Consider the following 52,854-nt stretch of genomic DNA (forward strand, 5'->3'; position numbering starts at 1 on the left):
CTTACGCCCCGTGGGGCCGGGCATGAGATCGGAGATCGACGCCCACTGGGCATCCGACAACAACACGAAACGACTCACCCGACAACACTCTCAGACCACGCCCACCATTTAGGAGACACGCCCTAGCTAGCATCCGTCACGCTCCCCTGGCCAAGACACTGAAGATCACGCCGACATCATGCTCCACATTCGCGCCACAGCGCTCTTCGAGGACCCGCACGTGCCCGTCCTAGCTCGCAGGGCCCTAATCCTGGATGCCACCCAGCGTATGCATGTGGAGGCAGTCAAAGTTGTCTTCGTAACATCGGGCGCCTCACGCTTGTCGCACACCTACGGGGACATGAGTGTTGCAGAGGGTGACGTTGTTACCGTCCCCGAAAACACCTGGTGCGCGGGAGACCCCGTGGGGTACGTCAACACCGTGACGCTGTACCTCCGCGGTGATTTCGTCCGCAGCGAGACTCGATGGCTGCCGACAACGCACCCGCTCCGTCCGCACTTCGAGCTGGCGCACCGCGACGGTGCGATGCCACGTGTTCTGAACATCGGGATCTCGGCCATGCGCCTGCTCACCCCACGGTTGCATCGACTCAGCGCGATTAGCGGTGAGCCACTGAAAGTCCTCCAAATGTTCTCGCAACTAAGCGCCGTCCTCGATTCCCTCGCCCGACATTCGGGTAAGGATCCCCGCCCTGTGGGAGGTGACGAGCGTCGGCGGCCGACGGTTCCTCGAGCGCAAATCGCGACCGCAGTACGCCTACTTCAGGGGCACCTTCAGCGGCAGTGGAGAGTTTCCGAGCTCGCGCGCGCGGTCTCCTTGTCGGAGTCTCAGTTGACACGCCTATTTCGACGCGAGCTGGGGACGAGCCCCGCGGCCTTTCTGTGGCGCTCGCGCATTGAACGCATGGCAGAGCTTCTCGCCGCGCAGCACCTGACCGCAGCGGACGCTGCATCACGGGCAGGATGGGCGAGCGCCGCCGCTGCAAGCCGAGCCTTCAAACGGCACTATGGAGTGAGCCCTCGCGGATTCGCAAGAGATCTATGGGGCGAGGGAGGCGTACCGTCGCATGAGGAGAGACCCAGCCGCGCGGGCCGCCACCAGAACGACGGCGCCGCGGCCCTTCGCTAACGTTCATGGTGCCGCTGGCCTTTTTCACCGGCGCGATGCTCCTGACCATTCTCGGGCGCACGTGCGCTCCGAACAGGACGGCGACCCCGCGCTTACCGTCCTAGCCATCCGCGTCTATCGATGGTGCCTGTACCTGTCACCAGGCGGGACGGGGCCGAGAGAATTTGTCGGCGCCGAAGTCGACGCCGTAGCCGGTCGCCGTTTGCGGTGCGTAGCCTGGGAAGTCTGTGGAGACAATCTGCGCTCCACTGGCCAGGGCTGCATCCCTTTCATCAGGAGATATCTGCAGATCCGTGTCCGCCCGTGTACGAACTATGTAGCCGTTCGTCACTAGCTCCCGAATGAGTGTGGCCTGCGGTACGTCTTGGATGATGAATGCCACGTCGTCTCGGTCTGCGGATTGAGACAGTCCGTCGACACTCGAGAATATCGTGCGGTCGCGCAAGGGGCGCTGCTCGTACAGCGCCCTGTATTTCTCGTTCGGGTACATGACGAACATGACCTTTCCGCGAGTATCACCGATGGTGGGCCAACCATGAGAGAGAGCCATGTCATTGAGTGTGTTCGCTTCACCGAGTAACGCTTGTGGTCGCATGAGGCTGCTTCCGAATCGATCGGATATCGCGTCGTCAAGCGCGGCGAAGATCTCCGGTTCGAATTCAGCTAGGGTCCAGTCCAGGAAAGCGTAGTCAGCTTTGAACTCCAGCAGAATGCTGATCGGCAAGTGCCCGGTATGACTCGCCGACCACAACGCGATCTCGTCGAGAGCTAGAAGGAAGTCGACGGAGTTTCCGCCGTTCGCCGTCACGGGTGCGTGACTTATCGAGAAGGTGCCGTCTGTATGAACGCGTACGTCGAGTTCGATGCTGCGCACTCCTGCGTCGAGTTGATCCCAGAGCGGAGGATGCGCGTATTGCAGAGCGGCTGTTCGATGTGGCGCTCCGATACCGAGAAGAAAGTTCTGGACCATGTTGGGGCGCGAGATGTAGCTGTTGTGGGTCGCTACTGTCTGGATCTGGTCGAGTCGCAGGTTGTCGGAAAGGCCCGACGTGGCTGAGGTGTCGGTCCAGTTGCGGTACTGACCATCAGGCAGTTCGGCGACCTCAGCTTTGTGCTGAGTGAATCTGGTGCGCTGTGTGTCGAGGGCAGCGCGCCCGACCGCCGCAGCATTCAGAACACCCACACCTACTAGGGTTACTGCGGCAGCGAATAGTCCTGCCGCAATCCGGAGTAAGAAGCGTGCTACGCGGCGACGTCTCATGCTGTCGCCGCGTCGAGGGGAGGGCGACGAGTTCCCCCGGTGCCCGCTTGCTCCAGTTGCGCACACAACGCCAGGATTGTCGGTTCACTGTTGTTGGGCCCGATGATTTGCGCGCTCAGGGGAAGCCCTGAGGTGGTGAAGCCAACCGGCATTGCGGCCGCGGGATTGCCGAGTACGTTCCAAATAGAGGTGTACGAGCTGACGGGTGTGGCCTTTCTGACCGCCGCGATCGCGCCGATCCGATCGAGTTGTCCGACTGGTAGGGCCGCCGAAGGCGTCGTTGGCGTGATCAGCAGGTCGGCGTCCTCGAAGAGCTTCTCGAGGAATGGTTCGCCCAGTTTCCGGGCCGATTCTTCCGCCCACGGGCCGAAACGTTGAAGCGGCCGTGCGACTCGCAGGAGGGCCTTCGTGCGACGCTCTAGCAACTGCGGGCGATCAGCACGAGCAGCCTCATCGCTGATGCCGGCGCCCAACTGCAGTTGAAACTGCAGCCCCAGGCGAGGGTATGGAGGGTCAACTTCGATAATCTCATGCCCCAGTTGCCTCAGGAGAGCCGTGGTGCGCACGAGCGCTGCGACAGTTTCACGATCGGCCGTGGGCCCTCCTGACGGGTTCTTGATCGACACTTTGACTCGAAGAGGCCGTTTGATCCGTTCCGTTGCTGCGTGGGTCATCGAACGCGACAGCGGTGCTGCCGTGTATCGGTCTCCGGTCCGTGCTCCGCCGATGGCATCGTGAATGAGTGCGCTGTCCGATACGGTGCGTGTGATGGGGCCGATCGCCCCGAGTGCACGCCAGAGGTCAGGATTGGGAGCGAGGCTGACTCGACCGCGTTGGGGTTTGAGGCCGAATAGGCCGCACCAGCTTGCTGGGAGCCGAATCGACCCTCCCCCATCGCCTCCAATGCCTGCGGCGACCATGCCAGATGCGACGGCCGCTGCCGTTCCCCCGCTCGATCCTGCTGTAGATCGATCGCGATCCCATGGATTCCGGGTCCATCCAAATGACTCGGATTCGGTGAAGGGCCAGATCCCGAATTCCGGCATTCGCGTCGTCCCGATAATTATCGCTCCGGCCGCCCGTAGACGGCGCACCACCTCGCTGTCTGCAATTGCAGGCGCAGAGTATGCAGCGCTACCGTATCGGGTCGGCAGGCCCGCAATGTCGTTCTCTTCCTTGATAGCGATGGGCACACCATGCAATGTTCCTCGCGTCATTCCCGCCTTGCGCTCGGCGTCGAGCCGATCGGCTTGGGCGCGGGATTCTTCCGTGAAGATGTGGGCAAAGGCGTTCAGGAGGGGGTTTAGGAGCTCGATGCGGGCGATGGAATGCTCTACGAGTTCGCGTGCGCTGATCTCGCCCGTAGATACCCAAGCCGCCTGTTCGGCGACTGAGCTGTATAGAAGTTCCGTCATTTGCTTCCTTCCTAGTTTCGAACGATCCAGCGCGGGTCCGCCAGGAACTTTGCAGCGACTTCCACGGTACCGGGGAGGTTCTCATTCCAGAGATCCGTGGGAAGTGCGTCCGGCGAGTGCGTCGTCGACCAACCCAGCATGGTGAGTCGGCGGAGCATGGAGAAAGCGGCAGCGACGCCGAGCTCGCGGTCTGACAAAGGCAACACACTGCGGTAGCCGTCGAGCCAAGCAGCGGCCATACCTGAAGCCTCTGGCCGATGTTCGTAGAACGTCAGAGCAGCGGCGAAATCGTAGAGATAGTAGCCGTATCCGCAGTCATCAAAATCGATGATCGCTAGCGAGTCATCGTGGGTCATGACGTTGGATGGGCGCAGGTCTCCATGGATCAGCCCGAAGTGCTGGGGCGATTTCGAAACCTCTGCTTCCGCCAGAACGTCTTTCGCTCGGTTCTCCGCGCGCTGCAGCAGCCCCCGATCGGGGGCTGGCATCCTCGCGTTTCCCCAATGCCCCCAACGCGCGTGAGTCCCCACCATGTCTGAAACATCCCAGGCGAAGCGTGTGAAAGAAGCCGGGGGCGTCCATGAACTAGCGTGACGATGAAGGGCCGCGGTGAGCGCACCGATTTCCTCATAATGCTGGGTGAACTCGGGTTGCTCTTCGAGGATTGTCCCTTCGATGAACTCGAACGACACCGCTGTCCAAATTGCACCATTCGGGTCGATGATGGTCTGGACCCAGTCCCCGTCGGCACCACGGACGGGTGATGGCGTAGGTATTCCAGCCCCCGATCTCAGTGCTTCAACCCACACGAGTTCGGAACGAATGTGCTCCGTACCTGCTGCATACCCAGGCCGTCCGAAGCGGACCACAAGCCGCGACTGGCCTTCGAACTCGACTCGAAAGGTCACATTCTCAGAGAGCACGATGAGGGCGACCTGTGTGGACGGCGGAAGCCCCCAGGCGCGTTGGATACCCTCACGCACCCACCGCGGCGCAGCGTCCCCTCTCTTCACAGAGTGAAACTGCGTGAGTAACGGACCCAGGGCCGGTGAGGACGCCCCTCCATCCGGGACGCGGGAAAACTCAAGTTCATCGAGCATGTAAAAACCCTTCAGCGAAGGGCCGAACGCCAGTACAGACACTAGTGCCTGATTGAGCAGTCGCGGGGGACGATGACGTCAGCGTTAACCGGCCATTTACCTAGAGCAGCCGTGTCGTAACGCGGGCGTAACACTCGGCATACTGCGGCCTGCCATCCGGCCCGAGAATTGTCTTGCACCGCTTACGACGGCCGGACGCCATTCCATCTCTCCGGCGGTGTATTCAACAGCAAGAGCGCCGCTTCGAAGTCGCCTACGGTGCGCGGCTCGGCGCATCGACAAGAAGGGGATCTCCAGTGAGCAGCTTGACTGCAGGGCAGACCAACGGAAGTAAACGCGGAGCCACCGGTCACGCGTCGATCCTTAACGGCAACAGTTTCGATGCGGAGGACACTGCAACGTTGGACCCTGGGGCGCGCTCGCTTGTGGAACGTCGCCATGCTCGGCTGGGGGCGGCGTATCGGCTCTTCTATCGGCGTCCGATCGAGTTGGTCCGTGGCCGGGGTGCATATGTGTGGGATTCAGTAGGCAACGAATACCTGGACTTGTACAACAACGTCCCGTCACTGGGTCACTCGCATCCCGCCGTGATCGACGCGGTGCATCGCCAGATGACGCAACTCAACACGCACACCCGTTACCTCCATCCTGGCGTGATCGACTACGCCGAGGACATTCTCTCCACCATGCCTGGCGCGATTGACCAGATCATGTTTGTCTGCACAGGATCAGAGGCCAACGATCTCGCGCTCCGCGTTGGCCGCGAGTACACCGGCGGTACCGCATACATTGCAACCAGCGAGGCGTATCATGGCAATACCGCGCTTGTCAGTGCGCATTCCCCATCGCTAGGCAGCGCCGAGAAGCTGGACCCAACCCTGCGCGTGGTGGATCCACCCGACACCTACCGCTGGGGTTCGTCCCGAGCCGCTGGCGTCGCCTTCTACAACGCTGTGGCTTCAGCGATCAGCGAAATTGAAGCATCGGGTGACGGGCTAGCAGGCATCATCGCTGACCTCTCGTTTTCATCGGATGGCATCTATACGGGCGAAGATCAGATGGTGCGCGCAGCGATTGAGCTGGTTCAACAGCGCGGCGGAGTTTTCATCGCCGACGAGGTCCAACCGGGATTCACCCGCCTGGGCGAGTCGTTCTGGGGATTTCAACGACACGGCGTCGTTCCCGACCTCGTGACAACTGGCAAGCCGATGGGTAACGGAATCCCCATCGCGGGGATGGCCGCTCGAAGTGAGGTCCTCGAACCGTTCAGCACTGCACGACCTTATTTCAACACGTTCGGAGGCAACCCGGTATCCGTGGCAGCGGCTCAGGCAGTTCTCGACACCATCCGCGGTGAGAACCTACAGCAACATGCGTTCACGGTCGGAGAGGAGTTTCGCTCCGCGCTGAGCGAGTTGGCCGCAAACCACCCGAGTATCGGGGACATTCGCGGATCGGGGCTGTACACAGGGCTCGAGCTGGTCATGGACAGAGAAACGAAAGAACCTGCGGAGACGCTTGCTCTCGATCTCCTCGAGGAACTCCGAGAGCGCCATGTTCTCACGAGCGTCTGCGGTCCGACAAACAGCGTCCTCAAACTCCGCCCTCCGCTTGCGTTCCAAGCGTCGGACATCCCGCGTGCCGTCGACGCACTCGACGCCGCCCTCACCGCGCTGAACGCCTAGTCTCACGCATCGCAGCACATGGGCCGTGCACGGAATATCCTGACCACAGAGTACCTCTCGACGTAGTTATGCGCCGAGGTCGCCAAACACATAATGGAGTCACATGCAGCGGGGCAAAGAAGGTCTGGAGCAGCAAATTGAGAGGATGATTGTGCGGGCCGAATTCCGCCCCGGAGAGCGGATGGGCTCCGAGCGCATGCTCGCCGAGCGTTTCGACGTGGCTCGGTCAGCTCTGCGCGAAGCGCTCGATTCGCTGGAGGAACGGGGCCGGATCCGCAGGAACATGGGTCGTGCCGGTGGCATCTACGTCGGTGACGGCAAGATCGACCGCAACCTCAATACGATTCAGAGCATTCCACACATGCTCCGGCAACAAGGCTACCGTTCGAGCACCACCGTGCTCCGTTCGGAGTTAGGGCTAGCCGCGCCTTCCGAGCGTCGAAATCTTCGCCTTGTCGAAGGTGAATACGTCCTGAGGCTCCAACGTCGCCGAGATGCCGACGGTGAGCCCTTGTCGCTGGACACAATGTCGCTGCCCGCTACGCTTCTGCCAAACATCCAACGCCATGACTTCAGCGCCAGCGTCTATGACATCCTCTCAAAGGAGTACGACATCGAGCTGGCCCACGCAGACGAGACGATCGACGTTTCCTCTGCGACGGCCGACGAAGCGGCCGTCCTTAGGGTGGAAGTGGGGGCACCGCTCATCAGCATCTGGCGAGTGAGCGTGGACACGCTCGGGCGCCCCATCGAGTTCGCTCACGACATGTTTCGCGCGGATCGCACCCGCATCAGTATGAAGCGTCATGGATCCCGCTGGAAGCACGCGTCAAGCAAGCACGCCAATCAGGAGTCGGGATACGCCGGCGGTTGATTGCGCTGCTCGACTGGCGTGAGCGCGCTGGTAGCACCGCTCGTTCGATCCGCTCACCGCATCGTGTGCAGTGCACTTTGGCTTGCACGGCGACATCACCCCCACGGAGCAGTAGAGAGGGAACTACTGCGCGGATGAACGGGGCCAGAGGGCATAGCCATTCATCGTTGCCGCAGGCGAAGAGTGTTGCGCAGGTGGTTTCGTCGAGGACGTAGGGAGTTACGAAGTCGTGTGGAGGGAACTTGCCGTTAGTGCGCGGCTGCGGTGCAGCCAGCCAGAGCGCACGTGAGTGGGCGCCAGCGGCGCGGAGCGTTTGTGTCGAGATGCTCACCTTCCAGAGCGCGTGACAGACCTCGGCTCTGGAGATATTGGTAAATCGGATCGCGATCGGGACTGCTGCACGAGTAAGTGACAGGTTGCAGTCATGCCGCCAGTGCGACGGTCGTGTTCATGATGGCCTCGAACTCGATAGGCGTATGCCCAACCGGTTGTGACGGCGTCGGCGGTGTATGTCCGCTCTATCCAGATGACCATCGCGATGCGCAGCTGCTCGCGGCTCGTCCAGGACCGGCGGTCGAGGACGTTCTTCTGCTGTAGGGCGAAGAACGGGGCCATAGCGGCGTTGTCCCCGCTCGACCCGGCTCTTCCATACTCCCGACCATGCGATGGCGGGTGAGAGCGCGGAGCATCTTCCTGCTTCACAATTGAGTTCCTCGGTGAGAGTGGACCACGCAGCCGGCGACGTCGCCGCGCTTGGCGACGGCGTTGTCGAGCGCCTGGACGGTCATGCGAGACTTCATCCGCGGGTCGATCGAGTACCCGACGATCCGGCCAGAGAGAACACGTCTTTGATCGCAGAGGTCGAGCTGCCCTCGGCAGTCTCGTGCCCGGTGATGTCCGTAGGCTACAGCTGGCGGGTGCATCGGCCGCGAAAACATGCCGCGTCGTGCCGTGCTCGTCAACGACGGCGCAGAGGTCGTCCGGACGGGTGGGCCAGGCCTGTGTGCCTTGCCGCGCTTGGGCATCCCGAACGCGCTGAACCAGCCGTTCGCGGATGCGATCCGCCACGCGGTTTGGTCCGACATCGCTTCGCCGTGGTCGCGGGCTTCGTCGGCGAGCAGCCGGTGTCCCCTCACGTCCCGTGACGGGGTTCGCCAGCCAGCGGTAGAGGGCTGGTGGGAGAGCTTGAGTACCCGACGCGTCACTGTCACAGGGATCCCTGTGCCGACGAGCTCCATCACGAGCGGGTAGACCCTGTTCCCGGCAGGTTCGCCTGCGGCAGATACGCCGCCGCCGCCGCAACACCTCGTTCTCCTGCTCGAGCAGCCGGTTCCGCTTCCGCAGCTCCCGAATCTCTGCAGCCTCGCTGCGCGACTGACCGGGCTTGACACCCTCGTCGGGATCGGAGCGACGCAGCCACTTCTGCAACATCACCGGGTGAACCCGAAGTCTTTCGCGATCTGCTCGATTGTCACTCCGGGCTCGCGGTTGCGCGCGACGCGCAAGGCGCGCAGTAGCCGTTGACCGCGAAACGCTCCCCTCCAGGAGCGCACGTGATATCCCCTTCCCGCCTTCGCACCGAGCGCGTAAACCCTCGGCTACGACCGACGAACAATCAGTGAGGACCTCTCCGTACGCGTTTCGGACGGTTCGTTCACGGTTATCGTCGGACCCAAAGCGTGCGGCAAGTCCGCCCGGCTCCGCGCTCTTGCCCGCCTGATCGACCCGACCAAAGGGCAGGTTCGACCCGACCGAAGGACAGGTGATGTTGGACGGTCGAACTGTCTCCTCATACGCGACCAGAGAATTCGCCCGCACTTTCGGACGACTACCGCAGTCTTCGCTCGCTCCCGATGGCATCACCGTAGCTGATCTCGTTCGCCAAGGCCGGTAGCCACATCAACGCCTGCTCTCATCCTGGAAGGCCGAGGATGAGCAGGCCGTGACCGCAGCGCTGGCCGCGATGGGCATCGCGCAGCTGTCAGAACACCTTCTCTGCCAAAGTGCCATCCGACTCAACCGGCATGCTCCCCGGAAATCGGCCCCACGAAATTGCACTGCCCGGGCCTGGGCCCGGGCAGTGGGTTGTTCTTCTTACTCGTACCGGAGGGAGTCGACGGGGTCGGCTCTGGCGGCGCGGGCGGCGGGTAGTGTGCCGGCGAGGAACGCGATGGCCATGACGAGCAGGATGATGGTGGCGATGGATGCTGGGTCGAAGGCAATCAGGGTGAGTCCGGGGAGGTCGGCGAGCAGGGTGCCGGACAGTATGGAGCTGAGGCCGGTGCCGGCGAGGATGGCGATCAGCGCGCCGATCGCAGATCCCAGGAACCCGATGAAAGTGGCTTCGAGACTGAACAGCCCGAATATTTTTCCGCTGCCCATGCCCATGGCTTTCATGAGCCCGATCTCTCGGGTGCGTTCCTGCACGGACATATAGAGGGTGTTGACAATGCCGAACGCGGCGGCGAGCAGCGCGATGATCGCGAATGCATTGAGCACGAGCACGATTCCGTCGATCACCGTGGTGATCATTCCCAGCTGGTCGGCGATGGTCGTACCGGTGAATCCTGCATCGGCTAGGCGATCCTTGAGTGCATCGATCTCTTCGTCGGTTGCGTCTGGGGCGAACCACACGGAGACCTGCGAGTACCGGTCCGCGTCACTGGCGGGGATGCCGGTGGATTGCGCGCCAAACAGTGCGTCGCTGAGCGCGGAGTTAGTGAGGATACTGCTACCCGTGGGAGAGGCGAGCGCCTCCTCGGTGACGCCGACGACAGTCGCGTCGATGGTGTGCTGGGTTCGCAGGGCATCCGTGATCCCGATCGTGATGGTCTCCCCGATCGCCTCCTCGTCGCTGCCGAATCCAAGCGGCTCCACGTACGACTGCGGCAACGCCACCTGATATTGATCGGTGTCCGCATCCGGCTCCCTGCCATCGGCGAGAACGGTGGTCTGCCCAGCAACGAGGCTGCCGACCGATGCGACCAGCTGGGTGCCGTCACCGAACTGGATAAAGTCCGGAGTGATGGTGCGCTGAGCGTCGACGCTGACCACCCCGTCGGTGCCTTCGATCGTATCGATGTCCTCAGGGGTGAGCGCGGTGACGGTCATCCCGGGGATCTGTGTGGACACTGCGTCCGGGTCGTACTCCTGAGGCTCGCCATTGCCGCCCAAAGGGTTACCTGCGGTATCTTCGGGGGTTTTGGTGACCGTCATCGCATCGGACGCCCCGACACCGGAGACGGTGTCGTCGATGTAGGCGTTGATACCTGTGCCCAGCCCGCTGGTGATCGTCAGAGTGAACGCGCCGATGAAGATCGACAGGATCGTGAGGATTGTGCGGGTCTTCGAGCGGAAGGTGTTGGAGACGGCGGAGCCGAGCAGATCCAGCGTCTTCATGCTGCCACCCCCGCGGTGTCGTCGACGAGGAGACCGTCGCGAATGCGGAGCTGCCGGTCGCAGCGGGCAGCGAGGTCATCGTCGTGCGTGACGACGATGAGGGTGATCCCGTGGTCCCGATTCAGATCGAAAAGGATGTCCTCCACGACGGCACCGGTCTTGGAATCGAGGTTTCCGGTCGGTTCATCGGCGAAGATGATCCGCGGGTTGTTCACGAGGGCGCGAGCGATCACCACCCGCTGCTTCTGGCCGCCCGAGAGGTTGACGGCCTTGTTCTTGGCCTTGTCGGCGAGTTCGAGCTGCTCGAGTGCGGCCATGCCACGCCGCCTTCGTTCCGCAGCCCCCACGCCGGCGATCTTCAACGGCAGAGTGACGTTCTCGATCACCGTTGCGCTGGGGATGAGGAAAAACTGCTGAAACACGAATCCGAACGTCTTGTTCCGCGTGCGGTTCAGTCGGCGTCCCTTCAGCTCGCGGGTGTCGAGGTCCTCGAGGGCGATGCGGCCGCTCGTGGGGGCATCGAGGAGCGCGAGGATGTGCATCAGGGTGGACTTTCCTGATCCAGACTTACCGAGGATCGCGATCGATTCGCCCTCCTCGATGGTGAAGCTGACGCCCTTGAGGGCGTCGAAGCGGGTCTGTCCGCGTCCGTACGACTTGTGGAGGTCGTCGGCCCGAATGATGTGTGTACTCACGAGAGACTCCTGGTTGCCCGGGCGGGCGGTATGTGAAAGGTCGATGTGTCCACCCTCCTCGCCGCCGATCTTTCACGCGTCCCCCTGGCGTAGACACTCGTGTACCGCAGATGCGGTATTTCCTGACGCCGCACCCGGGTGACGACAGGGGGCGGCCCGGCACGGCACACTAGGAGGATGACCCGCCCGCCACGTTCCCTCCAGGTGGGCGACGCAGTGGCGTCGCCGCACCCGGTGATCACGGCGTGGGCGGGGGATCTTCTCGCGGCGTTCCTGATCATCGCGGTTGCCTTCGCGCCGTTCCCAGGGGAGGAGCTCCGACCCTCGGGGTGGCCTCAGGTTCTGCTGGTGATCGCCCCGGCGGTTGTCCTGCCGTTCCGGCGCCGCCACCCGCTGGGTGTGCTCATCGTCTGCCTGCTCCTGTACGGGATGGCCTCAGCGTGGGTTGGGTTGTTGTCTCCGGGGTCCGGGCTGGCTGTGGCGATCGCGATGTTCGGCGTCGCGCACCGTTCCACTCGCCCCCGGCGCACCACGATCCTCATCGGTGGTGCCGCGGTGGTTGCGGTGTTCTTGCTGAGCATCCCGGTCGCGGTGGGCAACGTGTTCGATCCGCGGGTCTTCCAGTTCGTATTGGCGGTCGCGTTCGCCGCAGCCGCAGGCGATGGGGCCAGGTCACGACGGGCATATGTCTCGGCGATCACCGAGCGTGCCGAACGGGCAGAGCAGACCCGGGAGGCTGAAGCACGACGCCGGGTCACCGAGGAGCGGCTCCGGCTGGCTCGCGATCTGCACGATGCTGTCGCGCATCAGATCGCGGTGATCAGCCTCAATGCCGGAGTCGCATCCTCCGTGCTCTCAGAAAACCCTGACCGGGCGGCGGACGCGCTGAGCACGATCCGTGGTGCTGCGCGCACGGTGCTGGCTGAAATCGGCAACCTGCTCGCCATGCTTCGCACCGACGAACCCGACGACGAGGTCGCGGCTCCGCAGTACGGGCTCGACCAGCTTCCCGACCTTCTCGCCCAGTTCCGCGCCACCGGTCTCGACGTGCACACCCGTGTCGAGGGGGACCCGGCGCGTGTCACGGGGGCGGTGGGTTTGGTTGCGTACCGCGTGATCCAGGAAGCGCTGACCAATGCGCACAAGCACGGCAGCGAGCACCGCGCGCATCTGCTGCTGGAAATCGATGCCGACACGCTGCGCATGGTGGTCACTAACCCTGCCAATGGGCTGGATAGCGACGAGGAGGTCGGCACGGGAATGGGGCTGATCGGGCTTCGGGAGCGAGTGACATCCGTAAAGGGCATCGTGGACGCGGGACACGCCCCGGGCGGCTGGAAGATCACTGCAACGCTGCCCCTGACAAAGGAGACCCTTCCATGATCACCGTGCTCATCGCCGACGATCAGGTCTTGATCCGCCAGGCCGTCACCGACATCTTGACCGGCCGAGACGGAATCGCCGTCGTCGGGCATGCTGTCGACGGTGCCGATGCGGTCGCCAAGGCCACACAGTTGCGCCCCGATGTGATCGTGATGGACATTCGCATGCCGACCCTCGACGGAATCGCCGCGACCTCCCGTATCTGCGCGAATCCGGCCCTTTCCGAGACCCGGGTGCTCATACTGACAACATTCGAGGAGGACGAATATCTCGTCGCCGCGCTCCGGGCGGGTGCGAGCGGATTCATCGGGAAAGGATCAGAGCCCGAGGAGATAGTCCGTGCCGTGCAGGCAGTGCACGCAGGAGACGCGCTCCTGTCCCCGGCCGCCACCCGGACGCTGATCACGCGGTACGTCAACATCCCGTCTGAGCCCACCGCGGAAGCGATCCCGGAGTTGGCGGAACTGACCGACCGGGAGCGGGAGGTGCTGCTTCTGGTCGCCCGGGGGCGGTCCAATCAGGACATCGCCGAGGAACTGTTCATCTCCCCGCACACCGCCAAGACACACGTGAACCGGGTCATGACGAAACTGCACGCACACGACCGTGCCCAGCTCGTGATCGCTGCCTACGAATCCGGCCTGCTCGCCCCGGGGAGCTGACCGGAAATACCGCGTCCGCGGTACACCGAATGACGCACTGGGGGGATGTGGCACCGACCCCGTGACGAGAGCATAGATGTGTGACACCTTCGACTGCCCCGGAACCTGCCCGCGACGAGACCGCTCCCGGCGACCCGACGAACAAACGTCGAATCCTGCTCGTGTTCGCAGGGCTCCTCGTGGCGATGCTGCTGTCATCGCTAGACCAGACCATCTTCTCCACCGCGCTGCCCACGATCGTCGGGGAACTGCACGGGGTGAACCACATGCTGTGGGTCACCACGGCATACCTGGTCGCCGCGACGATCATGATGCCGATCTACGGAAAGCTCGGAGACCTGATCGGCCGCAAAGGCCTGTTCATCGGCGCGTTGGCGGTGTTCCTCATCGGCTCCGTCATCGGCGGTCTCGCGCAAGACATGACCTGGCTGATCATCAGCCGCGCCGTGCAAGGCATCGGCGGCGGCGGACTGATGATCCTCTCGCAGGCGATCATCGCCGACGTCGTCCCCGTCCGCGAACGCTCCAAATACATGGGCATCATGGGCGCGGTGTTCGGCGTCTCCAGCGTCGCCGGACCTCTGCTCGGCGGCTGGTTCACCGAGAGCATAGGCTGGCGCTGGGCGTTCTGGATCAACATTCCCCTCGGCCTGATCGCGATCGCCCTGGCGGTGGCTTTCCTGAAACTCCCCAAGCACGACACCAGGTTCCGCTTCGACGTATGGGGCACAATCACCATGGCGATCGCAGTCACCTCCATCATCCTCGTGGCTTCCTGGGGCGGCACCGAATACGAGTGGAACTCGCCGACAATCATGTGGCTCATCGCGATCGCCATCGTCGCGAGCGCCGCGTTCGTCTTCGCGGAGTACAAAACGGTCGAACCGCTCATCCCGCTGGCATTTTTCAAGAACCGCAACTTCGTACTGGCGACCACGGCGGGTCTGGTCATCGGCGTGGCCATGTTCGGGGCGATCGCCTACCTTCCCACATACCTCCAAATCGTGACCGGAGTCAACGCCACCGTCTCCGGCCTGCTGATGCTCCCCATGATCCTTGGGCTGATGAGCACCGCGATCACAACAGGCCAGTTGGCCGCGAAGACCGGCCGGTACAAGTGGATGCCGATCGCAAGCATGATCGTCATCGGGACGGGCTTGTGGTTGCTGTCCACGCTCACCGTCACCACCCCGCTGTGGGTGCTGCTGTGCTACCTGTTTGTCGTTGGAGCCGGAATCGGCCTGTCGATGCAGATACTCATCCTCGTCGTTCAGAACTCCTTCCCCGACAGTCAAGTCGGCACCGCAACTGCGTCCAACAACTTCTTCCGCGAAATCGGAGCATCGCTCGGCGGCGCCGTCGTCGGTGCCCTGTTCACCTCCCGTCTTACCGGCCTGCTGGCCGAACGCATGCCGGCAGGTGGTGAGTCAGGAGATATCAACTCCTTCACCCCGGCTACCATCAACAGCCTCCCCGACGCGCTCCACGACATCATCGTCGGCGCCTACAACGACGCCCTCACGCCAGTATTCGCGATGCTCATCCCCTTGGTCGCCGCGGGCCTCGTCCTCGCAATCTTCATCAAAGAAATGCCGCTGCGCTCAAGCCTCGACGAGCACAAAGAAAAGCACCCGGTGCGCGAGGCAGTCACCGGCGGGTTGGAAGCGCCCGGCCTTGTCGGCGTCGACACCGGCACCGTCCGCACGCAGCCGACACCCCCGACCCGCAGAGGGCGGGTTTCCAACGATGACCGCTCCTGACGAACAGCGACGACCAGGCACCCACTGAGTAGGGCGGGTATTCGCGATCATCGCATTCGTGGAAGCGGGAACGTGGGCGGGGCTGCTGATCGGGATGTATCTGAAGTACATCACCCAGACCGCCAAAGTCGGAGTCCAGATCTTCGGCGAGCTACACGGGTACGCGTTCCTCGCCTATGTTGCCATCACGATCGTCGCAGCAATCCGGCTGCGGTGGCCCTGGTACGCACTGGTCGTCGCCCTTCTCGCCGCGATCCCGCCGATGATGACCATTCCACTGAGATCTGGCTACGCCGCACCCGCCGCCTCGAGCAAAAGAAGCAGCACCGCCACAACACGCAGAATGGCCCTGCCCAGCTGATCCCAGCGATGGGCGACAGTAGTCGAGGTCGAACCCCGCCGCCGGCGGCGAATTTGCGTCCAGAGGATCCGCTATCCGGGTCGCCTGCTGATGGTTCGGCTATAGAGCCTGCTCGCTCAGAGTTGATCCCGCTGCCCGTCGTCGACCTCGCGGCGACGACTTCGCAGAGGCGGAGTCCCCCGGTGATGAGTTCCTGCGCGATGGGGATGAGTTCCTCGGGGTTGCGCTGCTCATAGGCAATGCGTTCGGCTGCAGATCGACCGACGCCGGAGAAGAGGAGACTTCGAACAATCGCTCACCCCTCTCGCCAGCCCAGACATCATCGGCTTCTCCACCGGCGCGCTCCTCGTCATGACGCTGATCGACGGCGGATACCTCGCGGTCGAGGACGGAGCAATCGTGGGAGGCATCGTGACAGCCGCAGCTGTCTACTTGCTCGCGTGGCGGCGCAGCGGCATGCAGGGATTCCGGCTGCTCATCGTCCGGGTCGCCATGGGCAGCACCACTCGGCTCTTTCAACAGGTGGTTGCTACTGATGGCCAACCTCGACATCGCACTCAACGCAGCGGTCTGGGGCGCGGGAACACTGAACGGCATCACCGCCACGGGTCTGCTGTAGGAACAGGTGACAGTTTCGGTTAGGCCGCGAGGGCCAGGTTCTTGGTCATGATGGTCTCGAACTCGATGGGTGTCAAACGGCCGAGTCGGGGCTGTCGGCGTCGTCGGTGGTAGGTGCGTTCGATCCAGGTCACGATCGCGATGCGCAGCTCGTCACGGGTAGCCCAGGTGCGGCGGTTGAGGATGTTTTTCTGCAGCAGGCTGAAGAACGATTCCATCGCGGCGTTGTCGCCGCAGGATGCGACTCGGCCCATCGATCCGACCATCTGGTGGCGGGTCAACGCGCGTCGGAATTTCCGGCTTCGGAACTGGGATCCGCGGTCTGAGTGCACCACGCATCCCGCGACATCACCACGCATCGCGACCGCGTTGGTCAGCGCGGTGACGGCCAGAGAAGACGTCATCCGGTCGTTGATTGAGTAGCCCACGATCCGGCCGGAGAACACGTCCTTGATCGCGCAGAGGTAGAGCTTGCCCTGACCGGTGTGATGCTCCGTGATGTCCGTCAACCACAACTCGTTCGGCTTGTCTGCAGCGAACCTGTGCCGGGTCCTGCCCGTCTCATCGACCACGACGCAGAGGTCGTCGTGAACGGCCGGGCCGGGTTTACGACCGTTCGTGCCGCGCTTCTTCCCGAACACGGACCACCAACGATTCATCGACGCGATCCGCCACGCTGTCCGATCCGACATCGGCTCGCCCGCGTCGCGGGCCTCGTCAGCGAGGAGCCGGTGCCCGAACTCGGGGTCGTCCAGGTGGGCGTCGAACAGCGCGTTCGCCCGATAGGCCTCACCGAGTTCCCGATCGGTGACCGGGTTCGCAAGCCACCGGTAATACGGCTGGCGAGAGAGCTTCAACACCCGACACGTCACCGTGACGGGGATCCCATCAGCGGCGAGCTCTGTCACGAGCGGGTAGGTCATTTTCCCGGCAGGTGCGCCTGCGCGAAGTACGCTGCGGCGCGGCGCAGCACCTCGTTCTCCTGCTCCAGCAACCGCACTCGCTTGCGCAGCTCGCGGGCTTCATCGGACTCGGCCTTGGTCACTCCGGGCTTCGCGCCCGTCTCGACAGCAGCCTGTCGCATCCAGTTCTGCAGGCACGTCTCACTGATTCCGAAATCCGCTGCGATCTGCCGCAACGGGACCCCGGGCTCCCGGTTCATGGCGACGCGCACGACGTCGTCACGGAACTCACGCGGGTAGGGCTTAGGCATGGTGCTCATCCTTCCAGCAGCGCCTCACGGCACCACAGCTCAGATGTCACCTGTTCCTACAGCAGACCCTCGACGACGGCCGCGCAGTAGACCTTCCCGGTCTTTGTCGGATGTTCCGTGATGTCGGTGACCCAAAGCTTGTCTGGTCCGTCCGCGACGAACTTTCGCCGCACGAGATCTTCATGCGGGGCCGGCAGCAGTCGGGTCTTCCCGCGTTTGCGGCGGTGGCTAATCCCCGCGATCCCGGCCCGTCGCATCAGCCGGGCAACGCGCTTCTTCCCGCACCGGATCTGCAACCCGAGGCGCAGCTCCGCATGCACGCGACGCGCGCCATAGCTGGTCCTGGAGTCCTGATGGATGCGGACGATCGTGCCAGTCAGCTCCGCATCGACTCGACACCTCTCCGAGATCGGGCGGCTCTTCCAGGCGTAATAGCCCGATCTCGAGACCCGCAGCACCTGGCACGCCAAAGCCGCTTCGATCCCGGTGGCGACGAGACGGTCGATCACCGGGAAGACCCTTTTGGGCCGACCACCTCCCGTGCGAAATACGCCGATGCTTGCCGTAGGATCTCGATCTCCGCCGCCTGAACCCTGTTCTCGCGCCGCAACCGGACCAGCTCGGCGCGTTCGTCCGAGGTCACGCCCTCCTGGACGCCCTCGTCAACATCGGCGATCTTCATCCACCTCCGCAGACACGACTCGCTGATCCCGAGGTCCGCCGCGAGCTGCGCGATCGGCTTCTCCTTCGCACGAGCGAGCGCCACGGCCCTCCGACGAAACTCCACTGGGTGAGCTGCAGGCATGATGACTCCTTCACGAACGACTCTCGCCGCTCAGATCAGGTGTCCACAAGACCGGGTTCAGCTCCCTGCGCGTCACGTTTTGCAGGGTTTGCAGGCTGTTGGTCACTTGATTGGTCCACTTCACGTCAGGTCTGTCGCATCCTGCGCGATGGCCTCGCCGCCTTTACCAAGTCCGGCAAGGAACTGGGACGTCGTGAGCACCTCGTATGGGCGCGAGACCCAGTAGCCTGCTGGCGTCAGATGGCGAGTAACGAAGCGTGTTTGAAGCACGTGGGCGCCGTGGTCCGGCAAGGGCTCCAGGCCGAGCTTCTTCGCTATGTCTTCAACGTAGGGCTTCAACTCTGCCTCCTTGCGCGCGAGCTGAGTGGCGTAGCAAGGCTTGACCTTGCCCTTGTTCTCCGAGTCGCTGTAGAAGGTCCGCAGCTGGCGCGCTGTCTCCGCAAAGCCATAAACCGATGCTGGGTCTTTCGCCTCGATCAGCCAGATGTTCGGATCGCCGCTACGCCCGCAAACGAGGTCTACTTCTGTCGTCAGGTTCGGGACGCCCAGACGAGCGTGGTCGCCAGGCTTCACGCGCGCGATGGTCTTGAACCCGACTTCTTGAAGCTGCCGCTCAAGTGTTCGCTCGAACGCCTTGTTCCTCCCTGATCGTCTTTCAGCAAGGGCCTTGGACACCTTGTCAGGTACCTCGCCTGTCCAGGGAAGAACGCCCTGTGTCAGCTGATTGTTGTAGACGCTCAGGGTTGTCAGGAGATACTGCGGAGCGATCAGGATGGTGCCATCCGGACGTCTTACGAGCGGTTGAACAAGTAGACGATGCCTGCGGGTCCGTGTTTGCCAAGGCTCCCAGCTGCTGGATCGAAGGATGTCTGAGGTCACTGTGAGCAATTGAAATGCGTGCCGGAGACGCAACCGCTGTTCTTCATCGGGATCACCGGCTGCTTCAAAGACCCAGCCGAGAGCCTCGTCCTCTGAGGCAAATGTGATGCTTCTGCCGTCGTTGAAAGAATCCCACTGAGCGAGCGCCATCAAGACTATGAAGAGATCGGAAGTGGACGCGCCGAAGGATTCCAGCATCGCTGGGTCAACGGCGTCCTCAAGTCCTCCTGCGCTTGCCTCGTCGTCATCGAGTACCGGGCCGAGGCGGATAATGGCTGCCGCCGTGTTGAGAGATCCCCCTTCCAGCACCCATGAATCATCAGTCACGTGGTCATCGTCTTTGAATGTGAGCTCGTATGCAGCACTGATCTCGATGATCGCTGGAGCAACCCGGTGATGCAGCCGCTCGCTCAACGTCGTCATTGTCCGGTATGCATCTGCGGCAGCTAGGAGCGCACTCCAGCTCTGAGCCGTAACAGGCTGTTGCCCATCAACATCCGGGTCCAGTCTCAATGCGGCTTCGACGATGATCTCGTTGCACTGCCGTAGTTCGAGCGTTTCGCTGGCGAGCTCGGCCATGCGCGCCACTGGATCCCACTCCGTGCTCAGATTCTGGGCGACGCGGGTCAGGTTTCCTTGTTCTTCCTGGAGGTGGTCATAGACACGATTGAGTTGCTCCATCCCCGTGGCGACGATCACATCGGTGTTGTGCAATGCGATTCGACCGTTGAGCTGTTCCAGAGCTGCGGGCGCGAGATGGGTTCTGACTAGCGTATTGGCTTCGATCCCACGGTACTCGCCGGGTTGTATGCCCATCCCGTGCAAGCGACGGGCGAAGGATGCAGTTGCTGCTGACTCGTCAGATGGGCTCAGCTGCCAGGGTCTCGGCAGATGGTTGAGTTTGGTTCGTGCGGTCTTCGTCTCGAGTATCAGGAATGGTCGGCAGGCGAGCCATTCGCGTCCGGTCTCTTGTGCAACGCTCTCACCGACGCCGCCGTACACCAGAAGCTGTTCGAGGGCGTTGGCTGTGAGCGCATTGGCTGCGAAGGGTTTGCCGTCCGCCTCCTGCACGAACTCCTCCAGGTCAAAACTCCAGAGCGCCACGCGCGGAGCACCTTCCGTTCGAGTCCGCGAAGACGAGAACTCGACCACTTCATCGCCTCGTTCAGCCGTCCGAAGCCAGAGCCGGTACCCGGGAGTTCCGAGATCCTCGTGGGCATGTCGCCATGACTCACCGATCGCGTCGAAGGCGAAGATGAGGCCTCCACAGACGTCAAACAGGAACCGATGCTCCTGGTCGTCGGTCCAGTCCGGATCGGATCTGACGATTGCGATCGGAGGCGTGATGAGAGGCAGGGACCATCCGATGCGATTGGGGGCATGGTGGGTTCCCCGTCGATAGTCGTATTCGCTCTCGGGGCTAAGAAACGACACGGACGCGACGTTGCCGGATGAGATTTCGGCCATCTCCGCGTGCCGCAGCGGCGGTAGCCCTGTTCCGTGAAGCGCCACTTCTAAGCGCGAGAGAGCGACCGCGCGCTCCCACTCGGCCTCTCCTGCGTGCGCCTCGAAGTACATATGTGTTGGGCTGATCCCGCCTTTGAAGAAGGTCTTGTCGTTCGTCCTCCATGGTTCCCAGTAGTTGATTGCTTCCCAGCCGAAGCTGGATGGGAAGTCTGGTGAGCTCAAGTCACGGACGAATCGATACAGGTCGTCGTCAGCTGTTGCTGTCTCCGCAATCCAGGTGAGGTCTTCCAGTGCGAGCGTTGCTTGGCCAGGAGCCTGAGGTGCCATCAGATGAGATGTGCCTGCGACGATGACAAGCGGAACGACGCTTGCGCCGGAGAGCAACTTGATGGTGCCGCCACCAGCGATCTGTGCCGAGATCGGGCCGTCGGACGGGTCATGATCCCGGACGCGGTCTGCCAGCGTTACACACGCTGGCGACGACGGCCCTGTTCTAGGAAGGTCTTCTGTGAAGAGGATCGATACCGCGATGAAGTTTGGCCCGTCGACCGGAACGAGCCACTGGATTTCGTTTCCTGTCAGTGGGGGCGTCTCATCAGGTGCTTTGGGCGGTGCCTCAATCAAGGTATTCGAGAAACGCCAGAGTGCGCCGCGGATCGCATCGATGCAGGAAGCCCGGAGCGCTCGCCTGGCGTGGTTGTCACGTTCAAGGCCATCGACAAGTTCCGTGACCGCGTGAGCAAGCACTTCGGGGACATAGGTCGGTGGTAACCATCGATAATGCGGGTCAGGGGTTGAGAGTCGATAACGCAGAGTCCGCCCGAAAGGGCTCGTCGGACTCTCGTGGTCATACTTTGCCGAGATCGCCGGCGAGGTCATCCATTCAAGCGCGAGCAGATCCGCTTGGTCGAGTTGGAGCGGCTCAAGCGGGTCAGCGGAAACGAGCCTGCCGGCGGCGTCCAGCTCGTTGACTGGAAGGTCGATCTTGTCGCCGAGTTCGATGTCCGGAGCCGGCTGCCACTCCGGCAACAGAGTATTCAGGCAGTGGTCCACGTACGTGAGCGCTACTCGAACAACGTTGGCGATCCCAAACTTGTGCCGCCGCACAAGTCGATCATCGACCGCGTCGGCAAGTCGCAGAGCCCGGGAAAGGTCGGCTATCGGCCTCTCGACCAAGCCGGGCACGTAACGCAGCAGTTCGTCACCGACTCGGACAGTAGCGACATTGGTGGGGTCGGTCGAGATGTAGTCCTCGTGCATGACACCGATGCCCTTAGACTCAGCCGCCGCGTCAACTAACTCCTGTACACCGAGGAGAGGCTCTCGCGGACTCTCGTTGGTAATGGAGCTCGCGCGGAGGCTGGCGGCGAGCGCTACGCCTAGCGACGTGGCGCGGTGCCGGGCGGCCGGGGATGAGGCCGCCGCAAACAGTGTGGTCCACAGCGGGTCAGCGTCGAACCGACCATAGGTTTGCGCAAGTTCGTCAAGTTCGGGCGCCACGGCCTTGGTATGAGTGCGCTTCGGCTTTCTCGCCTTACTCCGGCCCATGCCAGCCCCCAAGCCCACGTCGACGACACGGCCCCATGTGTCGTTCACGGTGCTGCGTCCGTACCAGGCGCCCGAACGCCGAGCTATCGCGTCCTGCTCCGCCCATCTTTGATACCTCGGGCGCGTGTTCGATGGAGCTGTCGGCGGATGCGCCGTCGGGCGCTGTCCCAGTCGTGGAAGAAGTCCGCATGCGTCCCGGCCTCAGTACCAGTGGGGCGCCGAGGCGCCTCGTGTTCGCAGCCTCGTCCTCGCACGCTGTACCGGGCGAAGAGCTCCAAATCGTGTACGGATCGTGTCGTAGACGTCGGTTGTTCCCGATTCGTCAACGACCGACACGAGTAGGGCGAACGGAATCTTGGTGGGTGAATTGTCGAGGGCTCCGCTTCTTCGCGCGACGTACGACAGCTCGAGTCTGGGCAGCTCGACCTCGGTGGGCTTCAAAGCCACTCGGTAGTGGCGAACGGTTTCCCATTTCCCGCTGTCACGCAACTGAGCCTCCGATGCGCCTCGTTTTGCTACGCCCAACGTCTTAGTGACAGGTTCTTGGCTCGGCGTCCAGCCCTGGGCGAGAAGCGCGCGTGCCGTGTCGCCGCCAATATCCAGAGTTTGCTTTTTGTCCGGTAGCCCCTTGGGCGGGGTGAACGTATGGATTCTGTGGTGCGGTCGTAGAACGAGTTCCAGGGAAGCGCTGGTGTACTCGGTCGGCTGGGTCGGGTCGACAGGGGATGCATAGGCGAGCGTGATCTGGAGCTGCACATCGGTAGTGGCGGGGTCGGCGACCGGCACTTGATATCCGAGGAGGTCGCCACGCTCGATCTGATCGACATACAGGACGTGCGCCTCGTTGGGCGCGCAGTCCAGAAGTTCTTCGAAGCTGAGCGGCTGGCGCCCGTAGCCCACTTCATCGCGGAGCTTCACGTGGTTTCTCGGGCGTTCTGCGAAGTGCGTCGCGAACGCCCGAAGGACACTGCTGTTGACTCGTGGGAGCCGGGTGACGAGGTCGGCGAGGGCATGTGTTGTCACTGGCGCCGCGAAGCTCGTGCCCGCAGCTTCGAGGAAACCACCGTCCGCACGGACGACGTTGAACATCCTTTTGTCACTACCACCGAACTGAACACCCAAGGGCTGGACCCGCGCTCCGTGCCGTCCCGGTCCCATCGACGAGTACGGCGCCCTTGCCCACGGCTTCTCCGGAGCAGGAGCGTCGCACGCACCAACGGCAACTCCGTTCGCCATGTCGGCCGGCACCTGAACTCGGTGGAGACCGGCTATCTGATCCTGATCACCGTCGTTGCCGGCCGCGACGACGAAAAGCACGTCCTCTTCCCACGCCAGTTGGTCGAGTTCGCTTGTCCAACGGTTCGGCTCCATGTCGTCCTCGACGGCGAGAGTGGGGCCGAGGCTGAGATTAACGAGGCGATGCCCCTTGGTCTCGACTGCTTCTTTGATGCGATCGAGAACCCAATAGCCTTCGAGGTCTCCTGGGATGTTCGGGGCCGGGAGCACTCGGTAGCTCTCGACGGGAAGTGGCGGCGTTGGCGCTTGCTGTCCGGGCGCGACGAGGCCGTAGAGAACTGCCCCAGTGACGCCGGTGCCATGATCGAGTTCGCTCTGATCCGGCGCCTCCGGAGTGAGATCGTGCGTCGGGATAGCGAACAGGGAGCCGCTTCTGCGGGCAGTGTCCACGCCGCCATCGAATACCGCGACGGAAACGGTGGTGAGCACAGGTTGGTTTGTCGGCGGTGCCGTGAGCCGCTGCACGCTGCGAGTGCCGAAGCGTGGCCGGGGTCGGATCGCTGGCATCGGACGTAGCACGCGCAATGGATTGAAGCGAGCAAGAGCTGCCACTCGTTCGCTTTCGAGGCTGACCGGGGTGAAGGTCAGCCCGCCGACTCGCCGAACGTAGTCCCGGTGTACCTCTCCACCCTCGTTCGCGATGAGTGAGAACCAGCGTTCGAGCGTCTCGTCATCGAGTGATATCTGCTCACCGAGCCTCGACGTGCGAGGGTGAAGGACTGCTTCCCAAACTCGTCTTTCGGAGGACTCAACGTCGCTCTCTGATGCGTCCGGTGTCCGCAAGACATCGGACTCGCGCGGCAGTGCTATCTCGCTGAGCTCCCGAATCTGAGCGAAGGCTTGATCCTCTGTACGGTTTCGGCCGCCGTCCGTGATCAGCCGCCGAAGCTCACTCAGCCCGCTGTCTGAAACGGTGAAGATGAGTCGTCGGGTCTGCGCTTCGACGCTTTTCGCCTTGGTGACGTACTGGCCGACGTCCGCCCGCGATCCAACCGGGGATGCACCAACATGGGCCAGGAGCTCAGTCGGAAAATACGACGCCGCGAGATAGTTCGGGAGGAGCTTTGCCTCGACGTAGACACGATCGCTTGCACGCAGTGCCTGCGGCAGAGTCGCAACCGCTTCGGTCGCGGCGAGTACCTGTGGCGCAAGAATGGTCTGCGCCTGTTCGACGGTTTGTGGTTCGTGCTTTTCACCGCCACCGGAGCGCGGTGCCTGAACGTCAAGTTTCAGTGCTTCCCCGTTGACGAGAAGCGGTCGCGATACAGCTTCATTGCTTCGCACGTCCGCCACGCTGGACTCCTTCTGCTCGTTTGATACCGGCGGCGACGGTCGGATGGCTCACGCCCACAAACGCAGCGATCTGCCTGTTCGACATCTCCAACTTGTCGCGCATGGTCAAGAAGAGCCTGTCACGGTGGGGCCCGGCGTCCCCGATGTGACGCGCCAGCTGGCTGAGGAGTTCATCGGTCACCGCGGAACCATTGAGGATCGAGCGTCTGTGCGCAAGCGACCAGAACCGTGTCAGGTCGGAGCTGGTTGTGCCGGATGTGAGTTCACTCGCGAGAACAAGAGCGTCGATGTCGACCCCCTCGAAGCCCATGGCGAGGTTGTCCAAGATGGCACGTCGCTCCTCGTCACCTGGAAGTGACAAGACCAAGGAACGGTCGAAGCGTCGTTCAACTGCTGTGTCGAGGAGTTGGGGGTGGTTGGTCGCCGCGATCAACAGGCTAGTGTCGGGCCAGCGGTCGAGCTCGACCAGGATCACATTGACGATGCGCTTGAGCTCACCGATGTCCGAGTCGTCGTCCCGTCGCTTGGCGATGGCGTCAAACTCATCCAAGAGCAGCACGCAAGGACCACTCTTCGCGTAGTCGAGAACGGACTTGATGTTCCGTCCGGAGGTCCCAAGGTAGCTGGAGACAACTGACGACAGATCGAGGGAGAGCAGTGGTAGTTGGAGCGACCGCGCCAACCAGCGGGCTGTCATGGTCTTGCCCACACCGGGAGGTCCGCTCAACAGGAGCGTGCGAGTGAGACCTGCGCCTGCGCGTCTCAGCTCGTCTGCGCGGCGACGCTCCAGCAACATCTCGTTGAGCTCAGCCATCACGTCGTCGCTGAGGACGAGTCCCTCACCGTCTGGCAGGAGATCGATGTCCACCAATGGCTGCGCACTGTCGCCTTCGGTCGGGACCGCACCCGAGACGTAGCGCAACTCGGTCGTATCAGAGCCAGCCGCGATGGCCTGATGCACGGCGTCACGGAACGACTCGATATCCTGGACGCCGGTAGGTACCGACCGCATCAGTCGTGAGGCGAGCTGCCGTACGCCGGCACCATGACCACGTGTCCCGACGCGGACGAGGTCAACCACAGCGCGCTCAAGCCCATCGGAAGCGTGGTAACTCTTGTTCGCTGCTGCCGCCATGCTTACCATCCTATCGAAGCTTTCCCCACCCGTAAGGCAGGTGCGCCCGGTAAGACTATGACATGAGCCTCCGACACTTACCGGTCGGAAGCCCTCCCTCTGCCACGCCACAGCGGGCTGGGAGGCCGTGGCTGTCAGTAGGAGGTCTGGTCGCAGATCGATGGCTGACCGCTCCGAGCGGCGTCACGACGCGCAATGGCCTCTTCGATGAGGGCCCGCATGAGCAGGATCGTGGTGACAGGTCCGTTGAGGATGAGCTTGATCGAGTTCCACGAACACAACAGAACCACGAGGTTGAGCCAGCCGGCTCCGCCGTTCTCGATGGTGGTGACGCACCAGTGGGCGGCGAGCAGGTACGGGATCGCGAGGAGCATCGCTGGGATGCCCCAGCGCAGGCCGCGGCGGGTGCGGGTAGCGACGAGCAGGAGGTTGGTGGGCGCGTAGCTGAGGATGCTGTGGGCGCGTACGCTGGCCGCCCAGATGAGCCGGAACATGGGCATAGTCCTCTCAAGGGTTCGGCGACAAGAACCTGAAGGACCGCCCGCCGTTGCGGGATGGTCATACCGTCGCGGGCAGCGACAGCGCCAATATAGAGGCCGCCTCGTCATCCACTGTACGACGCGGCCCTGACATCGGGAAGGGCATGCGCGTCACAGCGAGCGGCGCACCGGCTCCCGTCCGGGCCGCCATTGCAGCTCCTCCCCCGGCCCTCGCGCGAGGTCGCGTGCCTGGTCGAGTGCGGCGCGGGCGCGGGCGGCGTCGATCTTCTGTACATCGTTCTCGGCCGGCGCCCCGAGCGGCGTCAGGTCCGCGATGCCGTAGCGGTCGCGGTAGGCGGCGACCGTGCGGGCCAGGCGACGCCAGGTCGCGGCGGCCTTGGTGTCCTTCGGCGGTGCGCCGAGCGCCTTCGTCCATCCCTGCTGTTCGGTGAGCGCGGTGTCGAGGAGGGCGGCGGCGCGGGTCTCGATGAGGTCGCGTCGTTCGGTGAGCGCCTGCCGGAGCTCGCTGCTCATGGTGCCGGTGGCTTCAGGGATGAGCCCGGCGATCAGGCGGGGTGCCTTGCGGGCGCGGCCGGACCCGGCGGGCCGAGCGGTTGCGCGGGCCACACGGTGGTGCAGAACGGCAGCGATGTCGTCGGCATCCGTGAATCCGCGCGCCCGCACGAGCCGCGGCAGCAGGGCCTCGATGTCGTGGTGGTTCGCCTCGGCGCGGCGAAGCTCGGCAGTCAATGCGCCGAACGCTGGGGAGCTGATCGCTACGTCCGCGTCGTCGTCGGTAAGTCCCGATGCGCGCACGAGGTTGGCCCATCTGTCGCGTTGGGCGGCGGCGGCGATCGTCTCGTATTCCGCGGCGAGTTGGCCGATGTTCGCCCAAGCATCCTGTTCGGCGGTGATGGTCTCGTGGGCGGAGAGCTCGGCGCCGACGTGCTGGAGCACCCCGAACAGCACGCTCCTCGCGGTGGCGTCGGTGTTGTCGCCGGGGTGCGGTCCCTGGTGGGATTCGTCGGGCTTGTCGATGGCGACGTAGGCGAGGTTCGCGTCCCGGCCGCGGGTGAGCGCGACGTAGAGGTTCTCCCGCGTCATGGATGGGTCGACCAGGACGTGCGAGGTGTCCACGGTGATGCCCTGCGCCCGGTAGGAGGTCACCGCGTAACCGAGGTCGAGGTGCTCGGCCGCGTAGACCGCCGGGAGCACGACCGACCCGCCCGTTCTGAGCCCGGCGCGGCGGAGGGTGACTGAGCCGTCGTCGCGGATATCGCTGACGGTCCAGCGGTCTCCGTTGCGGACCCAGGACCGGCCGGCACGCAGACGGCGGTCGTTGCGGCGGGTGATGACGGTATCCCCGGTCGCGGCGCGGGTGCCGTCGTGCAACTCGACCTCGCGGGTGCCGTGGACGGTGCCGTCGAGGATCAGGTCGGTGCGGGCGCGTTGGTTGAGCGCGAGGACGGATTCGTTGGAGTCGCTGACTAGCACGCTTGCGCGCCCCGCGAGCCGATCGGCTCGCCAAGCGGTGTAGGCGGCGTCGATCATCGTCTCTGTCTCCCCGCCGGCCACCCGGCCGTGCTCCATGTAGGTGTCGATGACCTCGGTGCGGCCATGCCGCAGGCCGAGGGAAGCGGTCTTCTCCCACGGGTTCGTGAACCTGTGGATGTCGACCAGCTCGGGCACGTCGTCCCGGTCGTGGACCAGAAGCGAGAACGTGCCGCCGGCGTCGACGGACTGGAGCTGTGCATAGTCCCCGACGAGCAGCACCTTCGCTCCTGCCTCGACTGCCAGCGCGCTGATCCGGTCCAGAGAGAGCGTGCCTGCGAGGGACGCTTCGTCCACGATCACGAGCTGACCCATACGGAACGACTGACCGGTGCGTTGATGAACCTCCCACCACTTCGTGGTGTTCTCCGTCGCGATCCCCAGGTCGTCAGCGAGAACCTGCGCGGCGACCGCAGACGGCGCAAGCCCGACCACGCTGCCGGGTCCGTGCTCGGCCTCCCACGCCCGCCGGAGCGCGGACATCGCCGTGGTCTTGTCGACGTGTCGGGTTTGACCGGCGTACCTACCAGGCAACAAGGGAGGTCGTCATGGACGGCACAACAGCAAACAACGGCGTGGAGCAGGTGGTGGTGTACCTGCGCATCTCCGAGGATCGTACCGGCGCGGAAGCCGGAGTCGAGCGGCAGCGCCAGGACTGTCTAGAGATGTGCGCGCGGCTCGGGATCAGTGATCCGGCGGTGTTCATGGATAACGACATCTCGGCCTACTCGGGCAAGAAGCGCCCCGGCTACCTGGAGTTGTTGGAGCGGGTGAAGCTCGGGCCGTCGCGGATCGTGGCGTGGCATGTGGATCGCCTCTACCGTCGCCCCCGCGAGCTGGAAGACCTCATCGACCTCGTGGAAACCCACCCGATCCGCATCGAGACCGTCAAGGGCGGAGCGTTCGACCTAAACACCCACGAAGGCAGGCTCATGGCCCGTCAGCTCGTCGCGATCGCCTCCTACGAATCCGGGCACAAGGCCGACCGGATCAGACGGGCGAATCAGCAGAAGGCCGAGCGCGGTGACTGGCATGGCGGCGCGAAGTATGGGTACGGCATCGGCGGTGTCCTAATCCCCGAAGAAGCAACAGTCATCCGTGAAATGGCCGACCGGTTCCTTGCAGGGCAGTCGGTCAGGCAGATCACGAGGTGGCTCAACCGCGACGACGGCCCGGTACCGCCGTCGAAGGGAAAGAGCCGGTTGAACGTGTGGCACGAGAGCACCGTCGGCTCAATCCTCTGCTCCGCACGTATCTCCGGCCAGCGCGCCTACGAACCGGCATCGAAGACGACAACGACGTGGGAACGACGCGACCGTGCGATCCTAGGGCCAGGGAACTGGGAAGCGATCATCACCCCCGAAGAGACAGCGCGTATCCGGGCGGTGTTCAACCATCCTGACCGACGCGTGGGCCGATCCTCGAAGAGCCTCCTCGCTGGGCTGATCATCTGCGGCAAGTGCGGCAACACACTCGTCTCCTCCGGGCTCCACCGGGGCGAGACATCCATCGGGAAGCGACGCTTCTACCGCTGCCTCCCTCTCCCCGGTCGCCCGGAGCGTGGCGGGCTTGTCGTGTCCGCGCACGGGATCGAAACGCTGGTGGGCGAGGCGATGATCACGCGGCTGGCCGCGACCACGCTGCCCACCACTGGGCCGGGTGAGGACGCGGGAGTGTCGGCGGCGATGGAGCAGATCACCGCCGCCCGCCAGCGGATGGAGGACATGGCCCGCGACTACGGCGCAGGCCTCCTCTCACGCACCGAACTGCACGCCGCGAAGACCGCCGCTACTGCGACAATCAGCAGTGCGGAACTCACCCTCGGTCGTAGCGCGAAGTCGTCGGCGTTGAAAGGCATCCCCATCGGCGACGAGGAAGCGTTGCGGACGGCGTGGGGTGAGGAGTGGTCGATCCCGCAGAAACGCGCGATCATCGCCGCACTGATCGACACCCTCATCGTCAAACCCGCACCCGTCAGCAAGCGCGGGGCAAGGTTCCGGCCCGAGCGCGTGGAACTCACCTTCAAAGCCTGACCCATAACGGCACGCGAGCGCCGCCGTCCCGATGAAGGACGGCGGCGCTCGCGCGTGCTGGCGGGGGTCAGTGTTCGGGGCGGGTAAGGACGCGGAGCTTGGCCAGCGTGACAGGATCGCTCACCCCGACCGGCACCCCGGAACGCTCACAGGCCTGGCGTGTCCACGCCACCACGTTGAAGCCCGGCGGCAGACCGCTCCGGCCCCGGCCCCGCCGCTCACGGGCCGAGGGGTTCATGGAAGTTCTGGGTGTGCTGGGGTCTGCTGTGGTCGCCTTCATAGCAGACAGGTACGCACCACAAAACACAACATGTAGCATTCATGATCGCATCGCTGCACTACATATAGTTCTTGGTCAGGTTCACGATTCAGGCATCGGTTCGGGGTTTGGCTGCCCAGATCGCCGCCAACAAGCCGGTGTCGCAGCGCAGCGGGTCGAGAGGTTCCCCGTCGAGCAGGCGCAGCAGAACGCCGTCGCCGACAGGTGTGCCCGCGTGCTTCTGGTCAGGGTTTCCGAGGACGATCCGCACCAGTGCTGTCCACGATCGTGGCGGTATGCCCAGCAGCTCAGGGGTCGCTCTGTCGCGACGCAGCACCTCGACCGCGCGAGCGCGCGACGGAAGATCGGCCAGCCGGTAGGCGACGTGCTCAACACACGCCGCAACGAGCGCGACATCCCAGCCCGTCGAGACGAACAATCCCACGGTGTCCGAGAGCGCCGTGGTGACCCTGGCGCGGTCACCGTTGTCGAAGTCGGCGTCTTCGTCGGAAGCAGGATCGACGGCGAAGGCTGGGTGATAGTCGGCTAGGTGCTCTCGCTCGGCGAACCGGATCGCGTCGTGGAACCCGGCGATCCGGGAGGTGTGGCGCACCTTGCTGGTCGAGGTCAGCATCCCCGCGGCCCGAGTCTCGGCGAGACAGGTGATCCGCACCGCGTGAGTGACCACCGCCCACGGGTTTCCCGCGTTCCGCGTTGACGGTGCGAGCATCACCTCGAACGCCACCGAAGCGACCGCCCAAGCATCGAGCCCGTACTTGCGCGCCAACCGCCGATACTTGACCGCCGTGAACTGCATCAGCTCGGCTGCTTCACGGTCACCCCGCCACGCGCCAGGCCCGGACTCGTGTAATCGGATCAACAGGATGCGTAGCCCTTCTGGACTCTCGAAACCGCTGCTGGTCGAGCCAGCCTGCCCCGCAGCATCGTCGCTGGCGGGTGAGGTATGTTCGTCCACGGTGACGCCTCCCAGAAGGGAGGTGCGCCACCGGAACCCAAATCAGCGCAATCATCAGGAGATGTACCTTCGGGCATTGCTTCCTAAGGCACGCGTTGACGTGGCGATGCTGTGTTGGTAGAAGGCCCAGCCGAACACGATGGTTCCGGCGAGAAGGATGGCGCGGGCGACGACGATTGCCGCGATCACTGTTGCATTAGGGAGCCCGCCCGCGACGAGGAGGCCGATGAGTACGAGTTCGTATGCTCCAAGGCCGTTGGGTGTGACGACAACGATGCTGGCGACGGTTGCTGCGCCGTATGCGACGAGGAGCAGTGCCGGGTCGGCGTAGAGGTCGAATGCCGCGAGGGCTATCCAGAAGAGTCCAGCGTCCGCTGCGTGGACGAGAAACGACCAAAGGAAGGGCGAAAGGAGCGCGCGAGGCTGAGCGAGGAGTTCCCGTAGTTCGACATGGAGCCCGTCGACGAAGCGGATGAGAGCGGCAGGTGCAACAAGCCGTGGTCTCCGCACCAGTTTTCCGAGTGAGTTGGTGAGGCACGCGACCAGCCCTGCAAAGCGATGCAGCGTTCTACGTCTGCGAATCAATATCACGGCACCGATCACCGACAGCACTGCGAGAACGCCGATCCCAGCCGCGGACCACACAATCGTGGCATTGCTCTGCCCGCTGAAGGTGAGCCAGAGGGTTGCTGCTGTGACGACCAGAGCGAAGGAGATGAAGGTGACTGCGAAGCGGGCGAACTGCGCCAAGGTTCCTTTGCTGGGCGAAACGCCAAGTGTGCTGAGTTTCCAACTCGTGTAAGTGATTCCGGCGGCTCCGCCGGAGGGCAGCATGTGATTGGCGAAGTTGAACTCCAGTGACATTCGCATCGCCGCGAGTGGGTGCATCCCGCGAAGCTCTCCCCGTGCTCGGAGGTAGGCGAAAAGTACTTCGCCGGTCACTGCAAAGCTCACAAGCTGCGCAGGGAGCAGGAGCATCAGCACCCATGGGTTCGCGTCACGAATGCTCTGGAACGCTTCGATCATGGTGGGCCATGCCGCCCAGATGATCACGGCGACGACAAGTGCCGTGATCGTGCTGACCCAGAAACGTGGAGACTTGTGCCAGGGCGCATGCTCGGGGCGGTCGCCTTCACCGATCGTCGAGATATCTGTGGGCTCACGCATCAGCGGTTCCGCGTCGTTCCCGAGGGAGCCTCCGAATCGGAGCGGCTGTGGCGAGGCCAACGTTTCGTGTTCCCGAACTGGTGTCGGGCGAGAGTGATGCTGTCTGTCGCGTAGTAGTGGGCGAGTTTCTTGCGGTCTATTGACCGGAACAGTCTTGCTTTGACGAGCATTCGGGAGGAGTAGCGGAGGCGGTGACCGGACTTGAGAAGAGCGATTGTCACGTCTACGTCTTCGCTGACCTGTTCGTCTCCCATCGTGACGAGGTGTCGCGCCGACAGCCAGGCTTCGCGGCGAATCGCGCTGTTGAAGCCGTAGAGCATCGGGGCCACTCCGATGCTGCGTTGGTGCCAGAAGCGGAACCCGCGGTACCACCAGGAGCCCCAGAAGTGGTTGCCGGGTGAGAGCTCAGCGATTGCTGCACTGCCGCTTTGTCCGTGTAGTCCGGGCTCGGTGAAGTCCTGTCGAATGCAGGCGATCCAGTGGGTATGCACGATCGTGTCGGCGTCGATCCTCGCGATGACATCACCCTGTGCCGCGTCGAAGCCTGCTTGTCGGGCATAGGTGATGCCTTGTCTGGACTCCGTGATGATTCGAATCTTGGGGAACTGAGCCGCGAGACGGACGGTGTCGTCAGTGCTGCCGTTGTCCACGAGGATGATCTCGTCGGGTAGGTCAGTCTGGTCAGCGAGCGCCTGTAGGCAGCGGGTGATGATCCGTTCCTCGTTGAATGCGGGAATGACGACGGAGATGGTCGGGACTTGTGCGGCCACTAGGGTGGCCTGCGCATCGTCGGGTTCAGGCATCGCTGGTGAGTTTTCTCGTGGCGATAAGGGCGCTGACGAACACGGTGCTGAGGAATAGCGCGGACATTGCTCCGAAGGTGAGTGCGATTTCGCCCCATGGGATCGCTGCTATGGCGGTGGCGACGGCGTCTCCCGCCCCGGAGAGGTAGCGCCAGGCGATGAACGCGAATGCTGCGGTGAGGAGCACTGCGCTCGTTGTGAGGAGTACGGCGGCTTCGGAGAGCAGCGTGGTGATGATTCGGGGCCGGGAGATTCCGAGCAGGTTCAGCATCCGGTACTCGGAGCGACGGTTGAGAGTCGATGCGGCAAGTCCTTGGATCATCGCGACGATCGCGAGTGCATAGACGGTGCCGAAGAGTGCGATGTTTCCGGAGCTTGCGCTGGATTGTCGCTGTTCGACGCGGGTCTGCACGAACTCTGCTTTCGTGAGCATCGGCGCGGTCTCAGAGAGTGCATCAGCGACGGTGCCGCTCTGTCCGGGGACTGTGGTGAGGAACACCCGAAGGTCCCAGACTTGGGGGTTGAGTGTTTCCAGCACGTTCCAGTCCACCAGGAGGTCGGTGTAGATCCGTGAGGAGATCACCGCCCCTACCTCGAGCTGCACGGTCTGCCCGCCCGGCGCTTCCACTTCGATGAGGTCTCCGACCTCGTCTGTTTCCCGGGTCGAGACGATGCGGTTTCCGCCCACGTCGGCAAAGGACCCCGAGGTGGGTTCGCCGACGAACATGTCGGTATAGCTTGTGAGGTCGACGAAGTTGAAGACCGTGAGGAACGTGCCGTCGGGTCGCCCCACCTCTATGAGGCGGGTGGTCGACGCGGAACGCATGACGCCCGTCACTCCGTCCTCTTCTGCAGCGTCGTCTGCGACGGTATCGGCTTGCTCGGTGGTCTCGGGGAGAGCGACCAGGTCTGCGGTGATCTGAGTGTCGTAGTCGGCTTGCATGGTTGCCTGGTCGGGTCCGGACCCGATGGAGAAGCCGCCCATCACCCCGACGAGGATCAGCACCGGCAGCACGTTCGACGCGAATCGTCGCGCGTCCCGGTTCGCCCGCTGCGCGACGAGCACACCAGAGCCGCGAATGATCGGCCGGAGAATCCACGAGATCGCCCGCGCGACGGCAGGGACGACAAGAGGTGCGAGCGCTCCCAGCGGAAACACGATGAGGAGCGGGACGAGCAGCGAGGCCACTGGGTTCTCGCTACCCGTGTCGGGCATGAAGAGCAGGAAAAGGGCGAGTCCCGCGACCGACAATGCCGCAACAGCGATGCGCATGACACCCATGCGTCGCGCCGCCTGCCCGGTGGTGTTCCCGTCGAGCGCTTCCAGCACATTCGCCGTCTGACGACCACGCAGGCTGAACCACGCGGCGATGATCGAGCACAGGATCATCCCGGCAGCGACCGCGAGGAGCGTTACGACCGGGAATCCCAGATTCACGTGCAAGGACTGCCCGAAGACCCCGATGTTCTGCAACAGGAGGTAGAACGGGTGGGCGAAGAGCTGCCCGAGCAGGACCGCCAGAATCACGACGATGGCGGAGAAGATCAGGGCTTCGAGCGCGATCATTCCTCTGATGCGGAGCACGCTCGCCCCGGCGAGCCGCATCTGACCGAGTTCACGACGTCGAAGCGCGAGCATGTTGCGAAAACCGAGGAACACCAGCACCAACGCGACCGCGACCGTGGTGAAGCACATCACCTGGAGGATGCCGCGCGAGGCGGTCAGACTGGATCGCACGACCCTCGCATCGAACTCCGAGAACTGCGACCAATCGACCGCCGCTCCCGACGCGAGGCCGGTATAGAGCACCATTTCTGCGGTCGCGATGACCGTCGCGACGCCCAGGAGCACCGCCGCCCCAACGTATGCGGAGAGGTGATGCCTCACGAAGGCGACGGACACCGGGAGCTGCCGGGCAGTGCTGCTCATCGTGTCGAGCTTTCGAGCGTGGTCATCCGGTCGCTGACCGTGCGCGCTGTCGGGCCATCCATCGTGTCGATGAGACGCCCGTCAACGAGGAACAGCACCTTGTCCGCGTACGCGGCGACCTGGGGGTCGTGCGTGACCATGACGACCGTGGAACCGACCTCTCGGAACTTTCGGAACTGGTCCATGACCTGGAACCCGCTTTTGCGGTCAAGCGCCCCCGTAGGTTCGTCCGCGAAGATCACCCGCCTGGTCTGCGCGAGAGCGCGAGCGATCGACACCCGCTGCTGCTGTCCACCTGAAAGCTCCGTTGGATACGACTTCGCCTTCTCGCGAAGACCAACGTTGCCCAGCGCCTCCATCGCAGCATCGACCGTCACGCTCTGCCCACCGAAGAGCGACGGCAGGGTGACGTTCTGGATCGCGGTGAGCGCTTCGAGGAGGTTGAAGTGCTGAAACACGAAACCGAAGTCGTCGCGGCGAAGACGGTCAAGTTCCTTCGGTTTCGCGGAAGTCACGTCGATGCCGCCGAACAGAGCTGAGCCCTGGCTCGCACGGATGAGCCCCGCGAGGCAGTACAACAGCGTGGACTTCCCGGACCCCGAAGGCCCCATGATCGCGGTGAACGAACCGTCCTCGAAGGAATGGTCGATACCGTCCAACGCGACCGTCTCGACATGACCGTTCGAGAAGACGTGTCCAAGACCCTGAGCTACGAGCATGCTGTCCCTTTCCAGAAAGACACGCACACCCCGTGACAGAAGATCGTGAACACTGGCGGGGATGCGCCACTTCAATCCAACGATCAGCGCTGACGACGCGCGAGAGAGCGGGCACTCCTCTTCGAGGTGTAGCCAGCTATACCTTTTCCGGTTCTCCGCCGCTTTCGGAGGTGGTCTCCGTAGGCTTGAACCATGGAGAACGCGAGAATCTGGGCAGCGCTGACGCGCTCACCCTGGCGTTTCCTCTCCAGCAGATGGCCTTGGGTGTCACTGGTCTACCTTGTGTTCAGCGCGCTCCTCGGAGTGCTGCTGATTCCGGTCGTCGTCCTCGGCTTTCTCATCCTGCCCCTCAGCGGCCTCGTTATCGGTGCCATCGAGCGGAGGCGAAACCGGCTGCTCGGCTTTGCCGCTCTTGACTCGCCACACGCGGTTGTGGGCGAGGACGAGCGCCCCCATTGGCTGAGCATCCGCCTCACCGAGGCCTCGACCTGGCGAGAGACAGCCGCACTACTCGTTGACCTCGTGCTCGGGATCATCGCACTGACCGTGCTGTTCTTCGAGGGCGTGGCCCTCGTCGCTCTCGGCATGATCGCCTACGCAGGTCTCACCGGCCCCACCCGCACCCAGTTCTTCGGTGACGCAGAAGGAACGATGACGCCAGGAAACTGGTGGCCGATCATCCCTCTCACCCTCGCGCTGCTCTGCCTCCTCGGGTATCTGAATACGATCCTCGCGGCCGCTCAAGCCTCTCTGAACAGCGTGCTCTGCGCCCCACGGCAGCGTGATATCGACCGGCGCGTCGAAAGGCTCACGCGCTCGCGCGCCGCCCTGGTGGAATCCTTCGAAGTCGAGCGCCGTCGCATCGAACGGGACCTCCACGACGGGGTCCAGCAAGAACTCATCGCGCTGGGTGCCCGACTCGGCATGATCAGCTACGAGATCGAGGAGCTGACAGCAAGCAACCCGCAACTGCGCCCGCTGCTCGCATCTGTCGACTCCGCGCAAGGCCAAGCCGAACACGCCATGGCGACGCTTCGTAACACGGTCCGCGGCATCCACCCTTCTGTCCTCACCGATCACGGTTTGAGCACCGCGCTCCAAGAACTCGCCGAACGGACACCGCTGACCGTGCGCCTGCACCGGGACGATGCCACCGTGCGCTACCCGGCGGCCGTCGAGACCAACGCTTACTACTTCGTCAGCGAAGCCCTCAACAACGCCGTCAAACATGCAAACGCCACGACCGTCGAGATACGCGAGCACACGGACCAGGGCGTACTCACCATCACCGTGACCGACAACGGACACGGCGGAGCAAATGAAACGAACGGGCTCGGGATCGCAGGGCTTCGAGACCGTGCGGAGACGTTGAACGGAACGCTCTCGCTCGACAGCCCGGAGGGTGGGCCGACACAGATTCAGATGAGCCTCCCGTACACCGTCGAAGGAGACGCTCATGCGTATTCTCATCGCTGAAGATTCCACACTCCTACGCGAAGCCCTCACCGCTCTCGTGGAAAGACTCGGACACACCGTCATCGCCACCGCACAAAGTGCGATCGAACTCGAAACCGAGTACGCACGCCTGAACGATGCAGATGCCTTGCCCGACCTCATCATCACCGACGTGCGAATGCCGCCGACGAACACGAGCGACGGGCTCCTCGCGGCACTCAAGATACGAGCCGAGCACCCCCGCCAGCCGATCATCGTGCTCTCTCAATACCTTGCCGACACCAACGCCAGAAAACTCCTCACCCTCCCCGAGGGAGCCGTCGGGTATCTCCTCAAAGACCGCGTCAACCGCGTCCGAGACTTCGCACGCTCGCTCGACAACGTCGCAGCCGGAGGCACAATCATCGACCCCGAGGTCGTCCAGCACCTCCTCGCCACCGCCGGCAACGGCCCCCTCGACTCCCTCACACCACGAGAACACGAAGTCCTCAGGCTCATGGCGGACGGACACTCCAACAGCGTGATCGCCAGCAAACTGGTACTCAGCGACCCCGCCGTCAGCAAACACATCGGCAACATCTTCCAGAAACTCAATCTCGACCCCGTCGACGAAAACCGACGCGTCAAAGCCGTCCTCACCTACCTCAACGCATCACGATCCTGATAGACCCCGCACACCCTACTCGGCCTCACTACCTCATCGCCGACCTCCAACACAGTTATGGACGTATGCCACGGCGGGGCCGTGGAGCACACCTACCTTGCGAGACCACTCGCGAGGAAGGCGGCGACCGGGATGAAAGGCGGCGTGATCCTGTACCGCGGTGCGGGCACCGCCGCGCGCCGATACCTCGAAACAGACCGGTCCACCGCCGACGACTACTACCTCGAGGCCAGAACCGCCCTCGCCGAGTTCACCGCCACCGACGCCACCGGCGAAGTGATCGACGCGCGGACACTCGATCCGGAGCAGTACGCGGCTTGGGTGGACTGGATCGACCCCGTGTCGGGGACGTCGATGGGGACCCCGCGTGCCGCGGGTGAGGGGTCGCGGGGATCGCCGAGGTTTGCGGAGATGGTGATCAATGCCCCGAAGTCCCTGTCTATCGCCGCCGCGCTCCACACCGACGTGTCCGACGCCCTCGACATCACGCAGCGGGATGCGGCAGCGGAGATCCGCCGGTGGTTGGCCCGCAACTCGGTCACCCGTGTCGGCCCGAGGGACGCCCGCGAGATCATCCCGGTGGAGCAGTTGCAGACCGTCGCCGTCACACACAAGACGTCGCGTGCCGGTGACCCGCACCGGCATATCCATTTCCAGATCAGCACGCGCGTGGTTGCGGCCGGGAAGTGGCGTGCGCTCGACACTGCTGCATTGTTCAAGCAGCAGGGAGCGATCCGTGCGCTTGGGACCGCGGTGATCGCTGCACACCCGCAACTCGCACGGGTACTGGATGCGCACGGGCTCACGCTCGATCCGGTGTCGGGTGAGGTGGTGGAGTTGCAGCGGTCCAACCATGTGTTGTCGAAGCGTGCACGGCAGGTGGAACGCAACCTCGACCGCCTCGAAAACGATTGGGAACAAGCACACCCCGGCGAAACCCCTGGGCCGGTCGTGCAAGCGCGGTTGTTGCACAAGGCATGGGCGCTGCAACGGCCGAGCAAGAAGCCGAGCTCGTTGGGGTCGGAGGTCGGGTGGCGGGCCGAACTCGAAGACGCCGGATACAACCCCGCGCACCTCACAAAGGCCACCCGAAGCCCGATCGTGGGGTTGGACGACCTATCGATCCAGGAGGTCGCCTCCCGCGCGCTGGACCGGTGCGCGGCAGGTGCGTCGGCGTGGACGGTGCACACGATCCGGGAGCACGTCACCCGTATCACCACTGAGCATGGCGTGACTGCAACACCCGAGGAAGTGCGGGAGTTCGTGCAGCTCGCGACCGACCTTGCACAAGCGGACTGCTTCTCCGTCCTGCCCGAGCATGCTGCACGCCCCGACCACGTCGCACACCTCACCAGCCTGCACGTCATCGAAGCCGAGACCCGACTGCGCGACCTACTCACCGACGCAACACCCGAGCAGGAGCCACAGCCCCCGGATGTTGCAGCACTCCCATCCGCGTCCAGTCTCGATCCGGATCAGGTGCAGGCTGCCGCGGCGATCGCATCGACCGACCCGCTCGTGATCGTGGAAGGGGCAGCCGGGTCAGGCAAGACCACGATGCTGCGCCCCGCCATCACCGCCACCCAGGAAGCGGCCAGGCGGATGCGGGTGGTAGCGCCGACGAAGAAGGCCGCACACGTCGCCGGAGAAGCCCTCGGCATCCCCGCCGATTCTGTTGCCGCGCTCGTGCACGCGCACGGGTTCCGGTGGAACCGCGACGGCGTCTGGACCCGCCTCACCCCCGGCCAGACCGATCCCGAGACGGGACGCGCCTACACAGGCCCGCCCGGTGCCGCACGTCTTGAGGCCGGTGAGCGTGTCGTGGTCGACGAGGCAGGGATGCTCGACCAAGACACCGCCATCGCCCTCCTCACCGTCACCACCCAAGCAGGGGCAACCGTCGCGCTCATCGGGGACCGGGCGCAACTCCCCGCAGTCGGACGTGGTGGTGTCCTCGACATCGCCGCACAAATCCGCGGCACCACGATCGATATGACCGGACTGCACCGATTTAAGGACGCCGCCTACGCGGACCTCACCCTCCACCTGCGCGACGGCACCGACCCCGGGCGCGTGTTCGATAAGTTGCAGGAGATGGGGCTCGTGCGGCTCCATCATGATGAGGAAGCGCTCCGCGAGCACATCGCCTCTAACACCGCGGTCGGCGATGCGATCACGACGTCGACGAACGATGACGCGAACGAACTCAATGCCCGCATCCAGGCAGAGCGGCTCGACCGTGGCGAGATCGACCACACCCGCACCGTGACCGGCAGCGACGGGCTCGACATCGGAGTTGGAGACGTCATCCAAGCCCGCAAGAACGACAGCGCAATCGGAATAGCGAACCGGCAGACGTTCACCGTCCAACACTTCACTGATGACGGGATGGTGTTCGCGGTCGAGAACGGCGACAACCGGAAACGGCGACAGACGGTGCGACTGCCTGCCGAGTATGTCACCGAGCACGCCCACCTCGCCTACGCATCCACCGCGTACGGCGTCCAAGGCGTCACCGTCGCCAGGTCGCACACGGTACTAGACGAGTCGATCAACGCCGCCGGCCTCTACGTCGGCCTCACCCGCGGAACCCACCACAACACCCTCCACCTCATCGCCGAAAACGACCAGGAGGCACGGGAACAGTTCGTCACCGCGATGAGTCGCGACCGCTCAGACCGCGGACTCGACGCCGCAACCCCGGACGCATACGACGCCGTGCGCGGGTCGGTGAAGAACGGACCGGTCGCATTCGTCAACGCCGAACGCACCCGCCTGCGCGACGCGATCCGCAACGCCGAACAGCACGCCCACGCCTGGGATCAGGCGATCACCGCCCTCGGCGAGCTGCGACAACGGCACGAGGCGGAGCGCGAAGAACTCGACAAGAGCGTCATCACGGCCGAGCAAGCCGCCGCAGACATCCGTAGCGAGGTGGTGCAGTCACTACTCGCGGACGCAACGGCGGACGCAGGCCGCTGTCAACACGCCGTGACCGAGACGCGCATAGCCCTCCGCACCCACGACGAGGCCGGATGGCTCCGTAAGCGCTCCACGGCCCGCCAGCTCGAAGGCGCGCAACAACGTCAACGCGATATCGAGAACAATGTGCGGGTGATGTGGGGTTCCTTGCCCACTGAGCGGCCAGACGCCACCCGTGCTTGGGACGAGGCCGTTGCCGACAGGCGCGCCGCGGCCGATCCCCGGGTCGTGGACGCCGAGCAGGTCGCGGCCGAGGCCCGGACCTTTGCGAGCAAGACCGTGCGCCGTCACGTCGATCAGCGCATGCGCGCCCATGCGCACTTCTTCACACAGATCGAAGACCCCCGCACGCAGCCCCACGGTGGCCCCGAGAGTCGACGCGACCGCTGGCACGCCCACTCCGCCCATCTCCAGGAGCAGCTCAACGAGATCGAGGCCGTCCCGCCCGAGCAGGCTGCACGGCTCATCCGAGTCCGCCAGGAGGACGCACAACGACAGGCCCAGCACGCGAGAGAACGAGCGGACCGCCTCGGCACCCCTGAGCACACGAGCCCCTACCGGAGCGAACTGGACCACGGCCTCCACCGATAACTCCCGCCAACGCTGTTTCAGACGTGCGAGAGTTGATCTTCGTAGCGTGCCGAACACGATGGGATACGGTGCGACCCCGGAATCACCGCCGTCGCGTCCGCTAGGCATCTCGAGCCGGATACGCCCTCCGCATGGAGAGCAGTAGTACCCCGCGGCGGCCACTGGCACACCGACCCGACGGTGTCGGGTCGCGCGCGATGGCTCGACCCGACACTGCGTTCACGGGATGTACGACAGCCCCCAGTTACCGCCAGTCGCGATTCCGGTTACCACGGGGGCGAAGAGTGCGACAGGACTGCAACTGCGGCTCGCGGTCCCAGGCTCGCCGGTGCATGTGGAGGAGCCTCCAACAATGCCGCTGATCACGCCTGATGCCATCGCTTTGCCACTGACCATCTGGTAGACCGGTCCCCCAGAGTCACCGTTTCCGGCTGCCTCTACTGAGTCTCGCTGGCTGGTCCAGCTAAGACCGCCGTAGCACTGACCGATCGCGTAACAAATGAGAAGGCCTTGGAACAGCACTTCGTTCCGGCAGACGTTGCCCGAGGGTGCGCCGGTGTAGCAGACGTCTGTGCCGACGGCCGGATAGTTGCCACCACGGATGAACTCGCCTGTGTTGACGTCGTTGTGCGCTCCCGTGAAGATCGCGGGGACCATCTTGTTCAGGTTGCCGCCCGTCCACAGGGCGGCGTCCGGGTTGATGTTCAGTGGGTCGAGTTCGCCCTGAAAGTCACCGAGGCTTCGTGCCGTTCCGGTGCCTGAGGTGTGGCCGTAGTACCAGTTGGTTCCTGGCTTTCCGCGGCCGCAGTGCTCTGCGGACAGCATGCCGCGCTGGCCGGTCGTCAAGTGACCGATGGCGAATCCGGTCGAGCACGCAAAGAACGTTCCGGAGGTTGTTCCAGGGGTGCTCATTGACGCGCCGCCGAACCAAAAGTCATCAAGATAGCTGTGGTTGCGTCGGGCTTCCTGCACCTCAGGTGCTTCCTCTACGACGAGGGGAACCTCGCTCGCGAGTACGTCGGCAAGGGTGTCGGCGCGCATGAGGTTGGCCGAGTTGTCGCCCTCTACACCGACGGTGATGTAGCTTCCATCCTTCTCGGGTATCGCGGTCACGACTCGGTCACCATTCGGTAGCGCACCGCCGTCCGCGACGATCTTTGCCAGCACATCGTCGATCTGTGTTCGTGAGTGCTTGGCGGGGATCAGATCTACTTTCTCGTTGGGAAAGTAGCGTTCGAGCAGGGGTCCCCACGCCTCGTCTCCGTGCGCCGTGTAGATGTGAAGCGACTCGCTCTCCTGGTCCCATTCGTACGTGTTGACGAGACTTCCGTGGCCCGCGAGTTCAAGCGCCCAAACGCCGTCGGACATGGATTCAGGCATCTGCCCTTGGATATCCTGTCCGTCCTTGACCTCCATGCCTACCGGAAGCGGCCCGTCATAGGGGATCAGCCCCGCTTCATCGGCGGGCGATGTCGCAGCCGTAGCCGGTGTTGCGATTGATGAGGCGATTAGAGCCACGATCGTGGCGCTAATTAGTGCGCCCCGCCTGATTGATTTGAATGACACAATCTCTCCTTGTTCGAACGGTGCCGACCATGGCCGGTTCAAGAATGCAGGTCCAGAATGGTCAGCGGTACTACTCAGATCGGGCGGTCAAAGTTCAACAGAGACGCCGTAGCCGAGATCGATGGTGACTGGCGCCCCCGGGGAAACAGGAGCAGGTACTCGATACATCGCGGGCCCGATATCCGCCGAGCAGAAGAAGCCGCCGGTGCTCTCCAACGTGACTTCGAACACGCGTTCCCCAGTCTCGCGGATATCGCGTGGCTCGTTCGGGCAGGAAGTGCTTCCGAAGGTGAGAAACAGCCATGATTCGCCGTCCTCAGACCAAACGACCGTGGGTTCCATTTCTGGGCTTGCTACGCCTTCAAGCTCTGGGGGCGCTTTGTCCAGGCGTTCCGCACCGCTACCGGAACACCCCGAGAGGGCGAGAACAAGCATCGGTGCAAGTGCTAATGCTGCACGCTTCGTGCGGTGACTCTTACGCTTCATGAGGCCACCCTCGCAGAAGATACTCTTCCGATGAAGGTAGCGATGCGTGACTGTGCACCATGCGTGTGCCTTTCGCCGAATCGCCTCACCATGGCTAGTACTGGACGGTGACTGCGGGAAGCTCTGGAAAGAGCTTGAACGCTTCGTCGATGAGGCACTTCTCGGCGGCGGAACGCTGTTTGCCTGAATCGTTGCTCGGGTCCCCAACAAGATCTGCTACTCGAACAGCATCCTCAGGTGTGGTGAAACCGGCATCCTCGAGGCACTCCCGAGCAGCTTTGAGAAGGAGCGGGTCGGTGTGCTGTTCGTGAGTCGCTCCATACGCCAGGACCACTGGCGTCCATTGGCTCGTGCAGAGTTCAAGAGCCTTGGAGATTTGAGCGTCGCTGGTGAAGGTCGTGTCCGGGAACTCCCATTCGAGCGTCACATTGTCCACCGGGCTGAGAACTGGTTCGGGCAGAACGATCCCTTCTTCGCGATAACACTCCTGGTATCTGCGCGCTGCCGCTCGATATTCGTCCTCGGTCAGCTCACCGTCATCCATCGCTTCCGCGTTGGCTTCCGATCCCGCACTACGCGCTTCCTGCGCGGAATTGAGGACGATAGCGCGAGGGTCGGTTGCTCCGCTGGAACACCCCGTAAGGAGTATGGCGACTGCGCAGGCTGCCGCCATACTCCCGAACCACTTATGCCGCATGCTTACTGAACTCGATTCAGGAGCGGACCAGGACGGTCTTCCACAGGTGGGTACCGCCCACCGCGCTCGACAGCGTCCCTCGCGTGCTACTGCAGAACGATGCCGTTGTAGTGCAACCGGTCGCGACCTGAGCGTTGGACGAGTTGCGCCAGCTCGCAGTGACTGCCCCCTTGTCCACCCACGCCCAACAACTCGATCCGTCGTTGCTCACAGAGACGTACATCCGCCCGGAGGAAGGATAGTTCGGGGCACTCGACCCGGAGAACCCTCCCCAGCACCCGTCCGGGGATCCACCTGAAACCGAGGACCATGCCATCGCCGGCGCTGCCGACAGTACGATCCCCGCGACTGCCAACGCGGCGACCGCCAGCGATCCCGCCACTCTGGTACGCATCTTGCTCTTCATCGACCCTGCTCCCATTCTGGATAGTATCAGGCGTTACGCAACGATTCGGAACGCTCTACGCCACAGGCCAGCTGAAAGTTGGCTGTGGGGGAACCCTCCGCGAGAACCGCGATTTCGCGCCGAATTCAACACGCGTCGATCGCTCGCAGCAGCCAAATTACGTTACAAACTCGGCGCTAAGTAAGACAGCGGACACGCGTGCATGGGGGCGCGCCGAGGACGCCCCCATGGCGTGCGCCTGGTCCGCGGCCGCGTCGGCGATCGGACCACCACGGGGCGGTTATGTGGCTCATCGCACGACACGCACCACCGAGATGGCAGTTGAGGAGGTTTGGCTCGCTCGGATGAGTTCAGCGGTGAACTCCACGCCGCTGTCATTGCGCGGGCAGACTCGCGATTTCTCCGGGCCAGGTCACCGGACACGGCCAGTCTCGCGTCCCGGTTTCACTGGCTACTCGCCCTTCAGCCAGGATAGGGGGTCTCTGCGCCAGAAGATGAAGAGACCTAGGAGTGGGACGATGAGCAGGAGAACGGCGACACGCAGGTAGTCTCCTGCCGCTTCCGTGACGACCAGGCCGTTCGCGAGGTTGGCATACTGGGTGAAAATCCCGACTAGACCGCCGATCGCGAAAGGTAGCCAGGCGGTGACGGCGGCTTCGGTGATCAACATGGAGATGAATCCGCACTTAGGAACACCAACCAGTTGGTACAGCGCGAAGTCTGCGCGTCGACCGAACTGGCCGAAGAGGATCATGAGCGTGATGATGGATGCCGAAGCAAACGGTATCCATTGGGAAAGCCGGTGCTGCAGTTGCTCGTCGACACTGCGTCCGACTCCAGTGTCGCTGAACAGCGGTGAGACCGCTGAATCTCCTGGGTATTCGCTCAGCAGATAGTTTTCGGCTGCACTTCTCGCTCCAACCTCAGCTTCAACCAGACACTCGCCGGTCATACCACTCGCCGTGGAGGCCACGACGACGCTCTGATTCGCGCCTGCCATACGAGAGGTTGACGGCAGCAACTGTGCATCGTCAATATTCATGGACGCGTTCTGAGATGCCATCGCTCGCAGTTGGAAGGACGATTCTGATCGGAGACCGTAGAGCGTGGACACTTCAGATCCGATGCCGACGCTGGGGGCCATGTCGAGGCCCCAGACGATCCGGATGTAGCCCGGCGTGGCCCTCACTGAACTCACACTTGATCCAGGGAAAGCCTCGATCGCAGCCGACTCTTGACTGAGGACCGAACCAGCGTCGTGTATGCCTTCGATATGACGCAGCGCCTCGCACTCCTGGACCGGCATCGGCTCGGAAACCTGCACGCGCCACACATCAAGGCCGCGGTCGATCATGATCTCGTGCTGCGCGACGATCTCGCCGACCTGTGAGGCGGTAGCGGCGACGGAAAGGTAGCCGGACAAGGCAGCCACAAGAAACGTGACGGTGCTCACGAGCGCGTAACTGCGCACGTTTCGAAGCGCCTCGCGCAAGTACCAGCCTTGCCGGGACGTCACTTTCCAGACACCTCTGCAATTCGTCCGTCAACGAGATGGAGCTGTCTATCACACCGCTCTGCGACGAACTCATCATGCGTCGCAAGGATGACAGCGGCACCGTTAGCGGCGGCAACTCTTAAGGACTCTGTGACGATCTCTCGACTCGCAGGATCCAGTGAGGCCGTTGGCTCATCTGCGAGCAGGATCGGCGTCGCTGCGGTCATGGCCCTCGCGATTGCTACTCTTTGCTTCTCCCCGCCAGATAGTTTGAACGCGGCTGTCCCTGCGAGTGCCTTGATTCCCACAAGAGAGAGGGCGTCGAGGGCGCGGCTGGTGGTCTCCGCGTCCGGGCGTCCTCGGGCGGCAGCGGACAAGCATGCGTTGTCGAGGACTGTCCGGCGTGCGAGAAGCGGTGTCGACTGCACAAGCCACTCGATATCGGGACGTTCGAAGCCGTGGTAGTACACAACACCACCCTGCGGACGAACGCGGCCCGCGATGACCCCAAGCAACGTAGATTTGCCGGAGCCGGATGGACCCAGAACCGCAGATGTTCGGCCCGCGGGAAACGTCTCACTGAGGGCGTCTAGAACTGTCCGCTGCCCGAACGTGACCGTCACCGCGTCAAGCTCTATTCGCATGAGACAGCAACACTTGTCGGGAAGATGGCGACGTCGTCCGCGTCTTCGAGATCGCCCGACACCACGACGCGCCCGTCCGCGGTGCCGATCACGCTCACGGAAACCGGACGGGTTCCTTCCTCCGCCTTCAGCCTCACGCATGTGGCCCCGTCACGGTCGACGATCACTCCGGGAACGGGTATCACCCATTGGCCGGGAACTGCCTCTGTTCGAAGGACTGCCGGGATGCTCTGGGTTCCGTCCGTGACCAGTGCAGCGAGCGCGCTCAGCGAATCGGGACTCACTCTTTGAAGATCCTCAGCAAGAGTCAGAGTTTCTCCACCTGCGATTAGTTGCTCGCCCTCAGCCGCGAGGGCGGTGGGTTCCATTGGGGGCGCCGCCTCGTCTTCGTCAGCCTCGTCGTTGCTGGGAGGGGCGCTCTCAAGAAGAACGGCTTCCGCGAGGGAGGATTTCATCGTCACTACCTCGTCGCCGGGCGAGGGAGCCGGTGCACCGATCGTCAAATCAATCTTGTGGACTGTTCCTGGGGAAGGAAGAAAGACGACCCAAGAGGGGTCGAAGGCGGTGACGGTGTCACTCCCGGGAACCCCGATGTCGTTCGCATATGCGCGTACACCCATCAACGTGTCCCATCCGAACCTCTCACCTCCGGTGGCGTGATAGCCATGAGCACTCAGGAAAGTATTTAGCATGCTGACGTCGGCACCAGTGTCGTCTGAACTCAGTGCCCTGTTGAAAGGGAACGGGGTGGTTGCGGCTTTGCGCACCACCCCATCAATTCTCGCGATGGCGCTGCCGTCGGCGATTTCGCCTCCGCTCCCGACTAGGACCTCCTGCACGATCCCCGTCCAGCCGGGAGCAACAAGGATACTGCTCGCACTCCACCGAAGTCCCAATGCGACGGGTCGCGTGGCGGAGTCGGTCGCCGCCTCAATGGTCACATACACCGGGCGCGGTGGTTCGACCGACGTTGATGCCGTACGCATGGAGAGGAGCAAGAACAGCGCAAGCGGCGCGATGAGCCAGACAAGCATGCCAACGACGCTCAACGCCCCGAGCCACCTTGAACTACTCACGTTCCGCCGTGCTTTGTGCATCGTTATCCCATTCAGACGTGGGCCGCGGTTCTTGCCCGGGTCACCGTCATGACCGTTTCGACGGTGTATCGGGCAAGCCTGTCGTCTAGGGGCGCGTTGACGGGCATAAGCGATCTGGACAGAATCGGGCCAAGCAGGAGGTCGCAGATATTGTCAACATCGATGTTGCCGCCGTCGATCTCGCCGCGTGCGCTCGCTGCAGCGAGGATTCGAGCAATGTTCGCTCGACGCGGACCCACGAACTCCGTGTCGCACAGGGCACTCAGTTCCGTATCCGTGCGTGCGGCCTCCAGCAGCCCGGAAAGGTTCTTTCGCAACAAGGGGCTGGCGAACATCGCAATCTCCTCGCGCTGCGCAATGAGGAGATCGTCGTAAAGTGAGCCGGTATCGGTAGGCGTGCCGGTACCGAAGCGGTTCTTGATGACTTCCAACGCGAGGTGCGCCACGCTCGGAAACCGCCTATAGAACGTCGGTCGGGTCGAGCCAACCTCGGCGGCGATCCCGTCGACGGTGAGCGCAGAGAAGCCCCCATCAGCCATGATCCTCTCCGCAGCCTGAACCAGCGCTTCGGTTATCCCACCAGCGAGTGGCCGACCAACCTTGTTACCTGGCATCCCGTAACCCTACCAACCCCATCGCCTGTAATCACTGTGAAGTGTCAACCCATCATACGCGCGGTTCTGTAATGTAATGGCATGACACTCAGCGCGGAACCACAGGAGCACCCGGCCGCGGGAACGCGATCGATCGAGGACCTGCTCGGGCCCTCCGAGGAGCGCTACTTCGCAGCCGGATACCGCGGAGTCCAGTACGCGCTGGAGGCAGCTCGCGTGGGGTCATCGCATCTGACGAAGGGAGTCGGTCGGGTTGCGTATCCGCTCCACTGGTCAGCAGGTCGTAACGGCACCCCCGCAACACCTCATCTGAGTTCCGTTGACGCGGTCGTTCTTTCACTGCAGTTAGCTGAGATTGCTTCACCCTCCGTGAGCACTTTGTCGCTCGAAGACCTCCGAGTGGGAGCGATTGAGTTGCGCGCCGGAGCGCGGCCATGGCTTGCCGTCGATGCGGTGCCAATAACACTCGCCGTCGAGCCACACGCCGAATCGTGTTCCCTCATCGGGAATGTCGGCAACATGCGCGTACGGATCGAGCTAGTGCGGGCGGTGCCGTCACCCCGGTCCGTCCAGCTACCACCTCCCACGGCCAACGAGACGGTGTATGGCGGACTGTTCCAGTCCGCAAACGCACAGTCTCTGATCCAAAGCCTGGACACGAATCTCGGCATTCTTCGCGGAACGCACACCATCGAGGTTACGTCTCCGCGCACCCCTGCCGACGGCGTGGAGGCGCTCCTGTGGCCGTCCCCTACCGTCATCGACTACCTCGTCACGATGGGCCAGCTCACTCAGGCGCTCGTATACTCATCAGCCGGGACAACGCGCTCGGAGGCCGGTTCTTTGTGGATGCGCACGATGAACATCCGCATCCAGGGACACCCTCGACCGTTCCCTGTCCGGTTCGATACCACGACCACGATCCTCCACGACCGGGTGCTTGACCGCGGCGGCAATAGGATCCACGACGTGCTCGTCGAGTCCTCCGCGACCTCCGGAGTCACCGCACGGTCCACGCTCGCATACGAGGAGTCTCACGCATGACACCAGCAACCGAGGACTCGTACGAATCGGGCGACAACTCTGTTCTCATAAGCCGAGACGGGGCACGGGCCGCGATCTTGAGAGCGGCAGGGGACCGACTCGCGCGGGAACCATTCTCGTCGGTGACGCTCGACCTGATCGCAGGCGATGCACGGCTCCCGTCCACGGATGTGAGGGGCATGTTCCGCGACATGTACGAAGTCGGATCTGCTGTGCTCGATCATGAACGGGCCAGCATGCACGTCGTTCAAGAACGCTCTTCGGGCGGCACAGATAACCCGCTGGAACGGCTGGCGCTCGCGTTCCGGCTCGTTGGAGAGAATCTCGCGAACGATATCGTGGTGAGGGCCGGTGTCCGTATCGCCGCCGAATCCCGCGACTACTTCCCCGAACGACGACTGGACCCCTTCCACACCTGGGAGACATTCGTCGCCGCCCATCTCACACAGGCATACGACCGGGGCCTGCTCCGCACCGACCTGAACCTCTCCTCAACCACATGGATCCTGGTCGCCGCCGGCATGGGCACTAAGGACCTCCTCGCCTTCCACGGCGCATGGTCAGACGCAGCGGAACGACTGGAATCGACGGCCCGACACATCCTCACTCTCATCAGCATCCCAGCAGCGCCCGCGGCGGGGACTGGGCCTTGACCGAGAGCGGAAGGCGCTTCGCGATCGTCACCGGTGCCTCTGGCGGAATCGGACGCGCAACCGCGCTGAGACTCAGCGAAGACGGGTACGACATCATCGCTCACTACCGGACCAGACAGGAGGCAGCCGAAACACTCCGAGAACAGATCACCGCGAAAGGCGGAATCTGCTGGCTCGTCCGCGCAGACCTCGCCCGCGAGAGCGACATCCGCACCCTCGTCGATGAGGTGACCGAGATCGTTTCGTCCCGCCGCGATCGGGCTCTCTCCGTACTGGTGAACAACGCAGCGCTCCTTCTCGGCCCTTCATTCGCCGAAGCGTCGCTCGATGACTTCGACAGCTACTTCGCCGTCAACACCCGAGCCCCGTTCTTTCTCACCCAAGCGCTGGCCCCACTGATGCACGCCGGGGGCAGCATCGTCAACATCTCCTCCGCCGGAGCGCACTTCTCCAGCCCGGGAGACATCGTCTACGCGATGAGCAAGGCCGCGGTCGAGTCCTTTACGAAGAACGCCGCGCAAGCCCTCGCCGAACATGGCATCCGCATCAACGCAGTCGTACCAGGATTCACCGAGAACGGACACCCCGCCTTCAACAACACAGACGTCCGCGCCTACATGGGCAGCCACTCCGTCCTCGGCGACGTCTCCGCCCCCGAAACCGTCGCCGAAGCCGTCGCGTTCCTCGCATCCAACCGCGCGAACCGCACCACAGGAACCATCCTCGACGTCAGCGGCGGAAGCACCCTCGGCGCCCGCCTCCGAACCGGAAGCTCGCTATCACTCCGGAAGATGCAGGATGCCAGCCTTCACACCCCAACATCACCTAACTCAAACGCGCCTGTCCCTCGCTGATCCGGCATCCGCCACAAGTGGCGTCAATCTCGACATGTGGTATTCCCCGCACCGGCCGGCCCGACCAGGACATCGACGAAGCGGCCCGACACGGCGATCGACACCAACGCGACGGCTTGATCGTCGCCGAGCACTCGCCCTTCCCGGTCGGGCCCGGCGGCGATCCGCTCCACCATCGCCAACGGCACGGTCGGGCTCGTCGTCGTGCGAGCGCGCTCGAGGAGGCGGTCTTCGGCTGCCAGCAGGAGTTCGGAGGAGAACACCGTCGAGTGCTTCGGCCGGAACACCGAAGTGCCATCCGGCCGGCGGAACGCCACCGGGCTCGTCGCGAGCTCGGGCGGGGTGAGCCGCAGCGACGCGGCCTCGGCGGCATCCACGACCAGGCCGACGACCGCTTCCCGGTCTGTGGTGGAGGCGAACCGGTAACCCATCGTCTGCCGGGCCGCCTCGGCGGTGAGATTCCACCGACGCCAGGTGGAGCGCTTCTCGCCCACCACCTCCACGACCGACTGGCCATGGGACGCGATCACGTCCAAGGGGATGTCGTCGGCGCGAAGCAGTAGCGGTGCGTCGTTCGCTGCGACTATCCGCGCCCATGAGGTCGCATCCGTGCCGAGGATACGGCCGGCGCGGTGCCGCCATTCGGCGGTCAGGTCAGCCAGCGACCGGACCTGCTTCTCTGGGCGGGTGGTGAGGGTGGCTTGGGCTCGGAGCTTGATGATCGTTGCAGTCGAGGGCTGACGGCCGTGCTTGTCGACGTACTCGGCGATGAGCCGGTTCTTCTCTGCGTCGATGTGTCGGGAGCGTGAGGAGAACTCGGCGACCAGTTCTTCCGGCACGCTGGCGACCGCCCACGCCGGATTGCGGTCCCGGCCCATCTCGCGGGATTCCCACTCGACGCCAAAGGTACGGGTCAGGTGATCTGCGAATACCGCCTCATGGAGCTCGGAGAGCGCGACTGTCGCGGCGTGCATGGGTCGGCCGTCGAGGGAGCGCCACTTGCCGTCCAGGATGGTCTGCACCTTGTTGCTGATGACGACGTGCGTGTGCAGATGCGGGTCGCCAGCGCGGGAGTCGTAGTGGTCGAACGCCGTGGCGACCAGACCCCGCACGTCGACCTGCGCAACGGCTCCATTGCGGGCGGTTGCGCCGGTGCGGGTGGCTGCAACCTCCCGTTCCATGAACGCAACCACCTCCGCAACCGCGCTGTGGTGCGCGTCCGCGATCAACGCCTGTGTGCCCGCATCGGCGACTGCCCAGAGTATGGAGGCGGACTTCGGGATCGAGAACGTGAAGTCGTACCCGGCGACGGCGCGCCGCGTCCCCCGCCCCGCTTCTTCGGCTTCGATCTGCGCGACCGCCTCGGCACGCGAGGCCGGCCCGAGGCCGGGATCGAGCGCCGCGGTGCGCTCCTCGATGCGCTCCGACACGGTCTTGTACGCGGGATACGCCAGTCCGAGCGGGTCGCCGGTGACAGGGTGCCGGCCCATCCCGACAAGAAGCTGGAGCTGGGATTCGGAGACCTGATCGCCTTCCACGATCACCCCGCCCAGCGCTGCGACGCCCGCGCCGAGCCAGCGACCCTGAAGCGCCCCAGGTTTGATGCCGCATCCTTTTGAGTTGGAAGGATGTATGTCATGCCGAAGAAGATCGATCCCGCGCTGCGTGAGCGCGCTGTCCGGCTGGTGCGCGAGCATCGTTCGGAGTATCC

At 63.7% G+C, this 52,854-nt stretch carries 40 protein-coding genes and 3 pseudogenes; 16 read left to right on the forward strand and 27 right to left on the reverse strand.

Annotated features, from left to right (window positions below):
* The first annotated feature begins 628 nt into the window (after positions 1-628).
* Entirely contained in the window at positions 629-1,129 is a 501-nt protein-coding gene (locus ACI3KS_RS13875) for a helix-turn-helix domain-containing protein (protein ID WP_404919169.1), read from the forward strand.
* A gap of 136 nt (positions 1,130-1,265) precedes the next feature.
* Here the strand turns inward: ACI3KS_RS13875 and ACI3KS_RS13880 are convergent, their stop codons facing one another.
* The 3 genes from ACI3KS_RS13880 to ACI3KS_RS13890 form a co-directional block, all read right to left on the reverse strand.
* Positions 1,266-2,312 carry a Ca2+-dependent phosphoinositide-specific phospholipase C gene (locus ACI3KS_RS13880; RefSeq protein ID WP_404919132.1) on the reverse strand — a complete coding sequence of 349 codons (1,047 nt, stop codon included), beginning with the start codon at positions 2,310-2,312 and terminating at the stop codon, positions 1,266-1,268.
* Positions 2,313-2,386: 74 nt separating this feature from the next.
* On the reverse strand, positions 2,387-3,805 hold the full coding sequence (locus ACI3KS_RS13885) for an amidase (RefSeq protein ID WP_404919133.1): 1,419 nt from the start codon (positions 3,803-3,805) through the stop codon (positions 2,387-2,389).
* An 11-nt stretch (positions 3,806-3,816) separates the two neighbouring features.
* Positions 3,817-4,905: a phosphotransferase enzyme family protein gene (locus ACI3KS_RS13890; protein ID WP_404919134.1), complete on the reverse strand. Its 1,089-nt coding sequence runs from the start codon at positions 4,903-4,905 to the stop codon at positions 3,817-3,819.
* A gap of 296 nt (positions 4,906-5,201) precedes the next feature.
* Here ACI3KS_RS13890 and ACI3KS_RS13895 point away from each other — a divergent pair, with 296 nt between their 5' ends.
* Positions 5,202-6,590: an aspartate aminotransferase family protein gene (locus tag ACI3KS_RS13895; RefSeq protein WP_404919135.1), complete on the forward strand. Its 1,389-nt coding sequence runs from the start codon at positions 5,202-5,204 to the stop codon at positions 6,588-6,590.
* Between the two features lie 103 nt (positions 6,591-6,693).
* A complete protein-coding gene (locus tag ACI3KS_RS13900; RefSeq protein WP_404919136.1) occupies positions 6,694-7,464 on the forward strand; it encodes a GntR family transcriptional regulator in 771 nt (256 codons plus the stop codon).
* Between the two features lie 422 nt (positions 7,465-7,886).
* Here the strand turns inward: ACI3KS_RS13900 and ACI3KS_RS13905 are convergent.
* Positions 7,887-8,978: pseudogene (locus tag ACI3KS_RS13905) on the reverse strand (IS3 family transposase).
* A gap of 148 nt (positions 8,979-9,126) precedes the next feature.
* Between ACI3KS_RS13905 and ACI3KS_RS13910 the strand changes: the two are divergent.
* Complete coding sequence (locus tag ACI3KS_RS13910) at positions 9,127-9,336, forward strand: hypothetical protein (protein ID WP_404919170.1); 210 nt, start codon at positions 9,127-9,129, stop codon at positions 9,334-9,336.
* A gap of 222 nt (positions 9,337-9,558) precedes the next feature.
* Here the strand turns inward: ACI3KS_RS13910 and ACI3KS_RS13915 are convergent, their stop codons facing one another.
* Positions 9,559-10,863, reverse strand: a complete 1,305-nt coding sequence (locus ACI3KS_RS13915; protein WP_404919137.1) for an ABC transporter permease — start codon at positions 10,861-10,863, stop codon at positions 9,559-9,561.
* Positions 10,860-11,558 carry an ABC transporter ATP-binding protein gene (locus tag ACI3KS_RS13920; protein ID WP_404919138.1) on the reverse strand — a complete coding sequence of 233 codons (699 nt, stop codon included), beginning with the start codon at positions 11,556-11,558 and terminating at the stop codon, positions 10,860-10,862. Before ACI3KS_RS13920 ends, ACI3KS_RS13915 begins: the two co-directional genes overlap by 4 nt.
* Positions 11,559-11,774: 216 nt before the next feature.
* Here ACI3KS_RS13920 and ACI3KS_RS13925 point away from each other — a divergent pair, with 216 nt between their 5' ends.
* From ACI3KS_RS13925 to ACI3KS_RS13945, 5 genes are all read left to right on the forward strand, one after another.
* On the forward strand, positions 11,775-12,941 hold the full coding sequence (locus tag ACI3KS_RS13925; RefSeq protein ID WP_404919139.1) for a sensor histidine kinase: 1,167 nt from the start codon (positions 11,775-11,777) through the stop codon (positions 12,939-12,941).
* Positions 12,938-13,603 (forward strand): response regulator, encoded by a 666-nt coding sequence (locus tag ACI3KS_RS13930; protein WP_404919140.1) that lies wholly within the window; start codon positions 12,938-12,940, stop codon positions 13,601-13,603. Before ACI3KS_RS13925 ends, ACI3KS_RS13930 begins: the two co-directional genes overlap by 4 nt.
* An 80-nt stretch (positions 13,604-13,683) precedes the next feature.
* Positions 13,684-15,363 (forward strand): MDR family MFS transporter, encoded by a 1,680-nt coding sequence (locus tag ACI3KS_RS13935; protein WP_404919141.1) that lies wholly within the window; start codon positions 13,684-13,686, stop codon positions 15,361-15,363.
* A gap of 58 nt (positions 15,364-15,421) precedes the next feature.
* The gene (locus ACI3KS_RS13940) at positions 15,422-15,724 is read left to right on the forward strand and encodes a DUF3817 domain-containing protein (RefSeq protein WP_404919142.1); all 303 of its coding nucleotides are present in this window, start codon (positions 15,422-15,424) and stop codon (positions 15,722-15,724) included.
* A gap of 351 nt (positions 15,725-16,075) precedes the next feature.
* Positions 16,076-16,366 carry a hypothetical protein gene (locus tag ACI3KS_RS13945; protein ID WP_404919143.1) on the forward strand — a complete coding sequence of 97 codons (291 nt, stop codon included), beginning with the start codon at positions 16,076-16,078 and terminating at the stop codon, positions 16,364-16,366.
* Here the strand turns inward: ACI3KS_RS13945 and ACI3KS_RS13950 are convergent.
* From ACI3KS_RS13950 to ACI3KS_RS13985, 8 genes and pseudogenes are all read right to left on the reverse strand, one after another.
* A protein-coding gene (locus ACI3KS_RS13950) for an IS3 family transposase (protein WP_404919144.1) occupies positions 16,363-17,555 on the reverse strand; the annotation gives its coding sequence in 2 pieces (ribosomal slippage) (positions 16,363-17,268 and positions 17,271-17,555; 1,191 coding nt in all). The two genes, ACI3KS_RS13945 and ACI3KS_RS13950, sit on opposite strands and share 4 nt — an antisense overlap.
* Positions 17,556-17,611: 56 nt before the next feature.
* Entirely contained in the window at positions 17,612-18,064 is a 453-nt protein-coding gene (locus tag ACI3KS_RS13955; protein WP_404919145.1) for an IS3 family transposase, read from the reverse strand.
* On the reverse strand, positions 18,061-18,360 hold the full coding sequence (locus ACI3KS_RS13960; RefSeq protein WP_404919146.1) for a transposase: 300 nt from the start codon (positions 18,358-18,360) through the stop codon (positions 18,061-18,063). The genes ACI3KS_RS13955 and ACI3KS_RS13960 overlap by 4 nt, the downstream gene beginning before the upstream one ends.
* A 120-nt stretch (positions 18,361-18,480) precedes the next feature.
* Complete coding sequence (locus ACI3KS_RS13965) at positions 18,481-22,302, reverse strand: hypothetical protein (protein ID WP_404919147.1); 3,822 nt, start codon at positions 22,300-22,302, stop codon at positions 18,481-18,483.
* Between the two features lie 153 nt (positions 22,303-22,455).
* Entirely contained in the window at positions 22,456-24,843 is a 2,388-nt protein-coding gene (locus ACI3KS_RS13970) for a S8 family peptidase (RefSeq protein WP_404919148.1), read from the reverse strand.
* A complete protein-coding gene (locus tag ACI3KS_RS13975; RefSeq protein WP_219084461.1) occupies positions 24,821-25,978 on the reverse strand; it encodes an ATP-binding protein in 1,158 nt (385 codons plus the stop codon). The genes ACI3KS_RS13970 and ACI3KS_RS13975 overlap by 23 nt, the downstream gene beginning before the upstream one ends.
* Before the next feature lie 134 nt (positions 25,979-26,112).
* A complete protein-coding gene (locus ACI3KS_RS13980; RefSeq protein WP_404919149.1) occupies positions 26,113-26,472 on the reverse strand; it encodes a sulfate permease in 360 nt (119 codons plus the stop codon).
* A gap of 156 nt (positions 26,473-26,628) precedes the next feature.
* Positions 26,629-28,503 (reverse strand): annotated as a pseudogene (locus ACI3KS_RS13985) (ATP-dependent RecD-like DNA helicase); the annotation flags it as partial.
* A gap of 53 nt (positions 28,504-28,556) precedes the next feature.
* Here ACI3KS_RS13985 and ACI3KS_RS13990 point away from each other — a divergent pair.
* Positions 28,557-30,041, forward strand: a complete 1,485-nt coding sequence (locus tag ACI3KS_RS13990; RefSeq protein ID WP_404919150.1) for a recombinase family protein — start codon at positions 28,557-28,559, stop codon at positions 30,039-30,041.
* Between the two features lie 368 nt (positions 30,042-30,409).
* Here the strand turns inward: ACI3KS_RS13990 and ACI3KS_RS13995 are convergent, their stop codons facing one another.
* The 5 genes from ACI3KS_RS13995 to ACI3KS_RS14015 form a co-directional block, all read right to left on the reverse strand.
* The gene (locus tag ACI3KS_RS13995) at positions 30,410-31,117 is read right to left on the reverse strand and encodes an exopolyphosphatase (protein ID WP_404919151.1); all 708 of its coding nucleotides are present in this window, start codon (positions 31,115-31,117) and stop codon (positions 30,410-30,412) included.
* 213 nt (positions 31,118-31,330) lie between these two features.
* Entirely contained in the window at positions 31,331-32,443 is a 1,113-nt protein-coding gene (locus tag ACI3KS_RS14000; RefSeq protein WP_404919152.1) for a YbhN family protein, read from the reverse strand.
* A complete protein-coding gene (locus ACI3KS_RS14005) occupies positions 32,443-33,246 on the reverse strand; it encodes a glycosyltransferase family 2 protein (RefSeq protein ID WP_404919153.1) in 804 nt (267 codons plus the stop codon). Before ACI3KS_RS14005 ends, ACI3KS_RS14000 begins: the two co-directional genes overlap by 1 nt.
* Entirely contained in the window at positions 33,239-35,176 is a 1,938-nt protein-coding gene (locus ACI3KS_RS14010; RefSeq protein ID WP_404919154.1) for an FtsX-like permease family protein, read from the reverse strand. Before ACI3KS_RS14010 ends, ACI3KS_RS14005 begins: the two co-directional genes overlap by 8 nt.
* A complete protein-coding gene (locus tag ACI3KS_RS14015) occupies positions 35,173-35,895 on the reverse strand; it encodes an ABC transporter ATP-binding protein (RefSeq protein WP_404919155.1) in 723 nt (240 codons plus the stop codon). The genes ACI3KS_RS14010 and ACI3KS_RS14015 overlap by 4 nt, the downstream gene beginning before the upstream one ends.
* 192 nt (positions 35,896-36,087) lie before the next feature.
* Between ACI3KS_RS14015 and ACI3KS_RS14020 the strand changes: the two genes are divergently transcribed.
* From ACI3KS_RS14020 to mobF (ACI3KS_RS14030), 3 genes are all read left to right on the forward strand, one after another.
* Positions 36,088-37,371, forward strand: coding sequence for a sensor histidine kinase (locus tag ACI3KS_RS14020; protein ID WP_404919156.1), 1,284 nt, complete (start codon positions 36,088-36,090; stop codon positions 37,369-37,371).
* A complete protein-coding gene (locus ACI3KS_RS14025; protein ID WP_404919157.1) occupies positions 37,352-38,014 on the forward strand; it encodes a response regulator in 663 nt (220 codons plus the stop codon). Before ACI3KS_RS14020 ends, ACI3KS_RS14025 begins: the two co-directional genes overlap by 20 nt.
* Before the next feature lie 144 nt (positions 38,015-38,158).
* Positions 38,159-41,587, forward strand: coding sequence for a MobF family relaxase (gene mobF / locus ACI3KS_RS14030; protein WP_404919158.1), 3,429 nt, complete (start codon positions 38,159-38,161; stop codon positions 41,585-41,587).
* Between the two features lie 219 nt (positions 41,588-41,806).
* Here the strand turns inward: mobF (ACI3KS_RS14030) and ACI3KS_RS14035 are convergent, their stop codons facing one another.
* The 7 genes from ACI3KS_RS14035 to ACI3KS_RS14065 form a co-directional block, all read right to left on the reverse strand.
* The gene (locus ACI3KS_RS14035; RefSeq protein WP_404919159.1) at positions 41,807-43,105 is read right to left on the reverse strand and encodes a hypothetical protein; all 1,299 of its coding nucleotides are present in this window, start codon (positions 43,103-43,105) and stop codon (positions 41,807-41,809) included.
* Between the two features lie 135 nt (positions 43,106-43,240).
* The gene (locus ACI3KS_RS14040) at positions 43,241-43,639 is read right to left on the reverse strand and encodes a hypothetical protein (RefSeq protein ID WP_404919160.1); all 399 of its coding nucleotides are present in this window, start codon (positions 43,637-43,639) and stop codon (positions 43,241-43,243) included.
* Between the two features lie 94 nt (positions 43,640-43,733).
* Positions 43,734-44,183 (reverse strand): hypothetical protein, encoded by a 450-nt coding sequence (locus ACI3KS_RS14045; protein WP_404919161.1) that lies wholly within the window; start codon positions 44,181-44,183, stop codon positions 43,734-43,736.
* Positions 44,184-45,193: 1,010 nt separating this feature from the next.
* On the reverse strand, positions 45,194-46,234 hold the full coding sequence (locus tag ACI3KS_RS14050; protein ID WP_404919162.1) for a hypothetical protein: 1,041 nt from the start codon (positions 46,232-46,234) through the stop codon (positions 45,194-45,196).
* Positions 46,235-46,254: 20 nt separating this feature from the next.
* Positions 46,255-46,860, reverse strand: a complete 606-nt coding sequence (locus ACI3KS_RS14055; RefSeq protein WP_404919163.1) for an ABC transporter ATP-binding protein — start codon at positions 46,858-46,860, stop codon at positions 46,255-46,257.
* Between the two features lie 11 nt (positions 46,861-46,871).
* Entirely contained in the window at positions 46,872-47,915 is a 1,044-nt protein-coding gene (locus tag ACI3KS_RS14060) for a hypothetical protein (protein ID WP_404919164.1), read from the reverse strand.
* A gap of 74 nt (positions 47,916-47,989) precedes the next feature.
* Positions 47,990-48,592, reverse strand: coding sequence for a TetR/AcrR family transcriptional regulator (locus ACI3KS_RS14065; protein ID WP_404919165.1), 603 nt, complete (start codon positions 48,590-48,592; stop codon positions 47,990-47,992).
* Positions 48,593-48,673: 81 nt separating this feature from the next.
* On the opposite strand from ACI3KS_RS14065, the gene ACI3KS_RS14070 reads away from it, so the two are divergent.
* From ACI3KS_RS14070 to ACI3KS_RS14080, 3 genes are read left to right on the forward strand one after another with little or no spacing between them, the layout of a single operon-like run.
* A complete protein-coding gene (locus tag ACI3KS_RS14070; RefSeq protein ID WP_404919166.1) occupies positions 48,674-49,636 on the forward strand; it encodes an AvrD family protein in 963 nt (320 codons plus the stop codon).
* Positions 49,633-50,289: a hypothetical protein gene (locus ACI3KS_RS14075; RefSeq protein ID WP_404919167.1), complete on the forward strand. Its 657-nt coding sequence runs from the start codon at positions 49,633-49,635 to the stop codon at positions 50,287-50,289. The genes ACI3KS_RS14070 and ACI3KS_RS14075 overlap by 4 nt, the downstream gene beginning before the upstream one ends.
* Positions 50,193-51,143: an SDR family NAD(P)-dependent oxidoreductase gene (locus tag ACI3KS_RS14080; RefSeq protein ID WP_404919168.1), complete on the forward strand. Its 951-nt coding sequence runs from the start codon at positions 50,193-50,195 to the stop codon at positions 51,141-51,143. The genes ACI3KS_RS14075 and ACI3KS_RS14080 overlap by 97 nt, the downstream gene beginning before the upstream one ends.
* Before the next feature lie 35 nt (positions 51,144-51,178).
* Here ACI3KS_RS14080 and mobF (ACI3KS_RS14085) read toward each other — a convergent pair.
* Positions 51,179-52,732: pseudogene (gene mobF, locus ACI3KS_RS14085) on the reverse strand (MobF family relaxase); the annotation flags it as partial.
* Between the last annotated feature and the right edge of the window lie 122 nt (positions 52,733-52,854).

The sequence above is a fragment of the Microbacterium sp. ZW T5_45 genome, from assembly GCF_044987415.1.
Lineage (GTDB): Bacteria > Actinomycetota > Actinomycetes > Actinomycetales > Microbacteriaceae > Microbacterium.

Bases quoted from the DNA above. Each gene is read 5' to 3' on its own strand.
- ACI3KS_RS13915 (WP_404919137.1), bottom strand. From the start codon at position 10,863: ATGAAGACGCTGGATCTGCTCGGCTCCGCCGTCTCCAACACCTTCCGC.
- ACI3KS_RS14020 (WP_404919156.1), top strand. From the start codon at position 36,088: ATGGAGAACGCGAGAATCTGGGCAGCGCTGACGCGCTCACCCTGGCGT.
- ACI3KS_RS14010 (WP_404919154.1), bottom strand. From the start codon at position 35,176: ATGAGCAGCACTGCCCGGCAGCTCCCGGTGTCCGTCGCCTTCGTGAGG.
- ACI3KS_RS13875 (WP_404919169.1), top strand. From the start codon at position 629: ATGTTCTCGCAACTAAGCGCCGTCCTCGATTCCCTCGCCCGACATTCG.
- ACI3KS_RS13900 (WP_404919136.1), top strand. From the start codon at position 6,694: ATGCAGCGGGGCAAAGAAGGTCTGGAGCAGCAAATTGAGAGGATGATT.
- ACI3KS_RS14080 (WP_404919168.1), top strand. From the start codon at position 50,193: ATGGTCAGACGCAGCGGAACGACTGGAATCGACGGCCCGACACATCCT.
- ACI3KS_RS14025 (WP_404919157.1), top strand. From the start codon at position 37,352: ATGCGTATTCTCATCGCTGAAGATTCCACACTCCTACGCGAAGCCCTC.
- ACI3KS_RS13975 (WP_219084461.1), bottom strand. From the start codon at position 25,978: ATGGCGGCAGCAGCGAACAAGAGTTACCACGCTTCCGATGGGCTTGAG.
- ACI3KS_RS13945 (WP_404919143.1), top strand. From the start codon at position 16,076: ATGACGCTGATCGACGGCGGATACCTCGCGGTCGAGGACGGAGCAATC.
- ACI3KS_RS13990 (WP_404919150.1), top strand. From the start codon at position 28,557: ATGGACGGCACAACAGCAAACAACGGCGTGGAGCAGGTGGTGGTGTAC.
- ACI3KS_RS14070 (WP_404919166.1), top strand. From the start codon at position 48,674: ATGACACTCAGCGCGGAACCACAGGAGCACCCGGCCGCGGGAACGCGA.
- ACI3KS_RS14005 (WP_404919153.1), bottom strand. From the start codon at position 33,246: ATGCCTGAACCCGACGATGCGCAGGCCACCCTAGTGGCCGCACAAGTC.
- ACI3KS_RS13995 (WP_404919151.1), bottom strand. From the start codon at position 31,117: ATGCAGTTCACGGCGGTCAAGTATCGGCGGTTGGCGCGCAAGTACGGG.
- ACI3KS_RS13890 (WP_404919134.1), bottom strand. From the start codon at position 4,905: ATGCTCGATGAACTTGAGTTTTCCCGCGTCCCGGATGGAGGGGCGTCC.
- ACI3KS_RS14040 (WP_404919160.1), bottom strand. From the start codon at position 43,639: ATGAAGCGTAAGAGTCACCGCACGAAGCGTGCAGCATTAGCACTTGCA.
- ACI3KS_RS14000 (WP_404919152.1), bottom strand. From the start codon at position 32,443: ATGCGTGAGCCCACAGATATCTCGACGATCGGTGAAGGCGACCGCCCC.
- ACI3KS_RS14065 (WP_404919165.1), bottom strand. From the start codon at position 48,592: ATGCCAGGTAACAAGGTTGGTCGGCCACTCGCTGGTGGGATAACCGAA.
- ACI3KS_RS13960 (WP_404919146.1), bottom strand. From the start codon at position 18,360: ATGCCTGCAGCTCACCCAGTGGAGTTTCGTCGGAGGGCCGTGGCGCTC.
- ACI3KS_RS13885 (WP_404919133.1), bottom strand. From the start codon at position 3,805: ATGACGGAACTTCTATACAGCTCAGTCGCCGAACAGGCGGCTTGGGTA.
- ACI3KS_RS14075 (WP_404919167.1), top strand. From the start codon at position 49,633: ATGACACCAGCAACCGAGGACTCGTACGAATCGGGCGACAACTCTGTT.
- ACI3KS_RS13930 (WP_404919140.1), top strand. From the start codon at position 12,938: ATGATCACCGTGCTCATCGCCGACGATCAGGTCTTGATCCGCCAGGCC.
- ACI3KS_RS14015 (WP_404919155.1), bottom strand. From the start codon at position 35,895: ATGCTCGTAGCTCAGGGTCTTGGACACGTCTTCTCGAACGGTCATGTC.
- ACI3KS_RS13980 (WP_404919149.1), bottom strand. From the start codon at position 26,472: ATGTTCCGGCTCATCTGGGCGGCCAGCGTACGCGCCCACAGCATCCTC.
- ACI3KS_RS14045 (WP_404919161.1), bottom strand. From the start codon at position 44,183: ATGGATGACGGTGAGCTGACCGAGGACGAATATCGAGCGGCAGCGCGC.
- ACI3KS_RS14060 (WP_404919164.1), bottom strand. From the start codon at position 47,915: ATGCTTGTCTGGCTCATCGCGCCGCTTGCGCTGTTCTTGCTCCTCTCC.